The organism is Microbacterium sp. 01T413_2 (assembly GCF_056398985.1).
The window spans coordinates 1-56,968 of the sequence record NZ_JBFTQL010000013.1 but is presented as its reverse complement, the minus strand read 5'-3'; the positions used below and the strand labels follow the sequence as shown (position 1 = coordinate 56,968).

The 56,968-nt window shown below is 70.2% G+C and carries 56 protein-coding genes and 1 riboswitch (1 of these 57 cut by a window edge); of the genes, 50 read left to right on the top strand and 6 right to left on the bottom strand.

The window, feature by feature from the left end:
• A protein-coding gene (locus tag AC1DMN_RS09075) for a tyrosine-type recombinase/integrase (RefSeq protein ID WP_477229373.1) crosses the window boundary here: on the bottom strand, positions 1–818 show its 5' portion. It extends 301 nt beyond the left edge of the window; the window shows 818 of its 1,119 coding nt (coding positions 1–818); its start codon is at positions 816–818; its stop codon lies off the left edge, out of view.
• A gap of 183 nt (positions 819–1,001) precedes the next feature.
• On the opposite strand from AC1DMN_RS09075, the gene AC1DMN_RS09070 reads away from it, so the two are divergent.
• From AC1DMN_RS09070 to AC1DMN_RS09040, 7 genes are read left to right on the top strand one after another with little or no spacing between them, the layout of a single operon-like run.
• Complete coding sequence (locus AC1DMN_RS09070; protein WP_477229372.1) at positions 1,002–1,703, top strand: CpaF family protein; 702 nt, start codon at positions 1,002–1,004, stop codon at positions 1,701–1,703.
• Complete coding sequence (locus AC1DMN_RS09065) at positions 1,700–2,554, top strand: type II secretion system F family protein (protein WP_441976191.1); 855 nt, start codon at positions 1,700–1,702, stop codon at positions 2,552–2,554. Before AC1DMN_RS09070 ends, AC1DMN_RS09065 begins: the two co-directional genes overlap by 4 nt.
• Positions 2,551–3,477, top strand: coding sequence for a type II secretion system F family protein (locus AC1DMN_RS09060; RefSeq protein ID WP_441976190.1), 927 nt, complete (start codon positions 2,551–2,553; stop codon positions 3,475–3,477). The genes AC1DMN_RS09065 and AC1DMN_RS09060 overlap by 4 nt, the downstream gene beginning before the upstream one ends.
• Before the next feature lie 38 nt (positions 3,478–3,515).
• The gene (locus tag AC1DMN_RS09055; RefSeq protein WP_441976189.1) at positions 3,516–3,713 is read left to right on the top strand and encodes a hypothetical protein; all 198 of its coding nucleotides are present in this window, start codon (positions 3,516–3,518) and stop codon (positions 3,711–3,713) included.
• A gap of 7 nt (positions 3,714–3,720) precedes the next feature.
• Entirely contained in the window at positions 3,721–4,134 is a 414-nt protein-coding gene (locus tag AC1DMN_RS09050) for a TadE family protein (protein WP_441976188.1), read from the top strand.
• A 31-nt stretch (positions 4,135–4,165) separates the two neighbouring features.
• A complete protein-coding gene (locus tag AC1DMN_RS09045) occupies positions 4,166–4,600 on the top strand; it encodes a TadE family protein (RefSeq protein ID WP_477229371.1) in 435 nt (144 codons plus the stop codon).
• Positions 4,597–5,097 carry a pilus assembly protein TadG-related protein gene (locus AC1DMN_RS09040; RefSeq protein WP_477229370.1) on the top strand — a complete coding sequence of 167 codons (501 nt, stop codon included), beginning with the start codon at positions 4,597–4,599 and terminating at the stop codon, positions 5,095–5,097. The genes AC1DMN_RS09045 and AC1DMN_RS09040 overlap by 4 nt, the downstream gene beginning before the upstream one ends.
• Positions 5,098–5,103: 6 nt before the next feature.
• Here AC1DMN_RS09040 and AC1DMN_RS09035 read toward each other — a convergent pair whose 3' ends face one another.
• Positions 5,104–6,600: a bifunctional phosphatase PAP2/diacylglycerol kinase family protein gene (locus tag AC1DMN_RS09035; protein WP_477229369.1), complete on the bottom strand. Its 1,497-nt coding sequence runs from the start codon at positions 6,598–6,600 to the stop codon at positions 5,104–5,106.
• A 120-nt stretch (positions 6,601–6,720) separates the two neighbouring features.
• Positions 6,721–7,983 (bottom strand): MFS transporter, encoded by a 1,263-nt coding sequence (locus AC1DMN_RS09030; RefSeq protein WP_477229700.1) that lies wholly within the window; start codon positions 7,981–7,983, stop codon positions 6,721–6,723.
• A gap of 28 nt (positions 7,984–8,011) precedes the next feature.
• On the opposite strand from AC1DMN_RS09030, the gene prfB reads away from it, so the two are divergent.
• From prfB to smpB, 5 genes are all read left to right on the top strand, one after another.
• Positions 8,012–9,121, top strand: a complete 1,110-nt coding sequence (gene prfB / locus AC1DMN_RS09025; protein WP_477229368.1) for a peptide chain release factor 2 — start codon at positions 8,012–8,014, stop codon at positions 9,119–9,121.
• 94 nt (positions 9,122–9,215) lie between these two features.
• Positions 9,216–9,848, top strand: coding sequence for a C40 family peptidase (locus AC1DMN_RS09020; protein ID WP_477229367.1), 633 nt, complete (start codon positions 9,216–9,218; stop codon positions 9,846–9,848).
• Between the two features lie 275 nt (positions 9,849–10,123).
• A complete protein-coding gene (gene ftsE, locus AC1DMN_RS09015) occupies positions 10,124–11,119 on the top strand; it encodes a cell division ATP-binding protein FtsE (RefSeq protein ID WP_477229366.1) in 996 nt (331 codons plus the stop codon).
• Positions 11,116–12,030, top strand: coding sequence for a permease-like cell division protein FtsX (gene ftsX / locus AC1DMN_RS09010; RefSeq protein WP_477229365.1), 915 nt, complete (start codon positions 11,116–11,118; stop codon positions 12,028–12,030). The genes ftsE and ftsX overlap by 4 nt, the downstream gene beginning before the upstream one ends.
• 51 nt (positions 12,031–12,081) lie before the next feature.
• Positions 12,082–12,558 carry an SsrA-binding protein SmpB gene (smpB, locus tag AC1DMN_RS09005; RefSeq protein WP_045272294.1) on the top strand — a complete coding sequence of 159 codons (477 nt, stop codon included), beginning with the start codon at positions 12,082–12,084 and terminating at the stop codon, positions 12,556–12,558.
• 26 nt (positions 12,559–12,584) lie between these two features.
• On the opposite strand, the gene AC1DMN_RS09000 is transcribed toward smpB, so the two are convergent.
• A complete protein-coding gene (locus tag AC1DMN_RS09000) occupies positions 12,585–14,486 on the bottom strand; it encodes a prolyl oligopeptidase family serine peptidase (protein WP_477229364.1) in 1,902 nt (633 codons plus the stop codon).
• Positions 14,487–14,589: 103 nt separating this feature from the next.
• On the opposite strand from AC1DMN_RS09000, the gene AC1DMN_RS08995 reads away from it, so the two are divergent.
• Both AC1DMN_RS08995 and metE read left to right on the top strand, forming a co-directional pair.
• Positions 14,590–15,600 carry a methylenetetrahydrofolate reductase gene (locus AC1DMN_RS08995; RefSeq protein ID WP_477229363.1) on the top strand — a complete coding sequence of 337 codons (1,011 nt, stop codon included), beginning with the start codon at positions 14,590–14,592 and terminating at the stop codon, positions 15,598–15,600.
• A gap of 36 nt (positions 15,601–15,636) precedes the next feature.
• Positions 15,637–17,958 carry a 5-methyltetrahydropteroyltriglutamate--homocysteine S-methyltransferase gene (gene metE, locus AC1DMN_RS08990; RefSeq protein WP_477229362.1) on the top strand — a complete coding sequence of 774 codons (2,322 nt, stop codon included), beginning with the start codon at positions 15,637–15,639 and terminating at the stop codon, positions 17,956–17,958.
• Between the two features lie 118 nt (positions 17,959–18,076).
• Here the strand turns inward: metE and lexA are convergent, their stop codons facing one another.
• The gene (gene lexA / locus AC1DMN_RS08985; RefSeq protein WP_477229361.1) at positions 18,077–18,763 is read right to left on the bottom strand and encodes a transcriptional repressor LexA; all 687 of its coding nucleotides are present in this window, start codon (positions 18,761–18,763) and stop codon (positions 18,077–18,079) included.
• A 322-nt stretch (positions 18,764–19,085) separates the two neighbouring features.
• Between lexA and AC1DMN_RS08980 the strand changes: the two genes are divergently transcribed.
• From AC1DMN_RS08980 to AC1DMN_RS08955, 6 genes are all read left to right on the top strand, one after another.
• Positions 19,086–19,442 (top strand): LysM peptidoglycan-binding domain-containing protein, encoded by a 357-nt coding sequence (locus AC1DMN_RS08980; RefSeq protein ID WP_477229360.1) that lies wholly within the window; start codon positions 19,086–19,088, stop codon positions 19,440–19,442.
• Positions 19,443–19,590: 148 nt separating this feature from the next.
• On the top strand, positions 19,591–20,676 hold the full coding sequence (locus tag AC1DMN_RS08975; RefSeq protein ID WP_441976176.1) for a histidinol-phosphate transaminase: 1,086 nt from the start codon (positions 19,591–19,593) through the stop codon (positions 20,674–20,676).
• The gene (gene hisB, locus AC1DMN_RS08970) at positions 20,673–21,293 is read left to right on the top strand and encodes an imidazoleglycerol-phosphate dehydratase HisB (protein WP_441976175.1); all 621 of its coding nucleotides are present in this window, start codon (positions 20,673–20,675) and stop codon (positions 21,291–21,293) included. The genes AC1DMN_RS08975 and hisB overlap by 4 nt, the downstream gene beginning before the upstream one ends.
• A complete protein-coding gene (gene hisH / locus AC1DMN_RS08965) occupies positions 21,290–21,940 on the top strand; it encodes an imidazole glycerol phosphate synthase subunit HisH (RefSeq protein WP_440734470.1) in 651 nt (216 codons plus the stop codon). Before hisB ends, hisH begins: the two co-directional genes overlap by 4 nt.
• A gap of 110 nt (positions 21,941–22,050) precedes the next feature.
• Complete coding sequence (gene priA / locus AC1DMN_RS08960) at positions 22,051–22,797, top strand: bifunctional 1-(5-phosphoribosyl)-5-((5-phosphoribosylamino)methylideneamino)imidazole-4-carboxamide isomerase/phosphoribosylanthranilate isomerase PriA (RefSeq protein ID WP_441976443.1); 747 nt, start codon at positions 22,051–22,053, stop codon at positions 22,795–22,797.
• Positions 22,781–23,602, top strand: coding sequence for an SseB family protein (locus AC1DMN_RS08955; protein ID WP_477229359.1), 822 nt, complete (start codon positions 22,781–22,783; stop codon positions 23,600–23,602). The genes priA and AC1DMN_RS08955 overlap by 17 nt, the downstream gene beginning before the upstream one ends.
• A gap of 18 nt (positions 23,603–23,620) precedes the next feature.
• On the opposite strand, the gene AC1DMN_RS08950 is transcribed toward AC1DMN_RS08955, so the two are convergent.
• Entirely contained in the window at positions 23,621–23,956 is a 336-nt protein-coding gene (locus AC1DMN_RS08950) for a DUF1844 domain-containing protein (protein ID WP_440734732.1), read from the bottom strand.
• 333 nt (positions 23,957–24,289) lie between these two features.
• Between AC1DMN_RS08950 and infC the strand changes: the two genes are divergently transcribed.
• The 30 genes from infC (at position 24,290) to argH (ending at position 56,436) form a co-directional block, all read left to right on the top strand.
• A complete protein-coding gene (infC, locus tag AC1DMN_RS08945) occupies positions 24,290–24,937 on the top strand; it encodes a translation initiation factor IF-3 (protein ID WP_440734731.1) in 648 nt (215 codons plus the stop codon).
• Positions 24,938–25,028: 91 nt separating this feature from the next.
• Positions 25,029–25,223: a 50S ribosomal protein L35 gene (gene rpmI, locus AC1DMN_RS08940; protein WP_440734468.1), complete on the top strand. Its 195-nt coding sequence runs from the start codon at positions 25,029–25,031 to the stop codon at positions 25,221–25,223.
• A gap of 33 nt (positions 25,224–25,256) precedes the next feature.
• Positions 25,257–25,643 carry a 50S ribosomal protein L20 gene (rplT, locus tag AC1DMN_RS08935; protein ID WP_045272308.1) on the top strand — a complete coding sequence of 129 codons (387 nt, stop codon included), beginning with the start codon at positions 25,257–25,259 and terminating at the stop codon, positions 25,641–25,643.
• 87 nt (positions 25,644–25,730) lie between these two features.
• Positions 25,731–26,531: a TrmH family RNA methyltransferase gene (locus tag AC1DMN_RS08930; RefSeq protein ID WP_477384120.1), complete on the top strand. Its 801-nt coding sequence runs from the start codon at positions 25,731–25,733 to the stop codon at positions 26,529–26,531.
• A gap of 2 nt (positions 26,532–26,533) precedes the next feature.
• The gene (locus AC1DMN_RS08925; RefSeq protein ID WP_440734466.1) at positions 26,534–27,202 is read left to right on the top strand and encodes a response regulator transcription factor; all 669 of its coding nucleotides are present in this window, start codon (positions 26,534–26,536) and stop codon (positions 27,200–27,202) included.
• 3 nt (positions 27,203–27,205) lie between these two features.
• A complete protein-coding gene (locus tag AC1DMN_RS08920; protein WP_477229358.1) occupies positions 27,206–28,585 on the top strand; it encodes a sensor histidine kinase in 1,380 nt (459 codons plus the stop codon).
• Complete coding sequence (locus AC1DMN_RS08915) at positions 28,582–29,610, top strand: TAXI family TRAP transporter solute-binding subunit (RefSeq protein ID WP_477229357.1); 1,029 nt, start codon at positions 28,582–28,584, stop codon at positions 29,608–29,610. Before AC1DMN_RS08920 ends, AC1DMN_RS08915 begins: the two co-directional genes overlap by 4 nt.
• Before the next feature lie 174 nt (positions 29,611–29,784).
• On the top strand, positions 29,785–30,549 hold the full coding sequence (locus AC1DMN_RS08910; RefSeq protein WP_440734463.1) for an amino acid ABC transporter ATP-binding protein: 765 nt from the start codon (positions 29,785–29,787) through the stop codon (positions 30,547–30,549).
• A 42-nt stretch (positions 30,550–30,591) separates the two neighbouring features.
• Complete coding sequence (locus AC1DMN_RS08905) at positions 30,592–31,500, top strand: glutamate ABC transporter substrate-binding protein (RefSeq protein ID WP_440734462.1); 909 nt, start codon at positions 30,592–30,594, stop codon at positions 31,498–31,500.
• 90 nt (positions 31,501–31,590) lie between these two features.
• On the top strand, positions 31,591–32,247 hold the full coding sequence (locus tag AC1DMN_RS08900) for an amino acid ABC transporter permease (RefSeq protein WP_440734461.1): 657 nt from the start codon (positions 31,591–31,593) through the stop codon (positions 32,245–32,247).
• Complete coding sequence (locus AC1DMN_RS08895) at positions 32,244–33,170, top strand: amino acid ABC transporter permease (protein WP_441976170.1); 927 nt, start codon at positions 32,244–32,246, stop codon at positions 33,168–33,170. Before AC1DMN_RS08900 ends, AC1DMN_RS08895 begins: the two co-directional genes overlap by 4 nt.
• A gap of 77 nt (positions 33,171–33,247) precedes the next feature.
• A complete protein-coding gene (locus tag AC1DMN_RS08890; RefSeq protein ID WP_477229356.1) occupies positions 33,248–33,886 on the top strand; it encodes a hypothetical protein in 639 nt (212 codons plus the stop codon).
• A 52-nt stretch (positions 33,887–33,938) separates the two neighbouring features.
• Positions 33,939–35,009 (top strand): phenylalanine--tRNA ligase subunit alpha, encoded by a 1,071-nt coding sequence (gene pheS / locus AC1DMN_RS08885; RefSeq protein ID WP_440734458.1) that lies wholly within the window; start codon positions 33,939–33,941, stop codon positions 35,007–35,009.
• Positions 35,009–37,531 carry a phenylalanine--tRNA ligase subunit beta gene (pheT, locus tag AC1DMN_RS08880; RefSeq protein WP_477384118.1) on the top strand — a complete coding sequence of 841 codons (2,523 nt, stop codon included), beginning with the start codon at positions 35,009–35,011 and terminating at the stop codon, positions 37,529–37,531. The genes pheS and pheT overlap by 1 nt, the downstream gene beginning before the upstream one ends.
• Before the next feature lie 30 nt (positions 37,532–37,561).
• The gene (locus tag AC1DMN_RS08875) at positions 37,562–39,421 is read left to right on the top strand and encodes a substrate-binding and vWA domain-containing protein (protein ID WP_477229354.1); all 1,860 of its coding nucleotides are present in this window, start codon (positions 37,562–37,564) and stop codon (positions 39,419–39,421) included.
• 10 nt (positions 39,422–39,431) lie between these two features.
• Positions 39,432–40,496, top strand: a complete 1,065-nt coding sequence (locus tag AC1DMN_RS08870; RefSeq protein ID WP_477229353.1) for a hypothetical protein — start codon at positions 39,432–39,434, stop codon at positions 40,494–40,496.
• Between the two features lie 125 nt (positions 40,497–40,621).
• On the top strand, positions 40,622–41,308 hold the full coding sequence (locus AC1DMN_RS08865; protein WP_477229352.1) for an urease subunit gamma: 687 nt from the start codon (positions 40,622–40,624) through the stop codon (positions 41,306–41,308).
• The gene (locus tag AC1DMN_RS08860) at positions 41,308–43,008 is read left to right on the top strand and encodes an urease subunit alpha (protein ID WP_477229351.1); all 1,701 of its coding nucleotides are present in this window, start codon (positions 41,308–41,310) and stop codon (positions 43,006–43,008) included. Before AC1DMN_RS08865 ends, AC1DMN_RS08860 begins: the two co-directional genes overlap by 1 nt.
• A 2-nt stretch (positions 43,009–43,010) precedes the next feature.
• A complete protein-coding gene (locus AC1DMN_RS08855; protein ID WP_441976163.1) occupies positions 43,011–43,712 on the top strand; it encodes an urease accessory protein UreF in 702 nt (233 codons plus the stop codon).
• Positions 43,705–44,460, top strand: a complete 756-nt coding sequence (gene ureG, locus AC1DMN_RS08850) for an urease accessory protein UreG (RefSeq protein WP_477229350.1) — start codon at positions 43,705–43,707, stop codon at positions 44,458–44,460. Before AC1DMN_RS08855 ends, ureG begins: the two co-directional genes overlap by 8 nt.
• On the top strand, positions 44,457–45,200 hold the full coding sequence (locus AC1DMN_RS08845; RefSeq protein WP_477229349.1) for an urease accessory protein UreD: 744 nt from the start codon (positions 44,457–44,459) through the stop codon (positions 45,198–45,200). The genes ureG and AC1DMN_RS08845 overlap by 4 nt, the downstream gene beginning before the upstream one ends.
• A complete protein-coding gene (locus AC1DMN_RS08840) occupies positions 45,190–46,161 on the top strand; it encodes a HoxN/HupN/NixA family nickel/cobalt transporter (protein WP_477229348.1) in 972 nt (323 codons plus the stop codon). Before AC1DMN_RS08845 ends, AC1DMN_RS08840 begins: the two co-directional genes overlap by 11 nt.
• A gap of 56 nt (positions 46,162–46,217) precedes the next feature.
• A riboswitch (TPP riboswitch) is annotated at positions 46,218–46,311 on the top strand.
• Entirely contained in the window at positions 46,302–47,168 is an 867-nt protein-coding gene (gene thiM / locus AC1DMN_RS08835; RefSeq protein ID WP_477384116.1) for a hydroxyethylthiazole kinase, read from the top strand. (Overlaps the previous riboswitch by 10 nt.)
• Entirely contained in the window at positions 47,165–49,372 is a 2,208-nt protein-coding gene (locus tag AC1DMN_RS08830; RefSeq protein ID WP_477384114.1) for a bifunctional hydroxymethylpyrimidine kinase/phosphomethylpyrimidine kinase, read from the top strand. The genes thiM and AC1DMN_RS08830 overlap by 4 nt, the downstream gene beginning before the upstream one ends.
• Before the next feature lie 328 nt (positions 49,373–49,700).
• Positions 49,701–50,753: an N-acetyl-gamma-glutamyl-phosphate reductase gene (gene argC, locus AC1DMN_RS08825; protein WP_440734446.1), complete on the top strand. Its 1,053-nt coding sequence runs from the start codon at positions 49,701–49,703 to the stop codon at positions 50,751–50,753.
• Complete coding sequence (gene argJ / locus AC1DMN_RS08820; protein ID WP_441976158.1) at positions 50,750–51,907, top strand: bifunctional glutamate N-acetyltransferase/amino-acid acetyltransferase ArgJ; 1,158 nt, start codon at positions 50,750–50,752, stop codon at positions 51,905–51,907. The genes argC and argJ overlap by 4 nt, the downstream gene beginning before the upstream one ends.
• Positions 51,904–52,803 carry an acetylglutamate kinase gene (gene argB, locus AC1DMN_RS08815; protein ID WP_440734444.1) on the top strand — a complete coding sequence of 300 codons (900 nt, stop codon included), beginning with the start codon at positions 51,904–51,906 and terminating at the stop codon, positions 52,801–52,803. The genes argJ and argB overlap by 4 nt, the downstream gene beginning before the upstream one ends.
• On the top strand, positions 52,800–54,053 hold the full coding sequence (locus tag AC1DMN_RS08810; RefSeq protein ID WP_477384112.1) for an acetylornithine transaminase: 1,254 nt from the start codon (positions 52,800–52,802) through the stop codon (positions 54,051–54,053). Before argB ends, AC1DMN_RS08810 begins: the two co-directional genes overlap by 4 nt.
• On the top strand, positions 54,050–55,000 hold the full coding sequence (gene argF / locus AC1DMN_RS08805; protein ID WP_477229344.1) for an ornithine carbamoyltransferase: 951 nt from the start codon (positions 54,050–54,052) through the stop codon (positions 54,998–55,000). Before AC1DMN_RS08810 ends, argF begins: the two co-directional genes overlap by 4 nt.
• Positions 54,997–56,436 (top strand): argininosuccinate lyase, encoded by a 1,440-nt coding sequence (gene argH / locus AC1DMN_RS08800; protein WP_477384110.1) that lies wholly within the window; start codon positions 54,997–54,999, stop codon positions 56,434–56,436. The genes argF and argH overlap by 4 nt, the downstream gene beginning before the upstream one ends.
• Positions 56,437–56,968 lie beyond the last annotated feature (532 nt).

The following is a 56,968-nucleotide window of genomic DNA, read 5'->3' as shown; positions in this document are numbered from 1 at the left end:
AGCTCGGGTCTCGGGGCGAATCGATCCCGTGCCTGTTCTAGCCACATCTGCATCCCCTCGATCCACCAATCAAACTCGGGAACTAGCAGCACTGTCCGCCGCCGCGGCGCGCCACCACCGGCCGCCTTGCCCCACCGCACATGGATCGCCCCATATCGTCCCCATTTCCGCACTTTCGCGTTGTGATGCAGATCAGCGATGTCAAGCATCACCGCTTCCGTCCTCCTCAACCCAAATGCGTACACCGTTTTCAGCAACTGAGCGTCTCGCAATGCCCCGAGAGCTCCCTTGCGCCGGGCAGTGACGAGCGACTCTACTCGTGCGTCCGCGGTGTCGAATAGGCGCTCCAGCTCCTCGTATGTGAACGGACGCCTCTTCCCGTTGCCCTCGAACTCGTACCGATGCGCCACCGTGTTCCAAGGAAGGCACACCTGAGAGGGCACTTCGCCGAACTCCCGCTCGCAAATGAGCATCCAGTCATACAGCGGGCTCGTCAGATAGTCACAGAACCCCCGAATCGACCCTTGGACCTGCCGAAGCGTTGACAAGGCACGTCCCCGAGTGACCAAGTTCGCCGAGAACTCATCAACGTCCGCGAAAGTCCACCTCCAGGGCGGCGCGTCCACGAAGTCGCGAAACCGAGTCACCGTCGCGACCCCGTTCTTGATCGTCTGTTCGCTCAGCGCTCGAGACATTTGCTGGTTTCGCCAGCCATCGAGCATCGCCCGGAAAACTTGCAGTTCCGGGTTCGCGAGCGACACGTTCGACGCAGAAGCTAGCAACCGAAATGTTGAGGACGGTTCATCGTATGTAGTCATCAGATGCAACAAAGTACGGCATGATGCATCATCGGGTCAAGCAATGGGTCGCACGCTCGGCAACCCCAGGAGATAACGTCGATGCTGAGCCACTGCCGTCAGGCTGATATTCGACTATCGCAACACATCGACAGATGCAGTCGATGCAACTGTCGATGGATTGTGGTGCGGGGCTCGTGGGCGGTGAACATCAGGAAGTTCGTGCCGCGGTATCGGAGTCTGGAGTCGCTGGTCGCGCAGGGGATGGTGCCCACTCCGGTCGCGGCGATGCTCTCCGACGCCATGCGCGCAGGGCGCAGCGTCGTCGTATCGGGGCCGACGCATGCGGGTAAGACCACGCTGTTGGCGGCCCTGGTCGCCGAATGCGCCGAGCAGCGCGTGATCACGGTGGAGGAGACCTTCGAGCTGGGCGTGCAGGCACCGGATCTCGTGGCACTGCAGGGGCGTCAGGCGAGCCTCGAGGGAACGGGCGAGATCACACTGCGCCGTCTCGTCAAAGAGGCGCTGCGCATGCGGCCGGATCGGCTGGTGGTCGGCGAGGTGCGCGATGCCGAAGCGCTCGATCTCGTGCTGGCGCTGAACACCGGCATCCCCGGTGCGGCGACGGTGCATGCGAACTCGGCGGCGGAGGCGCTGGACAAGCTGACCATGCTGCCGCTGCTCGCCGGCCGCAACATCGATCGTGCGTTCATCGCGCCGGCGCTCGCGGCATCGGTCGATCTCGTCGTGCACTGCCGTCGGGAGTCCGATGGAAGCCGGCTCGTCGCCGAGGTGATCGAGCCGCTCGGCGTCGATGCGGACGGACGCATCACCCACCGGGTGCTGCATGCGGAGTCGGCCCCGTATTCCGTTTCGCGCATGGTCGCCGAAGGGGACCTCGCATGACGGTGCTGATGGGGGCGCTGCTCGCCGCGGGCATGGTTCTGGCGGCGTCACCGTGGCTGTGGCCCGCCGGGAGCCGCGTGGTGCGCACTCCTCGCACCGGAGCGGCGACCCGGCTGCTGCGCGAGGCCGGGTTCCGTGCGGATGCGCGTGTGCTCGGGGTGAGCATGGTCGCGGGTGGTCTCGTCGCGGGTTCGGTGGCGTGGCTGACGACGGCGACCGCGGCGTTCGCGCTCGTGATCGCGGTGACGGGGGCCGCGATACCGCTGGTGTTCCTGCGGTCGCGGCGACAGCGCCTGCTGCGGCTGCGGCGCGGTCTGTGGCCCGATGTGTGCGATCTCCTGATCGCGTCGATCAGGGTCGGCATGCCGCTGCCCGACGCGGTCGCCGGCTTGGAGGAGGCTGCGCCTGCTCCGCTCCGCCCGGCGTTCGCCGCCTTCGCGCGTGATCTGCATGCGACGGGGCGGTTCGATGCGGCGGCGGTGAAGCTCAAGGAGGCGCTCGCGGATCCGGTCGGGGATCGGATCGTGGAGACGCTGCGCATGGCGCGGGAGGTCGGCGGCACCGAGCTCAGCACCGTGCTGCGGGCGCTCTCGAGCTCCGTGCGGGCGGAGGCCGCGCTGCGTGCCGAGGTGGAGGCGCGGCAGTCCTGGATTCGTGGCGCGGCCGTGCTCGGCGCGATCGCGCCGTGGGTGATCCTGGCCCTGCTCCTGCTGCGTCCCGAGGGAGTCGAGGCGTACTCCAGTCCCGAGGGCGTGGCGCTCATCCTGGGCGGCGCCGCAGTGTCGTTCGTCGCCTTCCGGGTCATGCTGCGCATCGGCCGGCTGCCGGAGCCGCGGAGATGGTTCCGATGAGCGCGCTGTCGGACGTCGCCGTCGCCGTGCTGCTCGGCGGGCTGCTGGCCGCGGGTCTGCTGCTCGTCCTGGCCGCCTTCCCGCGCTGGCGCTGGGCGAACCTCAGCACCCGCATCGCCCCGCACGTCCGCGATGTCGCCGATCTCACGGATCCGGCCGAGCGCCTGCCGTGGCGGATGCCGGCCGGCGGATCCTGGGCCGCGCGTGTCAAGGGCGCGTTCGGATTGTTCGGCGGCGGCGACGCCGGAGTCGCTTTGCGGATGACGCAGGCGGGCTTGCCGGGCGGACCCGGCGCCTTCCGCAGTCGCCAGCTGGTCTGGGTTCTCGTCGGACTGGGCGTCGGTGCTGCGGCCACGGTCGCGCTCGTGATCGCCGGACGCATGTCCGCGCCGGTCGCGCTGCTGCCCGTACTCGCCGCGATCACGGCGGGCGTCGCCTGCGATGTACTGCTCGGCGCCCGGGCGAAGGCGCGCGTCGGGCGGCTCACCGAGGAGCTGCCGACGGTGCTGGAGTTCCTCGCCCTGTGTCTGTCCGCAGGGGAGGGCTTGCCGGATGCGCTGCGCCGGGTCGGGCAGGCCGGATCCGGCGAGCTCAGCGGGGAGCTGCGCGGCGTGATTCTCGCGGTGAACACCGGATCGTCTCTCGCCGATGCGCTCGGCGACTGCGCGCAGCGGCTGCAGATCCCCCCGCTGACACGCGCCGTGGATCAGATCATCGCCGCACTCGAGCGGGGAGCCCCGCTGGCGGCGGTGTTGCAGGCGCAGGCGTCGGACGCCCGCGAGGAGACCAAGCGCGGCCTGATCGAACAGGCCGGACGCAAGGAGATCCTCATGCTGCTCCCGCTGGTGTTCCTGATCCTGCCGCTCTCCGTCCTGTTCGCCGTGTTTCCCGGCGTGTTCATCCTGCGGCTCGGCATCGGCTGACCGCGCTTCCTGCTTCGGCCTCCACGAAAGGAACCCACATGTTCAGCGATCGCACCTCCGCTCGGCTCGAGCCGCCCCTCTTCGACGACCTCGACGATCCGGAACGTGGTGACGTCCCCGGCTGGGTGCTGATCACGCTCATGACGGCCGGACTGGTGGTGCTGATCTGGGCCGTCGCCGGACCCGCCCTCACGAACCTGTTCGAGCAGGCGATCGCGCGCGTGAGCGGACTCTGACGCGACCATGGGCGGCGTGCGGCGGCTGAGCGACGTGCTCGAAGACGACCGAGGGTCCAGCCCGGTCGAGTTCGTGCTCGTCGGTGCGCTGCTGACGGCGCTCACGCTCGGCGTGCTGCAGTTCGCATTGGCGGTCTATGTGCGCAACGTCGTGCACGATGCGGCTGTCGAGGGCGCGCACGTCGCGGCCCTCGCCGACACCGAGCCCGGCGAGGGCGTGCAGCGCACTGTGCTCGTGATCGGGCGTGCCGTCGGTGCCGACTACGCGAAGGACGTGACCGTGCACGAGACGGCCGCACTGGGCGTGCCGACCATGGAGATCACCGTGCAGACGACGCTGCCGCTCATCGGCCTGCTCGGGGTGCCGTCGGGGTTGGAGGTGACCGGCCGTGCTCCCGTGGAGTCGTTCACCGAGCGCTGACCGCATCGACTGTCCGGCGCCTGGCGTCGGGATGTCGGGTGAGACCGGATCCGCAGCGCTCGAGTTCATCGGGCTCGGCGTGATCCTGCTCGTGCCGCTGGTCTATCTCGTGCTCGCCCTCGGTGCGATCCAGTCTCAGATGCTCGGCGTCGAGTCCGCGGCGCGGCACACGGCTCGCACGATGAGCGCGGCGACCGACGCCGACGACGCGTCCGCTCGCGCCGATGCCGCCGTGCAATCGGCGATCGAGGAGTACGGGATGGATCCGGCCACCGTGGTCGTCGACATCCAGTGCGCACCGCTCGGCGCAGAATGCCCGTCCGCCGGGGCGACCGTCGTGGTCACCGTCACGGCGAAGGTCGCGCTTCCGTTCGTGCCGCCCGTGTTCGGACTCAATCGCGTCGGCAGCGTGCCGGTGCAGGCGTCTTCGGCGTACAAGGTCTCGCGCACCTGGACCGGCGGATGAGCGCGATGCGGAGCAGGGGCCGAGTCGGCGAACCCGGCGAACTCCGAGGAATCGGTGGACTGGGCGAGCCCCGCGGACGGCGCACCCCGCTGCTCGACGACGAACACGGCAGCACGATGCCGCTCATCCTCGGCTACCTCGTCCTCGCGATCGCGCTGATCTACGTGTGCGTGTGCGCGACGGATCTGTACATCGCCCAGAAGCGGCTCGACTCCGTGGCCGACGCCGCGGCGCTCGCCGGAGCCGACGGCTTCCGGGTGCAGATCGACGGCGAAGCGATCCGTGCCGAGCTCGACGACGTGGAGATCGCCGACCAGGCGCGCGCCGTGATCGGGATCATCGACGACGGCACTGAGCTCGTCTCGGCCGGCAGCCCCGATGGGCTCTCGGCCCGCGTGACGGTGCGTGCGTCCTGGGCCCCTCCGCTGCTCAGCGACTTCGTGCCGAGGATGCTCACGATCCAGTCCACCGGCACCAGCCGCACCGCGCTCGAGTAGCGACCCTCAGCCGTCGGTCCGCACGCGATAGACCGTCAGCGCCCGCCGCACAGCCTTCACCCGCAGCACCTCGCTCGCCTCGCCGACCTCGCCGTCGCGGGTGATGCGCTCCGGCCCCTTCGGGAGGGTGATCTCGAGTTCGGGGGCCGCGACCTCGTGATACTGCTTCACCCGTTCCAGCTGACCGGTAAGTGTCGCGAGCAGGACCACGAAGCGCGACCAGCGGTTCGACACGTCGAGGATCCGGACGTCGAGCAGCCCGTCCTGGAGATCTTCGCGCGCACTCGGGGCGAACCCGTGCGGTTCGTACTGACCGTTGCCGATGAACAGCAGACTCGAATCCCGGGTCGTGCCGTCGACGGTGATGGAGACCGTGCGATCCTTCTTCATCGTCCGCCACCCGGCGACGAGCGCCGCCAACGGCTTCCCGATCCGCTTCTCCAGGCCCTCGCGGATGCGCACGAAGTCCGTGTAGGCACCCACGCTCGCCGTGTTGAGGAAGATCCTGTCGTTCAGGTAGGCGACGTCCACCTTGTCGGCGGTGCCCCGCCTGATCGCCTGGACGGTGCGTTTCGCCCGATCAGCGCCGATGGTCCGGGCGAAGTGGTTGAAGGTGCCGGCCGGGAACACCGCCAAGGGCACGCCCCTCTCGACGGCGGCATGCGCGGCCGCCGCCACGGTTCCGTCCCCGCCGGCGACGGCCAGCACGTCAGCCTTGGCCGCCGCTGCGCGCATCACCGCATCGACATCGTCGCTCTCATTCAGCTCGACGATCCGCATCTCCGGCAGGACCCGACGGAGACTTCTGGAGAGGGTCGCGCCGCGCCCGCTGTGCGATGCCGGATTGACGACCAGGGTCACTCCTCGGCCTCGAGGGCGAGGCGGCAGTTGGTCGAGCTCTCGCGGTTCCGACACGGCAGGCGGCGGCACGGGAGGTACGAGACGACGTCCGATCGCCGCCACCGTGCTGCCCAGGACGAGCCCGGCAGCCACATCGGACGGGTAATGCGCTCCCGTAGCGACGCGGGAGAAGCCGACGAGCCCGGCGAGCAGGTGCAGCGGGACGCTCGCTGCAGGGAGTTCGGCGGAGACACCCGCGGCGAAGGCCGCCGCACTCGCGGAATGCCCGCTGGGAAACGATGAGGAGAGCGGAGTCCTGCGGGAGAGCCTGCCGATCGGGACGAGCGCGCGGATCGGGCGCTCTCGGTGGTGCAGGCGTTTGGCGAGCTGGTTCGCGATGAGGCTCGTCGCGCCGAGCGTCACGACGCCGCGCAGCGCTCCGCGGCGGGCACGACTGCGGCCGGTCAGGTACAGCCCGCCGGCGATCAGGAGCCAGAGCGCGGCGTGGTCCGCCGCATTCGTGAGCCTCGGCATCCACCGGTCCATGACCGGGCTCGGTGTCGTCGCGACGGCGGAGAAGACGGCAGTGTCCAGGGCATGCACCTGCTCGCGGACCTCGGAGGCCGCGGCGCGGATCCCGCTCCTGTGCATTCTGCGTGCCATCGGGCACCTCCCTCGCTCTCCACGTTAGTGATGCGACGCGGAAGCGGAGGGCGGGCTGCGTCAGGGCGGAGGACGTGATAGGGGATCGGCCGTGCCGAGCGATGATCGTCTGCGGTGGGTCTACGGCGTTGTGCGCCGCGGCACGAACCGGGGGATCCAACGCAGGAACCCGACCGCGCCCAGCACGCCGATCGCGCCCATGGCTGCGGCGCCGATCGCGAGGGAGCTGATCGCCGCGATGCCCGAGAACAGCAGGGGAGCGATCGCCCCGCCGGCGTCGGTGAGCGTGCGCCAGGAGCCGAGGAACGCCGCCGGTTCCGACTGCGGAGCCACGTCTGCTCCGAGCGTGAGCAGGATGCCGCTGGACAGCCCGTTGCCGACGCCCAGCACCGCCGCGATCATCCCGAACCAGAGCACGTTCGTGCTCCCGTCGTGCGTGAGCGAGAGCACCAGGAAGCCCGCGCCCATCAGCACCATCGCGGGCAACGCGGCCCAGAGACGGCCGAACCGGTCCATGACCTGACCGCTCGCGTAGAACAGGGCGAAGTCGATCGCGCCGGACACGCCGACCACCAGCGCGATCGACGAGGCGTCCAGCCCGATCGAGACGCCCCACAGCGGCAGCACCACCTGGCGGGCGGAGCGTACGGCCGACAGACTCGCCGCGGCGAGTCCCAGGCGCCCCAGCACGCCGCGGTTGCGCCACATCGTGCGGAACACCCCCGCGCGCTCGATGGTGGGGATCGACCCGCTGACGGCCTCGCCGGTGTCCTCGACAGCGCCCTCGTGCTCCGCCGCGGACGACTGCGCCTGCGCCTCCGGATCCGGTCCGAACAGCACGAGCAGGATCAATGCGACCAGCAGGACCGCGAAGAACCACAGTGCCGCGTTCTCGGTGTGGAAGAGGGCGAGCAGGGCGGCTGCGAGGAATGGGCCCACGAACATCCCGGCGCGGAAGGATCCGCCGAGCAGTGAGAGCGCCCGAGCGCGGAACTCGACCGGCACCCGTGTGGTCATGAACGCGTGCCGGGCGAGCCCGAAGGCCGCCGCCGACATCCCGACCACGAACACCGCGACGGTGAACACGACAAGGCTCGGCGCCAGTGCCCCTGCGACCACGCCGATGAGGGAGAGGGCACCCGCGACCACCATCGTGACCCGCTCGCCGACCTTCGCGACCAGCCACCCCGCGGGGATGTTGCCGCACAGCTGGCCGACCACGAGCGCCGAGGCGATGAGGCCGGCGGAGGCGAGCGTCGCCCCACGGCTCGCGGCGATCACCGGGATGAGCGGCAGGACCGCGCCCTCGCCGAGCGAGAATAGCAGCGTCGGCAGGTACACCATCGGGCCGAACTTCCACAGCACAGCCGACGCTCGAACCATCACAGCTCCACGGTAGTCTGGTACCGCCATGCTCGAACTTGATCTCTCCGCCGAAATCGCGGCCCTCCGTCAGACCTTCGGTGACATCCGCGAGGTCGCCGACGTCGAGGGACTCCGCGCCGACATCGAACGCCTCAGCGAGGAAGCGGGCGCGCCCGACCTCTGGGACGACCCTGAGAAGGCGCAGAAGGTGACGAGCGCGCTCAGCCACCGCCAGTCCGAGCTCAAGCGCGTCACCGAGGTCGAGCAGCGCCTCGACGACCTCGAGGTGCTCATCGAGCTCGCCAACGAGATGGAGGACGAGGACTCCGCCGCCGAGGCGCGCGCCGAACTCGCCTCCCTCACCGAGACCGTGAACCAGCTCGAGGTGCAGACCCTGCTGGATGGCGAGTACGACGAACGCGCCGCGATCATCACGATCCGTTCCGGCGCCGGCGGCGACGACGCCACCGACTTCGCCGAGATGCTGCTGCGCATGTACCTGCGCTACGCCGAGCGCCACAAGTTCCCCGTCAAGGTCATGGACACGTCCTACGCCGAGGGGGCGGGCATCAAGTCCACGACGTTCGAGGTCGACGCCCCCTACGCGTTCGGCACGCTCTCGGTCGAGGCCGGCACGCACCGCCTCGCCCGGATCAGCCCGTTCGGATCCGCCGACAAGCGCCAGACGTCCTTCGCGGCCGTCGAGGTCATCCCGCTCATGGAGGAGGCGACCGAGGTCGACATCCCCGAGGGCGACATCCGCGTCGACGTGTTCCGCTCGTCGGGACCCGGTGGCCAGTCGGTCAACACGACCGACTCCGCCGTGCGCATCACGCACCTCCCGACCGGCATCGTCGTCTCGATGCAGAACGAGAAGTCGCAGATCCAGAACCGCGCCGCCGCCATGCGCGTGCTGCAGACCCGCCTGCTGCTGCTGCAGAAGGAGGAGGAGGCGGCGAAGAAGAAGGAGCTCGCCGGCAACATCACCGCGAGCTGGGGTGACCAGATGCGCTCCTACTTCCTCTACGGTCAGCAGCTCGTGAAGGACCTGCGCACCGGCCACGAGTCCGGCAACCCCGCGACGGTGTTCGACGGCGACCTGGACGGCTTCATCTCCGCCGGGATCCGGTGGCGCAAGCGCAAGGACGACGACTGATCGTCCGTCGCTGACGGCTCAGGGACTTTCCAGGGTGCCGCGGCCGTGATTGTCGTAGGGTGGTGACCCGATGACTGTGACACGGAGAATCCCGATGACTGTGACACGGAAGACGGCAGCCGGCTGCGCGATCGCGGCCCTGATCGTCCCGGTGGCGGCGACGGCTGCGTACGCCTTCTCGCCGGGAGCTGCCGCGCCCGCGGCGCACACGGTGTCGCTCGTCGTAGCCCCGCAGACCTACACAGTCGCCTCCGCAGCGCAGGAGCCCAGCGCGAGCCGAGCCGTCTTCGACGTGCTGTACACGCCGCCGGCACCGGTCGTCGCACCGGATCCGGCGCCCGCCGCCGCATCCGCGGCCCCGGCGGCCGCGGCGCCGCAGAACTACTCCGGCGAGGCGATCGTCGCGTATGCCCAGACGTTCGTCGGCGTCGTGCCCTACGGCTGGGGCGCCGACCCGAGCGACTCCTTCGGCTGCGACGGACTCGTGCAGTACGTGTTCGGGCACTTCGGCGTCAGCCTGCCCCGCGGCGCCGACAACCAGGCTGCGCTCGGCACCGTGATCTCGGCCGACGAGGCGCGAGCGGGCGACCTGGTCTGGTGGCCCGGACGGCACATCGGCATCTGGGACGGTGCCGGCGGCATCATCGACTCGCCCGACTGGGGTCGCTACGTCGAGCACCACGCCCCGTGGGCGAGCTCCGGCCCGCCGATCTTCATCCGGCTCTGACGCGAGCTCCTGGTGGCAATCCCGCCGGCGGCGGTAGAATCGAAGGCTCTCCAGGGCGGCAGAGGAGGTGCGCAGGATGAGCGCGACCAGGGCATGGCGGGCGGTCGGTGCGACGGCGGCGGGGCTGGCGCTGCTCGGTGCGATCGTGACGTTCCTCGCCTTYGTGATCGGCAACGAACCGTCCTGACGATCCCAGCCACCTCATAGCGGGGAACCCGCCGCGGTGGGGTGTCGCTCGCGGACTGGGCGCGCCGCCCGCTTAGGCTCGACTCGCCATGATCCGATTCGAGAACGTCACCAAGCGCTATCGCGGCACCAAGCGTCCCGCGCTCTCCGGGGTCGATTTCGAGGTGCAGCGAGGCGAGTTCGTCTTCCTCGTCGGCGCGTCGGGATCCGGGAAGAGCTCCTGCCTGCAGCTGATCCTCCGCGAGGAGTCGCCCACGTCCGGCCGCGTCGCCGTGCTCGGACGCGACCTGAAGTCCATCGCGAACCGCAAGGTCCCCTATTTCCGGCGCAGCATCGGATCCGTCTTCCAGGACTTCCGCCTGCTGCCTTCCAAGACCGTCTACCAGAACGTCGCATTCACGCTCCAGGTGACCGGCGCCTCCCGCGGCTTCATCCAGCAGGCGGTGCCCGAGGCGCTGGCCCTCGTCGGCCTGAGCGGCAAGGAGAAGCGCCTGCCGCACGAGCTGTCCGGAGGCGAGCAGCAGCGCGTGGCCATCGCCCGCGCCATCGTGAACCGTCCGCAGATCGTGCTCGCCGACGAGCCGACCGGAAACCTCGACCCCGGCACCTCAGTCGACATCATGCAGCTGCTCGCACGGATCAACGCCGGCGGCACCACCGTGGTCATGGCCACGCACGAGGCCGCTTTCGTCGACCAGATGCAGCGCCGCGTGATCGAGCTGCGCGACGGTGAGATGGTGCGCGACGAGGTCGGCGGCGGGTACGGCGACACCTCGAACGTCCCGCGTCTGACGCCCGAGGCGATCCGCGGGGCCGCGGCCACGGCCGCACTGCAGACCGTGCGCGAGGTGCACCGCGAAACCGAGGCCGCGATCGCGGATCCGGTTCCGGCCCCCTCCGAGGCCCGCGACGAGACTCCCGCCTCGGCGTCCGCGCTTCAGCAGCCGACGGTCAAACCGTCGGACGATGCGCGGCCCGCCACGCGCCCCATCACCGTGCCGACCGTCGACCTCGCCGAACTCGGGGTCGCCGACCGGCTCGGACTCGATACCGGCGACGACGAGGAAGTGGGTCCGACGTCATGAGGTTCGGACTCATCCTCGGCGAGGCGCTCACGGGCCTGCGCCGCAACGCCTCCATGGTCATCTCGGTCGTGCTGGTCACCTTCGTCTCGCTCACCTTCGTGGGTGCCGCGATCCTGATGCAGGCGCAGATCGGCACGATGCGCGCCTACTGGCAGGATCGCGCCCAGGTCGCGATCTACATGTGCTCGTCGGTGTCGACGTCGCCGGGCTGCATTGGCGGCACCGCGACCGAGGACCAGATCAAGGCCGTGCAGGCCGAACTCGACGGCGACACGCTCAAGCCGCTGATCGCCAAGAGCAGCTTCCAGACCGCGGACGAGGCCTACCAGGAGACCCTGAAGCTCGTCGGCAAGGACTACGCCGGTGTGCTGACCGCCGACCAGGTCAATGCGGTGTTCAAGGTGAACCTGAAGGACCAGACCCAGTCCGCCGTCATCGCCGAGGCCTTCAGCGGCATCAAGGGCGTGGATGAGGTGAAGGATCAGCTGGAGTATCTGGATCCGCTCTTCAATGCGCTCACCGTCGCGACCTACATCGCCGTCGGGATCGCCGTGCTGATGCTCATCGCCGCCGTGCTGCTGATCGGCACGACGATCCGGTTGTCTGCGTATGCGAGACGGCGGGAGATCGGGATCATGCGGCTCGTCGGCGCCTCGAACAGGTTCATCCAGACGCCGTTCGTGCTCGAGGGCGTGTTCGCCGCGGTCATCGGATCGGTGCTCGCGAGCGCCGCCGTGCTGCTAGGCGTGCACTTCGGCGTGCAGGAGTACCTCACGAAGCGGGTGGCCTTCATCACGACCTGGGTCGGGTGGCAGGACGCACTGCTCGTGGTTCCGGTGCTCATCGGCATCGGAGTGATCCTCGCCGTGCTCAGCGCCGGGTTCGCGATACGTCGCTGGCTGCGAGCCTGATAGGCTGACAGGCTGCCGTGCGCCCGCACGGCACAGATCCAGGAGACAACCATGCCCAGGGAACGCGGGGAGAAGGTCATCGCGACCAATCGTCGCGCACGTCACGACTACAACCTCGAGAAGTCGTACGAGGCGGGACTCGTGCTCACCGGCACCGAGGTGAAGTCGCTGCGCCAGGGACGTGCGAACCTGACGGACGGCTATGCGTTCATCAAGGGCAACGAGGCGTTCCTCGACGCCGTGCACATCCCGGAGTACTCGCAGGGGCACTGGACGAATCACTCGGCCAAGCGGATCCGCAAGCTCCTGCTGCACAAGGAGGAGATCGCGAAGCTCTCGCACGCCGTCTCCGCGGGCGGCTACACGTTGATCCCGCTGCGGCTGTACTTCTCCGACGGACGCGCCAAGGTCGAGATCGCCCTCGCCAAGGGCAAGCGCGAGTACGACAAGCGGCAGGCCCTGCGCGAGCGTCAGGACACTCGCGAGGCGGAGCGCGCGATGCGCAGCCGCAACCGTCTGGGGGAGTAGCCGGGTTCAGGCTCGGCTGCCAGTTCTCACGGCACCGGGTCGAACCCGAACACACCGCCCAGGAATCGCAGTTCCGCCTCGGCGGCGGCGACGATCGTGTCCGCCTGCCGGAAGCCGTGCCCCTCGCCCTCGAACAGCACGTACTCGTGCGGCACTCCGCGGGCGGCGAGTGCGTCGCGGATCGCCTCGGATTGCGAAGGCGGCACGACCGCGTCTTCCGAGCCCTGCAGGATCAGCACCGGCACGTCGATGCGATCCGCGTGCGTGAGCGGGGAACGGTCGATGTAGGTCTGCTCCGCCTCCGGCAGCGGGCCGACAAGACCGTCGAGGTAGTAGCGCTCGAAGTCGTGCGTCTCCTCGGCCAGAAGCCGCAGATCCACGACGCCGTACCGGTCGAGGCCGGCGGCGAACACCCCGCCGCGCACCAGGGCCGACAGCACCGTCCATCCGCCGGCCGAACCCCCGCGGATCGCCATGCGGGTCGGATCCGCGACGCCCGCATCGGCGAGGCCCTGCGCGGCAGCCAGCACATCGTCCACGTCGACGACGCCCCATTGGCCGTCGAGGCGCTCCCGGTACGCGCGCCCGTACCCGGTCGAGCCGCCGTAGTTCACCTCGAGCACGCCGATGCCGCGGCTCGTGAAGTACGTGATCCAGCCCGCCTGCGCGCCGGACGTGTGGGCGGTGGGTCCGCCGTGCACGTGCACGACGTAGGGCGGCAGCGCGCGCGGATCCGCGTCGACATCGGGGTTCGCCGGGGCGTGGTCGAACGCGTGCACGGGGCCGTGCGGCCCGTCGAAGGTCACGGGACGCGCCCCGGGGACCCAGGCCGGATCCACGGGGTCTCCGCCGCGGATCGCGTGCACGGTGCCTGCATCGACGTCCAACTCCCACAGGCCGGGTGCGACCTGCGCGCCCTGTCCGGTGACCAGCGCGCGGGAACCGAGGGAGTCCTCCAGGCTCAGGTCGCCGCTGAACGGCACGTCGAGCTCGCGGAGGAGCGTGCCGTCGGCATCGAGCAGCACGAGCGCATCGGATCCGTTCGTGCGGACGGCGAGGATCCTGCCGTCATCGAGCACCCGGAACCAGCGCTGCCCGAGCACCCACAGGCCGCCGCCGGTGTCGGCGTCGACGAAGGGCGAGTCCTCCCTGATGGCGGGAGGCGTCGGGATCGGGGGCGCCGGCTGCACGGGGATCCGCGCGCGGTGAAGATTCCAGCGGCCGCTCGCATCGTCGGCGAACAGCACCTCGTCGTCGGAGAGCCACTCGGGCTGCAGTGCGGCGCGCGCGGGAATCGTGGAGCGGGCTCCCGTCGCGAGGTCCACCGCGAAGGCGATCGCGCGCTCCCACGGCATCTTGCGCTCGTCCCAGGCGACGAACGCGAGCCGCGCACCGTCGGGGGAGAGCGCCGGGTGCGCGAAGAAGCCGTTGCCGCTGAGGACCATGGTGACGGCCGCGTCGTCGTCCGCCGCGGATCCGTCCAGCGGGATCTCCACGATCGCGCGCTGGTGCGGGTCGGGGCGCAGGTCCTCGCGCACCGCGAACAGGCGGCCCTGCTGCACCAGGAGCCCTCCGTAGCGCGGGCCCGCCGCGGTCAGCGGCACAGGCGCCGTCGCGCCGAGATCCAGGCGGTGCACACGCTGGTCCTCGCCGTCGACGAAGAGCAGGGTTCCGTCCTCGGCCACCGTCCACGCGCCGCCGCCGTATTCGTGCACGCGCGAACGGGCGTTCCACGGCGCGCGCAGCACCTCGTGCACGGCGCCAGCGGCGTCCCGGTGCATCACACGCATCCGTCCGCGCTCCTGCGGCACCGACTCGCTCCACCAGATCCCGCCCGCGGCGTACCGGGCGCCGTCGATCCTCGTGCCGGCGACGGCGAGGCCGGGGGCGGACAGCGGAGAGGGCCAGGATCCGTGCGGAGTGCTCATGGCCCGAGCCTAGAAGAGCGCGAGCCGACACATGGTGAAACACAGCATGCGTCGCATCGCGGCGCCGCCTAGCGTGGGGTGACCGCCACGACCCTGGAGAGAGATGTCCTTCGACGCGCCGCCGTTCGCCCCCGCCGGGGTCGCTCAGCCGCGCGTGCCGCTCTCCTTCGAGCTGTATCCGCCGCGCACTACCGCCCCGATCGAGGCGCTGCACGAGACGATCCAGCAGCTGGCCACGGCCGCGCCGAGGTTCATCTCCGTGACCTACGGCGCCGGCGGGTCCGTCGGGGGACGTTCGCTCGACGTGCTGCGCTACATCCGCGAGCACACCTCGGTCGAGCCGCTCGCGCATCTCACCTGCGTCGGCAACACGTATGCCGGAGCCTCGCGGCTGATCCGGGAGTTCCTCGACGCTGGGATCCTCAGTTTCCTCGCCCTGCGCGGCGACCCGCCGCTCGACGAGAGCGAGCCGTTCCTCGGGGATCTGGAGAGCTCGGCGCAGCTCGTGCAGCTCATCGACCGGGCGCAGGCCGAGCGCGCGCCGTACCAGGAGCGACCGATCCCCGGCGTTCCGCGAGCCGTGCAGGTGACGCCGCGACGCAAGGTGAGCATCGCCGTGGCCGCCTACCCCAACGGGCATCCGCGTTCGACCTATCGCAACCAGGACATCGACGCGCTGCTGGCCAAGCAGGCCGCGGGGGCGACCCTCGCGATCACGCAGCTGTTCTTCCACCCCGACGACTACTTCGCGTTCGTGGAGCGCGCACGTCGCGCCGGGGTCACGATCCCGATCCTGCCGGGCATCATGCCGATCACCTCGCCCGCGCGCCTGCGCCGTGTGCTGGAGCTCAGCGGCGAGGAGCTTCCCGCCGAACTGTCCATCGCCCTCGAGGTCGAGCCGACGGCCGATGGCCGCACCGAGATCGGCGTCGCGCATGCGGTGTCGCTCGTGCGAGAGCTGGTGGACGGCGGCGCGCCGGGCGTGCACCTGTACGCGTTCAACCAGCACCGCACCGTGCTGGATGTGCTCGAGGGGGCCGGCGTGCTGCCCGAGCGCAGCGCCGTCTCTCCGCAGGGCATCCCGCAGTTCGCAGATTCCCGCGGCGCGCACTAGGCCGCTTCCTTCCCCCTTCCGTCAGAGAGGACCGTCATGACCGCATTCCCCGAGGGCACCATCCTGGGCTACCCGCGCATCGGCCGCCGCCGTGAGCTCAAGAAGGCCGTCGAGGCGTTCTGGGCCGGACGGATCGATGAGGCCGAGCTCGAGCGCACCACCGCTGAGCTGCGCGCGACGACGCGCGAGCGCCTCGCCGAGCAGGGCCTGGGTCGCGCCGACTCGGCGATCCCCGAGTCCTTCTCGTACTACGACCAGGTGCTCGATGCCGCCGTCACCGTGGGCGCGATCCCCGCTCGTTTCGAAGACCTTCGGTCCGCCGACGGCACGATCGGCCTGCCGGCGTACTTCACCATCGCCCGCGGCGAGGGAGAGCGTGCGCCGCTCGAGATGACCAAGTGGTTCGACACGAACTACCACTACCTCGTACCCGAGATCGGACCGGACACCGCCTTCTCGCTCTCCAGCGACCGCATCGTGCGTCAGGTGCAGGAAGCGGCGCAGGCCGGCTTCCGCACCCGCCCCGTGATCGTCGGCCCCGTCACCTTCCTCGCGCTCGCCAAGGCGGCTGACGAGGCCCCGGAGGGCTTCGACCCGCTGTCCCGCCTGGACGACCTGGTCCCGGTCTACGCCGAGCTGCTCGGTGCGCTCAAGGCCGCCGGCGCCGAGTGGCTGCAGCTGGACGAGCCCGCCCTGGTGAGCGAGTCGCTGCCGTCGTCCGTCTCCGAACTCGGCGCCGCCGCCTCGCGCGCCTACGCGGTTCTCGGCGGCCTCGCCGAGCGTCCGGCGATCTTCGTCGCCGCGCCCTACGCCGCGCTCGACGCGAACCTCGCCGTCCTCGCCGCGGCTCCGATCGAGGCCATCGGTCTCGACCTCGTGCGCGGCACCGTGCCCGCCGCTGTTCCGGGACTCGCCGACAAGGTTCTGGTCGGAGGCGTGATCGACGGGCACAACATCTGGCGGGGCGACCTGGCCGCAGCCTTCGACACGCTCGAGGCACTGCGCGACCTCGGTGCGGCCGGTGTGTCCGCGTCGACCTCCACGTCGCTGCAGCACGTGCCGCACGACGTCGAGGACGAGTCGAAGCTCGACGCCCGCCTGGTGAACTGGCTCGCCTTCGCCGACCAGAAGGTCGCGCAGGTCACCACCCTCGCGAAGGGTCTCTCCGAGGGCCGCGCCGCGATCGCCGTGGAGCTCGACGCCGCCTCCGCCGCTCTGACCGACCGGCTCGGCGCGCCCGGCGTGCGCGTGGACGCCGTCCGTGCCCGCACCGCCGCACTGACCGCCACGGACTTCGACCGCGGCGACTACGACGCCCGGGTGGCTGCGCAGTCGATCGCGCTCGATCTGCCCGCGCTTCCGCTCACCACGATCGGGTCCTTCCCGCAGACCGGCGAGATCCGCCGCGCCCGCGCGCAGTTCACCAAGGGCGAGATCACGGCGGATGAGTACGACGGCTTCCTCCGCGAGGAGATCGGCCGCGTCGTGACGCTGCAGGAGGAACTGGGCCTGGACGTGCTCGTGCACGGCGAGCCCGAGCGCAACGACATGGTGCAGTACTTCGCCGAGAACCTCGACGGCTTCGACGTCACCGAGAACGGCTGGGTGCAGTCCTACGGATCCCGTGCCACCCGCCCGTCGATCCTCTGGGGCGATGTCTCGCGGCCGGCCCCGATCACGGTCGAGTGGTCGCAGTACGCGCAGTCGCTCACGGCGAAGCCCATGAAGGGGATGCTGACGGGTCCGGTGACGATCCTGGCCTGGTCGTTCGTCCGCGACGACCAGCCGCTCGCCGAGACCGCCAACCAGGTGGCTCTTGCGCTGCGCGACGAGATCGCGGACCTGGAGGCCGCCGGCATCGGCGTCATCCAGGTCGACGAGCCGGCGCTGCGCGAGCTCCTGCCTCTCAAGCAGGCCGACCAGCCCGCGTACCTGGACTGGTCCGTCGGCTCCTTCCGCCTCTCCACCGCGGGCGCCGAGACGGCGACGCAGGTGCACACCCACCTCTGCTACTCGGAGTTCGGCGTCGTCATCGACGCGATCAAGGCGCTGGACGCCGACGTGACCTCGATCGAGGCCGCGCGCAGCCGCATGGAGGTCGTCACCGACATCGCTGCGTCGGGCTTCGACCACGGCATCGGACCGGGCGTCTACGACATCCACTCGCCGCGCATCCCCGACGCGTCCGAGGTGGAGACGCTCCTGCGCCGTGCCGTCGAGGAGATCCCCACGCGGCAGCTCTGGGTCAACCCGGACTGCGGTCTGAAGACCCGCGGCTACGAGGAGACCAACGCCTCGCTGCGCAACATCGTCGAGGCCACGCGCCGCGTCCGCGAGGACGTGTCGGTCGCGGTCTGACCTTCCCGCACCGGGCTTCATCGAGGCCCCCTCGCAAGCGCCGAGGCCCCCACCCAGATACGGATCTGAGAGGGGGCCTCGGTACGCAGAGGGGGCTTCGACGTGGAAGGGGCGGGAATCAGACCGCGCGCAGCACCGCTACGACCTTGCCGAGCACCGTCGCATCGTCGCCGAGGATCGGTTCGAATGCGCTGTTGCGGGGGAGCAGCCACACGTGGCCATCGCGACGGCGGAACGTCTTCACCGTGGCTTCGCCGTCGAGCATCGCGGCGACGATCTCGCCGTTCTCCGCCGTGCCCTGAGAGCGCACGACGACCCAGTCGCCGTCGCAGATGGCCGCGTCGATCATCGACTCGCCAGAGACCTTCAGCATGAACAGATCGCCCTTGCCGACGAGCTGACGGGGGAGCGGGAAGATCTCCTCGACCTGCTGCTCGGCGGTGATCGGCACRCCGGCGGCGATCCGGCCCACGAGGGGCACGAGTGCCGCGTCGCCGACGGACGGGGCCGTATCGGCGGGATTCTCGGTGGATGTGCCGGGAAGGTCGATCAGGACCTCCATGGCCCGGGTCTTGCCGGCATCGCGACGCAGATAGCCGCTGAGCTCGAGCTGGCCGAGCTGATGCGTCACGCTGCTGAGGGACTTGAGGCCGACGGCGTCGCCGATCTCGCGCATGCTCGGCGGGTAGCCGTGCCGCGCGATCGAGGTCTGGATGACCTCGAGGATCGCCATCTGCTTCGCACTGAGGCTCTTGCGGCGCCGTGTCCGCGGGACCTCGGGGCCGGGGGTCGCACCGTCGCTCATGCCATCTCCTTCGTGTGCGTCGTGCCCTCGCGGATCGGTGGGATCGGCATGGATTCGCGGGCGGCGATTCGAATGTCGGTGGTCCGTGATGGGGTCTTCGTATCGAAACCGTATCCGAGATCGGGCCGGAATCGATAGATCTGTTCGAGCGTGTCGGCAAGTCTTCGGAACCGATATTCGAAGAAGTCTTGACAGATGTTCGAACTCGAAAGTAGTTTCGGTACGTAGGTTCGCCTCTCCAGAGGCCCGGATTCGAAGATTCTCATCAGAGGATGCGGATCCRGGGAGAGGCGGACCGACACAGACACTGAGGAGAAGCACCATGAGCAGCATCACCTTCGCCGGTCAGGTACCCGCCACGCGACTGCGGATCACCGCACGCGGCCGGCGCGTGCTCGCGGCGCTGGTCGCGCTCCCGGTGGCCGGAACGATCGCGTTCGCGGCGCTGAGCAGCGGATCCGCGCTCGCCTCCGGGGAGCAGACGACGGGCAACAGCTTCGCGACCGTCACGGTGCAGCCCGGCGACACCCTGTGGTCGATCGCGGGCGAGATCGCGCCGAATGCCGACCCGCGCGACGTGGTCGCCGAGATCTCGAAGCTGAACCTCGTCGACGGAGGTGTGATCGCGGTCGGACAGCACCTGGCGATCCCGGCACGGTACGGATCGACCGGGCGCTGATCCCGTCCTTCGAAGCAGCTCGGCAACCCTGCGTCGGCGCAACTCGGCAACCGTACTTCGGCGTCGCTCAGCAACCGTACTTCGGCGTCGCTCAGCAACCGCGGTCATCTGTGCCACGCACCACAGCGCGGCCGCCTAGCATGGCAGGGTGACTGTCTCGCTCGACGATTTACCCCTTCGCGACGATCTCCGTGGGCTGCGGCCCTATGGCGCCCCGCAGGCCCCGCTGCCCGTGGCGCTGAACGTGAACGAGAACACGCATCCGGTGCCGGAGCAGGTCGCGAGCGACATCCTCGACGACATCGCCGTGGCGCTGCGTGACGTCAACCGCTATCCGGATCGTGAGTTCACAGAGCTCCGTGAGGCGTTCGCCGGCTACCTCGGCCATGACCTCACCGCCGCGAACATCTGGGCCGGTAACGGCTCGAACGAGGTGCTGCAGCACATCCTGCAGGCGTTCGCCGGTCCCGGTCGCACCGTGTTCGGGTTCGCCCCGACCTATTCCATGTACCCGCTGCTCACTCAGGGCACGGGGGCTTCCTGGATCGCCGGTACCCGCCACCCCGACTACGAGCTCACCGTCGACGAGGCGGTGGCACAGGTCGTGGAGCACGACCCCGACGTCATCCTGCTGTGCGCGCCGAACAACCCCACCGGCACTCCGCTCCGGCTCGACGTGATCGAGGCGGTGTACGAGGCGGCGCGCGGCATCGTGATCGTGGACGAGGCCTACCAGGAGTTCGCCCCGAAGGATTCGCCGTCGGCGCTGACGCTGCTGCAGGGACGTCCGCGGCTCGCCGTCTCCCGCACCATGAGCAAGGCCTTCGCCTTCGCCGGAGCGCGGGTCGGCTACCTCGCGGCGGATCCGGCATTCATCGACGCACTGCGTCTCGTGCGCCTGCCGTACCACCTGAGCGCCCTCACCCAGGCGGCGGCGGTCGCGGCCCTGCGCAATGCGCCGATCATGCTCGCGATGGTCGACGAGATCGTCGCGCAGCGCGATCGGATCTCGGCCACGCTCGAGGCCCTCGGCTACACGCCGCACCCGTCCTGGTCGAACTTCGTGCTGTTCGGCGGCGTCGCGGACCCGGCGGCAACGTGGCGCGCTCTGTATGACAAGGGCGTGTTGATCCGCGATGTCGGCATCCCGAACCACCTGCGCGTCACGGCCGGCACAGAGGCCGAGACCACCGCATTCCTGGACGCCCTCGCCTCGATAGGATCGGCCTCATGACCGCTGAGACCCCTGCTGCGGCCCGGACCGCGCGYCGCACMCGCTCCACGTCCGAGTCGACGATCGAGCTCGAGCTCAACCTCGACGGCACGGGTCAGAGCCACATCGACACCTCGGTCCCGTTCTTCGACCACCTGCTGACGGCGTTCGCGAAGCACTCGCTGACGGATCTTACGGTGCGCGCCTCGGGCGACATCCACATCGATGCGCACCACACGGTGGAGGACGTCGCGATCGTGCTCGGTCAGGCGATCCGCGAGGCGCTGGGCGACAAGAGCGGCATCTCCCGCTACGGCGACGCTCTCGTGCCCCTCGACGAAGCGCTCGTGCAGGCGGTCGTCGACATCTCGGGTCGGCCCTATCTCGTTCACGAGGGCGAGCCGGCGGGCTACGAGCACCACCTGATCGGCGGCCACTTCACGGGATCCCTCGTCCGTCACGTCTTCGAAGCGATCGCGTACAACGCGGCGCTCACCGTGCACGTGCGCGTGATCAGCGGTCGCGACCCGCACCACATCGCCGAAGCCGAGTTCAAGGCGTTCGCGCGCGCGTTCCGTCAGGCCAAGTCGCTGGACCCGCTGGTGGTCGGCGTGCCCTCCACCAAGGGCGCGCTGTGACCGCCCAGGCAGAGGGTCGCCGTCCGACCGTCGCGGTCTTCGACTACGGATCCGGCAATGTGCACTCCGCCGTGAAGGCGCTGATCCGCGCCGGCGCGGACGCGGAGCTCACCGGCGATCGCACCGCGGCGCTCGAGGCCGACGGGCTCGTCGTCCCGGGCGTCGGCGCGTTCGCGGCCGTCCGCGAGGCGCTGGCCGCGCACGGCGGTGACGAGATCATCGAACGGCGCCTGGCCGGCGGTCGTCCTGTTCTGGGCATCTGCGTGGGCATGCAGGTGCTGTTCGCCGGCGGTGTCGAGCGCGGCGCCGAGGTCGACGGCCTCGGGGAGTGGCCCGGCATCGTCACCGAGCTGGACGCGCCGGTGCTGCCGCACATGGGCTGGAACACCGTGGAGCCCGACCCGGACAGCGTCCTGTTCCGGGGGATCGAGCACGAACGCTTCTACTTCGTGCACTCGTTCGCCGCGCAGACGTGGGAGCTCGACGTCATGCCGCCGTTCCCGCAGCCCCGGCTCACCTGGGCCGAGCATGGCTCGCGATTCCTCGCCGCGGTCGAGAACGGACCGCTGTCCGCGACCCAGTTCCACCCGGAGAAGTCCGGCGAGGCCGGCATCCAGCTGCTGCGCAACTGGATCTCCACGCTCTGACCCCCTCCTCGGAGTGTGACGGCGGGGGATTGGTGCCCCGCACGCACCCGGACTACTCTCTTCTCGTGCCGCGCCCGAAGAGCGCAGCGCACCGTGACCCGAAGGACGACATGAACGAGTTCGCGCAGTCCCCCTCCCTGACCCTGCTCCCGGCGGTGGACGTCGCCGGCGGCCAGGCCGTGCGCCTGACGCAGGGCGAGGCCGGAAGCGAGACCAGCTACGGCGATCCGCTCGATGCCGCCGCCGAGTGGGTGGACCAGGGCGCCGAGTGGATCCACCTCGTCGACCTCGATGCCGCGTTCGGCCGCGGCAGCAACACGGCGATCCTGCGCCGCGTGATCAAGCAGTTCCGCAGCGTCAACGTGGAGCTCTCCGGCGGGATCCGCGACGACGCGAGCCTCGAGGCGGCGCTGGAGTCGGGCGCGTCACGTATCAATCTCGGCACCGCGGCGCTGGAGAACCCCGAGTGGGCCGCCGACGTCATCGCGCGCTATGGCGATGCCGTGGCAGTGGGCCTGGACGTGCGCGGCACAACACTTGCCGCCCGTGGCTGGACCAAGGAGGGCGGAGACCTCTGGACGGTGCTCGACCGCCTCGAGGACGCCGGCTGCAGCCGCTACGTCGTCACCGACGTCACCAAGGACGGCACGCTCAAGGGGCCGAACCTCGACCTGCTCCGCGAGATCACCGCGCGCACCCCGAAGCCCGTGGTGGCATCCGGCGGTATCGCGAACCTCGATGACATCGCCGCGCTCCGCGAGCTCGTGCCGCTCGGCGTCGAGGGCGCGATCGTCGGCAAGGCGCTGTACGCCGGCGCGTTCACCCTGGCCGAGGCGCTGGATGTCGCCGGATCCTGACGGTGCCGTGTCCGGTGCTGCCGGATGCGATCACGATCACGGCGCGCATCCCAGCACGGGCGACTCCGCAGGAGTTCCCTGGGCGGGGCGTTCGTTCGAGGAGAACACCCGCGCGGGTGATGACGGCTCTGCGGACCCGGCTCTCTGGGACGCGCTGACCCGGTTCCGCGCCGGTGCCGGGTCGCAGGCCGAGGTCGTCGACGCGTTCCGCGCCGCGCGCGTGCTCGTGCCGCTCGTCGCGGAGAAGGGCGAGGAGGGCGTGGCACCGTCGGGCCTGACGGTGGACAAGACCCAGGAGCTCTCGCTCGTCACCGTCGCCGCGCCCGACGGACGCACGGTGCAGCCGGCGTTCACGAGCGTCGACACGATGCGCGCGTGGGATCCGATCGCGCGCCCCATCCCTGTCGAGGCCGCCCGCGTGGCGCTGTCCGCCTCTTCGGGGGGCGCGGAGCTCATCGTGCTGGACCCCGGATCCGAGACCGAGTTCGTGCTGCGCCGTCCCGCGGTGTGGGCGATCGCGCAGGGGCAGCAGTGGGAGCCGAGCTTCCTCTCGCCCGAGGTCTACGCGGGCCTTCTGGAGAGCGTCGGCAGCGAGCTCGCCGTGATCGATGTCGCCGTCTCCGCAGGCGACCCGGACGCGCGCCTGCGCGGCCCGGAGCTCGTCGTCACGCTCGAGCTCGTCGAGGGACTGGACCGGGAGACGCTCGATGCGGTGCTCGCGCGTCTCGCTCAGCGCTGGGCCGCAGACGACCGCATCGCCGTGCTCGTCGACTCGCTCACGGTGAAGCTGCGCGCCAGCGTCTGAGGGTGCGGGCGAGCCCGGTCAGTTGACCGGGCCGGTCCACTTCTCGCCGGGCCCCTGCCCGATCGGATCCGGGATGACGGACGCCTCTCGGAACGCGAGCTGCACGGAGCGCAGCCCGTCGCGCAGCGAGCGTGCGTGCATGTCGCTGATCTCGGGGGCGGCGGCCGTGATGAGGCCGGCCAGGGCGTTGATGAGCTTGCGGGCCTCGTCCAGATCCTTCTGCGTCTCGGGGTCATCGGCCAGGCCGACCTTGACCGCGGCGGCGCTGAGCAGATGCACGGCGGCGGTGGTGATCACCTCGACGGCGGCGACGTCGGCGATGTCCCGGGCGGCGCCCGTCGCGGTGTCATCCAGCGTGGAGGTGGAGGGGGAGACGTGCTCGTGGCCGTCGGGCGCGGGAGTGCTCACAGTGCCGGCTTTCCGAAGGTCTTGCCTTCTGATAGACTTCTGCGGGCTCCGGGGCTTATGTCCCGGCACGAAAGAGGATTCACTTCCCACCCGCGCTTGCCGCTCAAGGCTACCGGGTCCAGCACTCCGCCGATTCACATCGGTAGCCGCCGTGCAGCGACAGCTGTGCAGCGGGTCAGGGTGTCGCCGGCGTCTGACTGCCGGCGGGTGGGACGATTCTGATTTCGCCCGTGATCCGTCCGGATCACGGTGGCCGAAACCATCGTCTAAGGAGTCCGCATCAGCGATCCCCGCACCAATGAGCGCATCCGCGTCCCCGAGGTCCGCCTCGTCGGCCCCGCGGGTGAGCAGATCGGCGTCGTCCGCATCGAGGCCGCACTGCGTCTTGCGCAGGAAGCCGACCTCGATCTCGTCGAGGTGGCCCCGAACTCGAAGCCTCCCGTGGTCAAGATCATGGACTACGGCAAGTTCAAGTACGAGGCCGCGCAGAAGGCGAAGGAAGCTCGCCGCAACCAGGCGAACACCATCCTGAAGGAGGTGCGCTTCCGTCTGAAGATCGAGGCGCACGACTACACGACCAAGCTCAAGCGTGCCGAGGGCTTCCTGAAGGCCGGCGACAAGGTGAAGGCGATGATCCTGTTCCGCGGTCGGGAGCAGTCCCGTCCCGAGCAGGGCGTGCGGCTCCTCCGCAAGTTCGCCGAGGACGTGGCCGAGTTCGGCACGGTGGAGTCCAACCCCACCATCGACGGACGCAACATGGTCATGGTCGTCGCCCCGCTGAAGAACAAGTCCGAGGCGAAGGCCGAGCAGAACGCGGTGCGCGACGCGCAGCGCGCGGCCAACAAGCAGGCGGCCCGCGACGCCAAGGCGCCGGGCGCGCCGGCAGAGCCCGCAGAATCGGCTGCTCCCGCCTCGACCACGGAGTGATCCGGTCGGAGCGATAAGCCCCACACAGACCTCCCGCAATGCGCGGGCAGAACCCTGTCGCCCAGCTGGGCGCCATACGAAGGAAGAGAAGATGCCGAAGCAGAAGACCCACTCGGGTGCCAAGAAGCGCTTCAAGATCACCGGCAGCGGCAAGCTGAAGAAGCAGCAGGCCGGGATGCGYCACAACCTCGAGCACAAGTCGAGCCGCCGCACCCGCCGCCTCAACCAGGACCAGGTGATGTCGAAGGCTGACACCAAGGTCGCCAAGAAGCTCCTCGGCCGCTGACGCGCCCGATCTCACGAACAGGAACACACGAAAATGGCTAGAGTCAAGCGCGCCGTCAACGCTCACAAGAAGCGTCGCGTCATCCTCGAGCGCGCCTCGGGTTACCGTGGCCAGCGCTCGCGCCTGTACCGCAAGGCGAAGGAGCAGGTCACCCACTCCCTCGTCTACGCGTACCGCGACCGTCGCAAGCGCAAGGGCGACTTCCGTCGTCTGTGGATCCAGCGCATCAACGCCGCTGCCCGCCAGAACGGCATCACGTACAACCGCTTCATCCAGGGCCTCGGTCTCGCCGGCGTCCAGGTCGACCGCCGCATGCTCGCCGAGCTCGCCGTCAACGAGCCGGCGACGTTCGCCGCGCTGGTCGAGACGGCCCGCAAGGCTCTGCCGGCGGACGTCAACGCGCCCAAGTCGGCTGCGTAAGCACGAAGTCGGCTGCGTAAGCATCTGAATCACGAAGGGGCGTCGTCCATGAGGGCGGCGCCCCTTCGGTGTCCCTAGACTGTGATCGTGCTGGAGAACCCCCGATCCCCGCGCGTGCGCGCCGTCGCCAAGCTCACCAAGCGCAGCGCCCGCACCGAGACAGGCCTGTTCCTGCTGGAGGGCCCGCAGGCGGTCCGCGAAGCGCTGTCCTATCGGCCCGAGGCCATCGTCGAGCTCTTCGCGACGCCGACCGCATGGGACAAGCACGGCGACCTGCGTCAGGCGGCGGCCGACGCGGACGTGCGCTTCGAGTACGTGACCGAGTTCGTGCTCGCGGCGATGGCCGACACCGTCACGCCGCAGGGCGTGGTCGCGGTGGCCCGGCRGACGCCCACGTCCGTGCGGGACATCTTCGCCGCCGCTCCGCGCCTCGTCGCGATCTGCGAGGAGGTGCGCGACCCCGGCAACCTCGGCACCATCATCCGCGCCGCCGACGCGACGGGCGCCGACGCGGTCGTGCTCACCGGACGCACGGTCGACCTGTACAACCCGAAGGTCGTGCGCTCGACCACCGGATCCCTCTTCCATCTGCCGGTCTCGGTCGGCGGCGATCTCGCCGATGTCATCGAGCGCGCGCACGCTGCCGGCCTGCAGGTCGTCGCCGCGGACGTGAAGGGCGATGACCTGCTCGCGGCCCGTGCCGAAGGCGTGCTCGCCCGGCCCACGGCGTGGTTGTTCGGCAACGAGGCGCACGGGCTGGAGGAGCCGGCGCTGGAGCTGGCCGATCGGGCGCTCCGGCTGCCGATCTTCGGCCGGGCCGAGTCGCTGAACCTCGCCACCGCCGCCAGTGTCTGCCTCTACGAGAGCGCGTTCGCCCAGCGCGCCTGAGTATGAAGATCCTCATCGTCGAAGACGACGAACGCGTGGCCGACGCCCTCGCCGGGTTCCTCGGCCGTGCCGGCTATGCGGTGGAGCGTGCGGGCGACGGACGGGGCGCTCTCGACATGCTCGGCACCGACACGGAGGCCGTGATCCTCGATCTCGGCCTTCCGGACATCGACGGCATCGACCTCTGCCGCCGCATCCGCGCGGTCAGCGGGGTCCCGATCCTCATCGCCACCGCGCGCAGTCAGGTGCACGAGCGCATACGGGGACTGCGCGCCGGGGCCGACGACTTCCTGGTCAAGCCCTATGACGTGCAGGAGCTGCTCGCCCGCATCGAGGCGGTCACCCGCCGCAGCCATGCGATCGCCGGCGAGGTCGGGCCGGTCGGCATCGACATCGACGGTGTGCGGATCGACCTCGTCGCGCGCCGGGTGCTCGTGGACGGCGAGCCGGTGGAGCTGACCCGCAAGGAGTTCGACATCGTCGCGGTGCTGGCCAGGTATCCGGGAGTCGCCGTGCCGCGCGAGCGACTCATCCGCGAGGTGTGGAACACCGATTGGCAGAGCTTCGCCCGCTCGCTCGAGGTGCACGTCGCCTCGATCCGGCGCAAGCTGGGGCGGCCGGCGCTCATCGAGACGGTTCGCGGCGTGGGCTACCGGCTGACGGGACTGTGACCCGTGCGGAAGCGGTTGTTCATCGTGTTCCTGGTGCCGCTCGCGGCGGTGCTGCTGCTGCTCGGCGGCGCATACGGCTGGGCGGCCTCCCGCAGCGTGCAGCAGGGCTTCTACACGCAGCAGGTCGGTGACATCGGCACGTTCGTGACGAGCGCGCGGCAGGCGCTGCTGTCCGGAAGCTCCGAAGTGCTGGACGGCGAACTGCAGCGGTACCACGATCTGTACGGCACGCGCGTGATCGTGGTCGACCGGTCCGGGCGACCCTGGTCACCGCAGCAGGGCGAGTCCCCGGTGCTCGACGACGCCACCGTGAACAAGGTGCAGCTCGCTCTCTCCGGGCGGCGCAGCGACCTGCCGGAGCCCGTCCTGCTGCCGTGGCAGTTCGCCGAGCAGTCGCTGGTGGAGCCGATCTTCGATCAGGGTGACGTCATCGGCGCCGTGGTCATGTCCGCGAGCGTGGAGGCGCCGCGTGCCGAGATCGTGCGGCAGTGGATCCTGCTCGGCGTCGTCAGCGTGGTCGCGATCGGGGTCGGCCTGCTCGTGGTGCTGGGCCTCGCGCGCTGGGTGCTCAAGCCGGTGCACCGCGTGGACGAGGCGATGGAGGCCATCGAGCGCGGTGACATGGAGGCGCGCATCGCCGACGACACCGGACCCCCGGAGCTGCACCGCATGATCCTGCTCTTCAACCGGATGGCGGAGGAGATCGAGCGCGTGGTGTCGCGTCAGCAGGAGTTCGCCCTCAACGCSTCGCACGAACTGCGCAATCCGCTGAGCGCTCTGCTGCTGCGGGTGGAATCGCTCGCGACGGGCCTGGACCGCAGTTGGGACGACGAGGTCGAGGCGACGCGCGAAGAGGGCCGGCGGATGTCGAGGATCCTGGAGACCCTTCTGTCGTTCGCGCGCGGATCCGATCCCGCGCCGCTGCGCGATCCGGTCGATCTCGCCGATCTCGCCGAGCGCCGCGTGGTGGCCTGGCAGGACGCGGCGGCCGCGAAAGGCGTCGCACTGGCTCTGCACGTCCATGCACCGGTGCGCTCCACCACGGATGAGACCATCGCCGAGAGCGCGCTGGACGCCGTGATCGACAACGCCGTGAAGTTCTCGCCGGCGGGCACGGTGGTCGACATCACGGTGGCGCGCGCGGAGACCGCTTGCGAGCTGTCGGTGCGCGATCACGGTCCGGGCCTTGCGGAGGACGAGCTCGCGCATGCGACCGACCGGCACTGGCGCAGTGACCGGACGCGCGCGATCCCCGGCACGGGCCTGGGCCTCGCGATCGCCACGGATCTGCTGGCCACGGTCGATGCAGGGGTGCGTCTGGAGGCGCCGGAGGACGGTGGGCTCCGGGTAGTCCTGGTGCTCCCCGCCGCGGAGGCGCGATGACCGTGCAGAGCAGCCAGGGGCGGCCCCGGCGCACCGCGCCGAGCGGTGGCGCGACGCGGTCGGGGTGGAGGACGGCGCGGATGCTGGTCGCGCTGCTGCTCTGCGTGCTGAGCGTGTCGAGCCTCGCCTCGTGCGCACCGGAGGACCGCAGCTGGGCGGACAAGCCGCAGACGATCGCCGGCGGGGGAGCGACCGGGGTCTACTACGCCTACGGCCAGCAGTACGCCGCGGCTCTCGCCACCCGCCTCGGCGTCCGGTTCACCGCGCAGCAGACCAATGGATCCGTCGACAACCTGGAGCGGATCGGATCCGGCCGGGCGGTGCTCGGCTTCGCGCAGGGCGATGCGGTCGCGGACGCCGTGGCGGGCACGGGCGCGTTCGAAGAGGCGATCCCGATCGTCGCCGTCGCTCGGCTGTACGACGAGTACGTGCACATCGTGGTCAGGGACGGATCCGATGTGCACGACCTGCGCGACCTCGCAGGGCGCAGGGTCTCGCTGGGCGCGCGCGGCTCCGGGGTGGAACTCGTCGCCCGACGCGTGCTCGCGGCCGCCGACGTGGACGCCGCCGCGATCAGCAATCCGGAGCTGGGCCTCGAGGGGTCGATCGCGGCTCTGCGCAAGGGGGAGATCGACGCGTTCTTCTGGGTGGGCGGGTTGCCGACACCGGGCATCGCGACGCTCGCGGCCGGCACTCCGATCCGGTTGCTGTCGATTCCGCCGGCTGTCGTCGAGGCCGTCAACGCGGCGCATGCCGGTGCCTACCGGCAGGCCGACTTCCCGATCGGCGGCTATGGCATCGACAGCTCGACGGTGACGATGACGGTGCCGAACTACCTGATCGCCCGCGCCGATGCGCCGGAGGCGCTCATCCACGACGCGACGGCGGTGCTTTTCGACGAGCGCGCGACGATCGCCCGGGTTGCACCCGCGGCGGCGCTGCTCGATCGCAGGCAGGCGATCTTCACCGACCCGATCCCGTTGCACACCGGTGCCGCACGGTACTACCGGGAGACGCACGACTGAGGGTGCGGCGCATCCTGTGGAACACCGCTGTCGCGTGCGGGAAACCGCCCGGAAACGGGAGCGACGAAACCCTCAAGGAATCCTCAAGCGCAGTGCTCCGGGAGCGGGCGAACCAATAGCGTCATCGTCACCCCGCGGTTCCATCCGCCTCGCTCGTCCTCACGGAGTTCCGACATGCCCGAATCCCGCCCTGCCTCCGTCGGCGCACCCCTGGTCGTGGTCGACCACGTGCAGAAGCACTATGGCGACTTCCAGGCGCTGACCGACATCGACCTCACCGTGCACAAGGGCGAGGTGGTCGTCATCATCGGACCGTCCGGATCCGGCAAGTCGACCCTCTGCCGCACCATCAACCGTCTGGAGACCATCACCAGCGGCTCGATCACGATCGACGGCAAGGAGCTTCCTGCCGAGGGCAAGGGCCTGGCCCAGCTGCGCGCCGACGTCGGCATGGTGTTCCAGTCGTTCAACCTGTTCGCGCATCTGACGATCCTCGAGAACGTCACGCTGGGGCCGATCAAGGTGCGCGGCCTCAAGAAAGCGGATGCGGAGAAGGAGGCCATGCAGCTGCTCGAGCGCGTAGGCGTGGCCCAGCAGGCCTCCAAGCTCCCCGCACAGCTCTCCGGCGGGCAGCAGCAGCGCGTCGCGATCGCCCGGGCACTGGCGATGCACCCCAAGGTGATGCTCTTCGACGAGCCGACCAGCGCGCTGGATCCGGAGATGATCACCGAGGTCCTCGACGTCATGATCGAGCTGGCCGCGAGCGGGATGACGATGATCGTCGTCACGCACGAGATGGGCTTCGCCCGCAAGGCGGCGAACCGCGTCGTGTTCATGGCCGACGGCCGGATCCTCGAGGAGGCCGGTCCCGAGGAGTTCTTCACCAACCCGCAGTCGGACCGTGCCAAGGACTTCCTGTCCAAGCTGCTCACCCACTGACCTGATCCCGCACCACAGCACCCTGCACTGAAGGAGAAGCACATGCGAAAGTCACGGATCCTCACCGGCATCGGCATCGCCGCCGTCGCCCTGATCGCCCTCACCGGCTGCAACAGCGGCAGCCCGACCAGCCCCGGATCCACGGGGGAGGGCGTGAGCCCGACCAGCGACAAGCCGCTGTTCGAGGTCGCCAAGGACGTCAAGCTCGAAGGCAGCCCGACGTTCGACCGCATCACCAAGAACGGCAAGATCACCATCGGCGTCAAGGAGGACCAGCCTGGCCTCGGCTTCAAGGACGCGACCACGGGTGAGCGGAGCGGCTTCGACATCGACATCGCGCGCTGGATCGCGGCGTCGCTCGGCTACAGCGAGGACAAGATCGAGTTCAAGCCGATCCCGTCGGCCAACCGCGAGCAGTCCATCGTGAACGGCGACATCGACTATTACGTCGGCACCTACTCGATCACCGACAAGCGCAAGGCCGTGATCGACTTCGCCGGCCCGTACTTCGTCACCGGCCAGGGCCTGCTGGTGCGCAAGAGCGAGGACACGATCAAGAGCGAGAAGGATCTCGCCGGCAAGACGGTCTGCTCCGCGACCGGATCCACGCCCCTGCAGAACATCCAGGCGAACTTCCCCGACACCAAGACGGTCGGTCTCGACCTGTACTCCGCGTGTGTGGACCAGCTGATCAGCAAGCAGGTCGATGCCGTGACGACGGACCAGGCCATCCTGATCGGCTACGCCTCGCAGGATCCAGAAGAGCTCAAAGTCGTCGGCGAGCCCTTCACGACGGAGAAGTACGGCGTGGGCCTGGCCAAGGGCGACGCGGCACTGCAGACGTTCATCAACACGATGTTCACCGAAGGCGGCGACACCTGGAAGGCGATCTTCGAGAAGAACCTCGGCGCCAGCGGCATGAAGGTCACCCAGCCCGCGGTCGAGAAGTGATCCGGGGCGGCCGGCGGGGCTGACCCCGCCGGCCGCTTCTTCCCCGACGTCCTCGGACGTCCCCGAACCCGAACCGGAAGGAGAGAGCGCGTGGACGCACTCCTGGGCAATCTCGACCTGTGGGGGCAGGCGACCCTGAACACGGTCCTGCTCTTCCTCGGCGGCGGCGCGCTGGCGCTCGTGCTGGGCACCATCGTCGGCGCCATGCGGGTCTCGCCGGTGCCGATCGCCCGCGGCGTGGGCACGGTGTACGTGAACCTGGTGCGCAACACCCCGCTCACCCTGGTGTTCTTCTTCTTCGTCTTCGGATATCCGAAGCTCGATCTTCCGGAGATCCCGTTCATGCCGCTGGGCATCATCGCCCTTGGCATCTACACCGCGACCTATGTCGCGGAAGTCCTCCGTGCCGGCATCAACACCGTGCCCGTGGGGCAGGCCGAGGCCGCCCGCGCGATCGGCCTCACCTTCGGGCAGGTGATGACGCTTGTCGTCATGCCGCAGGCGTTCCGATCGGTGGTGCCGCCCATGATGAGCGTGTTCATCGCGCTGCTGAAGAACACGACGGTGGCGGCCGGCTTCTCCATCGCCGAGCTCGCCGCGCTGCGCGCCACCGTCGCCGATTCCGCGAACCGGCCGGGCACTGTCATGGAGATCCTGTTGTGGGTCGCCGTGGTGTTCATCGTCCTGGTGTTCCTGCTGAGCCTCGTGCAGCGGCACTTCGAGAAGAAGTGGAGGATCGTCCGATGAGCGGCGCATCCGTTCTCTACGATGTCCCCGGTCCCAAGGCCGTCCGGCGCAACCTCCTCCTCGGCATCGTGACCGTCCTGGTCGTGGTCGCCGCGGTCGGTTTCGTCGTCTATAGATTCGCGGTGACCGGCCAGTTCGACGCCGCGCGGTGGAACCTCTTCACCTACTCGCTCGTCTGGCAGGGGATGGCCCAGGCGCTGTGGGCGACCGTGAGCGCCTTCCTCGCCGCCGCGGTCGGCAGCATCCTGCTCGGCTTCGTGCTGGCGATCGGGCGGCTCTCCGACCACGCCTGGGTGCGGGTGCCGGTCACCGTCGTGATCGAATTGCTGCGCGCCGTGCCGGTGCTGGTCATGATGATGATCTTCTTCTACGGCGTGAACTCGATCCCCGGATCCACCTTCCGGATGTCGGCGTACGCGGCCGTCGTGATCGGCCTCGTGCTCTACAACGGTTCCGTGCTCGCCGAGGCGCTGCGCGCCGGTGTCGAGGCGCTGCCGAAGGGGCAGAAGGAGGCCGGTTACGCGATCGGCCTGCGCAAGTCCGGCGTCATGGTTTTCATCCTGCTGCCGCAGGCGATCCGGGCGATGCTGCCGGTCATCGTGGCTCAGCTCGTGGTGACGCTCAAGGACACGGCGCTCGGCTTCATCATCACCTACCCCGAACTCATCTACTACGCCAAGTACCTCAGCGGGCAGCCCGGCCGCCCGCTGCTGCAGGCGGGTCTCATCGTCGCGGTCATCTACATCTCCATGTGCCTGATCCTCTCCGGTATCGCGAAGTGGCTCGAGGTGCGCACCCGGCGTTCGCCGAAGGTGCTCCACCACGTCGGCAACTCCGCCGCGGACGACGAGTCGACCCTGACCGAGGTCATTGCGCTGCAGGGCCGGGCCGGCAACCTCGACGCCGGCGGCGGGCCGCGCTGACTCCGGCGCGCTCAGCGGGGGGCTCGAGCGCGCCGGTCCCCACCACGCCGACCGAGGCGCCCTGTAGCCTCGCGGTCATGGTGCACGTCGAACCGGTCTCCGCGTACCCGCCCGCATCGAGCCGCACGCTCGCTCAGTGGCTCGATCCGGAGCTGGGGAAGCAGTACGCACCGGAGTTCTCCACCCGGCTGCGGGAGATCGCGGATGCGCGGGCTGCGGCGGCCGGCATGTGGGCGGCGCTTCTGAGCGTGGGCATCTCGGCCGTTCTGTTCGCAGGGGTGATGGTCGCCGTCACCGGCCGAACGCTGTCGACCATGCCATGGATGATCGTCGGCCTTGTCCTCGCGGCGGCCGGCGGATGGTTCCTGCAGCGCGTGCGGCGTTGGGTGCCGAGGCCGGGGACCTCCCTGTCCGTCCGCGGCCCGGGGAGTCTGCGGAGCGGGCTGTGGGCGGCCGGAGGGATCCTGTGCGTCTTCACGGTGTTCCTCGCGATCGGCGCCCTGACGAGCGGCCGGGTGCTGGTGCCGGTGCTCGTCGAACTCGGCATGGTGCTCCTGCTCGTCTCGGTCTTCGTCGTGCCGCCCTCGATCGTCGGCCGCAGCAGGCAGATCCTGCGACGGCAGACGCAGAGGAATCCTCGCCTCGCAACGACCCTGGAGCGCGAGCGTCTGTCGTGGGCGCCGACAGAGCGCACGGAGATGTTCGGGCCGCTCTGAGCGATCGGTGGCGGGCGGGGCGGATGCCGCCGCGCCGGTAGACTCGGTTCTCGTGTCCGACAACGCACAGACTTCCCCTCGCGCTTCCGAAGCAGCACAGATCACCCCCGAGGCGGTGGAGACCGCCGTCGAGGCCGCGCTCGCCGCGATCGGGTCCGCGGCCGACACCGCCGAGCTGAAGGCCGCACGCGCTGCGCACGTCGCCGAGGGGTCGCCGCTCGCGATCCTCAACGCGTCCATGCGCCAGGTCGCTCCCGAGCACAAGGCCGCCTTCGGAAAACTCATCGGCCAGGGCCGCGGGCGCGTCACGCAGGCGCTCGCCGCCAAGGAGGCGGAGCTGGCCGAGGCCGAGACCGCCGCGCGGCTCGAGGCCGAGCGCGTCGACATCACCGCGGTCGCCTCGCGTACCCGGGTCGGCGCCCGGCACCCGCTCACGCTGCTGCAGGAGCAGATCAGCGACGTGTTCGTCGGCATGGGCTGGGAGATCGCCGAAGGCCCCGAGCTCGAGCACGAGTGGTTCAACTTCGACGCGCTGAACTTCGACGTCGACCACCCCGCACGTCAGGAGCAGGACACGTTCTACGTGGATCCGCCGTCGCGTCACCTCGTGATGCGCACGCACACCAGCCCCGTGCAGGTGCGCTCGATGCTCGACCGCGAAGTGCCCATCTACGTGCTGTGCCCCGGGCGCGTCTACCGCACCGACGAGTTCGACGCCACCCACCTGCCGGTGTTCACCCAGTTCGAGGGCCTCGTCGTCGACAAGGGCATCTCGATGGCGCACCTCAAGGGCACGCTCGACCACGTCGCGCGTCAGCTCTTCGGCCCGGAGGCGAAGACCCGCTTCCGCACGAACTTCTTCCCCTTCACGGAGCCCTCCGCCGAACTCGACCTGTGGCACCCGACCTTCAAGGGCGGCGCGCGGTGGATCGAGTGGGGCGGCTGCGGCATGGTCAACCCCAACGTGCTGCGCGCGGCGGGGATCGACCCCGATGTGTACAGCGGCTTCGCGTTCGGCATGGGCGTCGAGCGCGCCTTGATGTTCCGCAGCGATGTGCAGGACATGCGTGACATGGCCGAGGGCGATGTCCGTTTCAGCGAGCAGTTCGGGATGGTGGTGTGATGCGCGTCCCGCTTTCGTGGCTGCGTGAGTACGTGGATGTGGCCGAGACGGTCACGCCGGACGACGTCTTCGCGGCGCTCGTCTCCGTGGGCTTCGAGGAGGAGGAGCTGCACGGCTTCGACATCTCCGGCCCGGTCGTCGTCGGGCAGGTGCTCTCCTTCGAGGAGGAGCCGCAGTCCAACGGCAAGACCATCCGCTGGTGCCAGGTCGACGTGGGCGAGGCGAACGGCGGCGTCCGCGGCATCGTCTGCGGCGCGAGCAACTTCGCAGTGGGGGACAAGGTCGTCGTGACCCTGCCCGGCGCCGTGCTGCCCGGGCCTTTCCCGATCGCCGCGCGCAAGACCTACGGGCATGTCTCCGACGGCATGATCGCCTCGGCCCGCGAGCTCGGTCTCGGCGATGAGCACAACGGGATCCTGATCCTCTCCGAACTCGGCATCGACGCCCCTGTCGGCACCGACGCGATCGCCCTCCTCGGACTCGACGACGTCGCCGTCGACGTGAACGTCACGCCCGACCGCGGCTACGCGTTMTCGCTCCGCGGCATCGCCCGCGAGTACGCGCACGCGACCGGAGCCGCCTTCCGCGACCCCGCCGACCGCGACTTCGCCGAGCTGCAGCCCGGCAGCGGCCGCACCGCGGTCGTCGAGGACACGGCTCCCATTCGCGGCGCCACCGGCGCGACCGAGTTCGTCACCCGCGTGGTGCGCGGCGTGGATCCGTCCCGTCCCACTCCGCCGTGGATGATCGCGCGCCTCACCCTCGCGGGTATGCGCTCGCTCGGCGTGCTCATCGACATCACCAACTACGTGATGCTCGAGCTCGGCAACCCCGTGCACGGCTACGACCTGGACAAGCTCGACGGGAACATCGTGGTCCGCCGTGCTGCGCAGGGCGAGACCATGGTCACGCTCGACGGCCAGAAGCGGATCCTGCACGCCGAGGACCTCCTGATCACCGACGGCTCGGGTCCGATCGGCCTCGCCGGCGTCATGGGCGGCGGCACGACCGAGATGAGCGGCACCACGCGCAACGTGCTCATCGAGGCGGCGACGTTCGACCCCATCACGATCGCGCGCTCCGCCCGCCGGCACAAGCTGCCCAGCGAGGCGTCCAAGCGCTTCGAGCGCGGAGTGGATCCGCTCATTCCGTTCGCTGCCGCGCGTCGCGTCGCCGATCTCATGGTCGAACTCGCCGGCGGCACCCTGACGGAGGAGGGCGGCGCGCTCTTCGCCGAGGTCTACATCGAGGGCATCGACCTTCCGGCCGGCTTCGTGCAGGGCCTGATCGGGGTGGACTACACCGACGACGAGGTCACGGGCGCGCTCGAGACGATCGGCGCCGAGGTCACGGCGGACGACCCTTCGACAGGCTCAGGGACCGGGTGGGTAGTGATCCCGCCGAGCTGGCGCCCCGACCTCACCGACAAATGGTCGCTGGCCGAAGAGGTCGCGCGCATCCACGGACTGGACCGGATCCCGTCCGTGCTGCCGACCCCGCCGTCCGGTCGCGGACTGACCGACTTGCAGCAGGGCCGGCGCCGCGTCGCGAACGCCCTGGCCGCCGCAGGACTCGTGGAGACCCCGGCGTTCCCGTTCACCACTCAGGAGCAGAACGACCTGCACGGCTCCGCCTCCGGGGAGAGCCTTCCCGGTGTGCGCCTCGCGAACCCGCTCGACGGGCAGACGCCGTTCCTGCGGCGCTCCCTGCTCCCCGGGCTGCTGCAGATCGCGCATCGCAACATCGCGCGCGGCCTCGTGGATCTGGCGATCTTCGAGACCGGCGTCGTGTTCCTGCCGGAGCCGGGCGTCGTCTACGGCACCGACGAGGTGCCGCCGCTGGGTGTCCGGCCCTCGGACGAGAAGCTCGCCGAGCTGGACGCCTCGATCCCGCCGCAGGCCCGCCTCGTCGCCGCCCTGTTCACCGGGCACGTCACCCCGCGCCAGCCGGGGCGTGCGGCCGAGGAGTACGGCCTCAGCGAGGCGCTCGACGCCGTGCGCGTGATCGCGGATGCCGCGGGCGTCGAGATCGACGTCGTGCAGGGCAGCCGTGCGTCCCTTCACCCGGGACGCGCCGGTGTGCTGCAGGTGCGCGGCACCGAGGTCGGCTACGTCGGCGAGCTGCACCCCCAGGTGTCGGCCGACGCAGACCTGCCCGGACGCGCGGTGGTGCTCGAGCTCGACCTCGACGGCGTGCTGGCGCTGGCGGGGGAGCGCGTGGTCGCGGCATCGCTGTCGACCTACCCCGCCGCGACGCAGGACGTGTCGCTCGTGCTCGACGCCGGGATCCCCGCCGCCGATGTGAGCGCCGCCCTGTCCGAGGGCGCAGGCGCGCTGCTCGAGTCGGTCCGCCTCGTCGACGACTACCGTGGCGAGGGCGTTCCGGACGGATCCAAGAGCCTGACCTTCGCGCTGCGCTTCCGAGCCGACGATCGCACGCTGACCGCCGCAGAGGCGACGGAGGCGAAGCTCGCCGGCGTCGCCGTCGCGACCGAGCGGTTCGGAGCTCAGATCCGCGACTGACGCGGACACGCGCTCGGTTAGTGTGGGCGCATGGACACAGCACGAGGGGGACGTTCCGGCGGGACCGCCCGCAGGAGACGGGCGGTGGCCGTCGTGGCGACGGTGGGCGCAGCGATCGTGGCGCTGATCGTGAGCGCGTGCACGCCGACCGCGGACCACGGCGGCAGCGGAAGCACCAGCGGATCCTCCTTCGAGAACGACGGGTGCACGCACGTCGCGGTCGCGACGTCGTCGGAGAAGGTCAACATGCTGGACGCACTGGCCGCTGCGTTCAAGGACTCCGCCGAGAGCAAGGGCCTGAAGACGTGCGCGACGGTGCGCCCGGTCAACGTGTCATCGGGCAACGCTGCGGCATATCTCACCCAGGGCGGAGACTGGCCGACCAAGGATCGCGACCTGTGGCCGACGCTCTGGTCACCGGCGTCGACGGTGTGGACCGATCGCGTCGCTGCGGCGTCCTCGGCCTCTCTCGTGGGAGAGCCGGCGTCGTTCGCGCGCACGCCGATCGTGTTCGGCATGCCGGAGACGATGGCCAAGGCGCTGGGCTGGCCGGACAAGAAGCTGGGCATCGCCGATCTCGCGAACCTGTGCAAGAACCCGGATGGCTGGGGCAGCGTCGGCAAGCCGATCTGGGGATCCTTCAAGATCTCCAAGACCAACCCGAACACGTCCACGACCGGTCTCTCCACGATCCTGATGCAGGCCTACGCCGCGAGCGGGAAGTCGAGCGACCTGACACCCGCGGACGTGGACGCCGCCGCCGACTTCTCCCGGGTGTTCGAGGAGTGCGTGATCCACTACGGCGACACCACCGGCAATGTGCTGTCCCGCCTGTACGACGAGACGCAGCACGGTGCGAAGGGCTCGGGTTACGTCTCGGCCGTGGCGCTGGAGGAGACCTCGCTGATCAACTACAACCTGGGAAACCCCGACTCGCACACCGTGCAGCCGGGGGAGAAGCTCACCCCGCCCAAGGACAAGCTCGTGGCGATCTACCCGTCCGGTGGATCGCTGTGGTCCGACGACCCGATCACCGTGCTCGGAGCGGACTGGGTCACCGACGCCCAGCGCGCGGCGGGGACGGCGTTCGCCGCGTTCCTGCAGACACCCGCGGCGCAGAAGCTGCTGCCGGCCTACGGCTTCCGCCCGCTGGACGAGAAGGCCGACCTCGGCGACCTGTTCACGAGGCAGAACGGCATCGATCCTGCCCAGCCCGCTATCTCGCTGCCCAAGCCGGACGTGAGCACGATCTCTGCGGCTCTGGACCAGTGGGCACAGGTGCGAAAGCCGTCCTCGGTGATGGAGCTCATCGACATCTCCGGATCCATGGACGACTCGATCGGCGATGGAAGAAGTCGTCTGGACGGCGCGATCGACGGCGCGCAGCAGAACCTGCAGCATTTCCGCGGCACGGACGAGGTGGGGGTGTGGGCGTTCACCACGGAGGTGCAGTCGTCGGCCGGTAAGAACGTGCTCGCCGTGCGCGACATCTCGCCGCTCGGCTCCGACCGGGAGTCGTTGAGCGGCTCCCTCAACGATCTGCATTACGCGCACCGCGCCGGCACGCCGTTGTACGACGCCGTGCTCACGGCGTACAAGGCGATGAGCGCGCGCGCCGAACCCGGCCGCATCAATGCGATCGTGCTGCTCTCCGATGGTCAGGACACCGACTCCGACACCTCGCTGGACTCTCTGGTGGCGCAGCTCGGCAAGGACGCGAAGGAGGGCGGTGACCAGTCCCTGGTGCGCGTGTTCGCGATCGCGTACGGCGCGGACGCGGACAAGACCGCCCTGAAGCGGATCGCCGAGGCGACCGGCGGGCAGATGTTCGACGCCTCGGATCCGCAGCGCATCGATCTCGTGTTCGCCTCGGTGATCAACAACTTCTAGTGAGGCGCGCATGACCGAGCACACGGGCGCCGGAGCGGCCGCGGATCCGTCCGGCGGCTGGTTGGACGACGCTGCGAGCCATCTGCAGCAGGGGGCCGTCTACGTCTCGCCGGATGTCGCGAATGCGAGCGGACTGCAGACGCAGCTGGCGAAACTGGTGCCGTCCGACGGCTCCATCGCGGTGGTCGTGCTGCCCGACCAGGCGCACTTGGACTCGGCGCCGTACACGACGTACCTGCTCAACAAGCTCTTCGACGGAACGCACTATGGATCCCTCGTGGTCGCGATGGGCACCGACCTGCAGGCCACGTCGCGCACGATCCCGAAGGATGAGGCGATGTCGATCGCGAACGAGGCGGAGGGCAGCGCGAACGGGAACACCGCGAACGCGCTCACCGCGGCGGTGCAGCGAATCGAGGCGTCGGTGCCGGAAAGCGAATCGACCCCGGGAGCCGCGGGCCCGGCGGTGGCATGGTTGCTGCCTGTGGGGATCGTCGCAGCCCTCGTCGCTGCGGGAATCGTGACGGCGATCACCGTGCTGCGTCGACGCCGCGGACGCCGAGCGGAACCCGCCGCGATCCCGTCGTCCGTCAATGACAGGCTCACCCGATTGAGCGCCCTGCAGCAGGACTATGCGCGACTGGGCGCCGGGGACGCGATCGCCGCGCGGACGGCGACCACGATCGGCTCCCTCGTCGGCACCGTGTCGCAGCTGTTCCCACGGCTGGATGCGAGAGCCGCGGATGATCAGCGCGGTCTCGCCGAGGTCGAGTACACCGACAAGCTCGGCCGCCTGGTTGCGGCGCTGGATCGCGACTACCTGCTGGACATCTTGCAGAATCCGCAGCTGTGGGAGGACCCGGACGAGCGGATCCAGGAGGTGCAGGAGGCCCTGGATGCCGTGTCCCAGCAGGCGCTGGACAACGTCAAGCAGGTGAATGCTCGCAAAGCCCTTCATTTCCAAGTCTCACTGGACTCACTGGTCGGCCGCGATGAGCTGCGCGATTGGGAGCGCGAATTCGAGCGCAACTCGAAGCCGACCGACTCGGGCGAGGACCAGACGGACCGCAAGTGACGGGCGCGCCGGCGGAGGGACCGGGAACCGGGCCGAATCCGTAACACCGCGGAAACACGTTCGACCTCGAGCCGATACCCCGGGAGGCTTAGAGTCTCGATGTTCCCTGACATCGGAGGCCCTGCATGCACGTGAGTCCGGCTGAGACCGAGAAGCTCCTGCTGGCCGTCGCGGGCATGGTGGCGAGGGACCGCCTGGCGCGCGGAGTGCGGCTCAACTACCCGGAGACCGTGGCGCTGCTCAGCACATGGGTGATCGAGCGGGCGCGCGAGGGAGCACTCGTCGAAGATCTCATGCAGCAGGGGCGCGAGGTGCTGACCGCCGACGACGTTCTGCCCGGGGTCGCGACGATGCTGCACGACGTGCAGATCGAGGCCACGTTCCCGGATGGGCGCAAGCTGGTGACGGTGCACCACCCGATTCAGGAGCCGCTCGCCGCGCGGTCGGAGGAACAGTCCGTTCCCGCAGAGGCGCCCGGCGCATACCGCATCGTGCCGGGATCGATCGAACTGAACGCGCGCAGCTCGGCGGATGCGGCGAAGAGCCTGGTGTTCCTGAACACCGGCGATCGTCCCATCCAGGTCGGCTCCCACGTGCACCTGCCGGACGTCAACACCGCCCTCGCTTTCGACCGTGCCGCGGCGCATGGCTTCCGACTGGACATCCCGTCGGGCACGTCGCAGCGGTTCGAGCCGGGGGCGTCTCGCGAACTGGCGATCGTCGCCCTCGCGGGGATGCGCCGAGTGCCAGGTCTGCAACGGGGGAACACGGACGAACCGGCGCTCGACGCCGAGACGGGGAGGGGGGCCTGATGCGTCTGGACCGCGAGCGCTATGCGTCCATCTACGGCCCCACCGCGGGCGATCAGGTGCGCCTCGGCGACACCGATCTGTGGATCGAGATCGAGCGTGATCTCACTGTCGGCGGCGAGGAGGCCGTGTTCGGGGGTGGCAAGTCGATCCGCGAATCCATGGCGCAGTCGACCGCCACCCGGGCCGAGGGCGCGCTGGACACCGTGATCACCAACGCGATCGTGCTCGACTGGTGGGGCATCGTGCGCGCCGACGTCGGCCTGCGCGACGGCCGGATCGTCGCGCTGGGGCGCTCGGGCAACCCGGACATCGCCGATGGCGTGCATCCCGATCTCGTGATCGGCCCCTCGACCGACGTGATCTCGGGCGAAGGAAGGATCCTCACCGCCGGCGGGATCGACTCGCACGTGCACCTGCTCTCGCCGTCGCAGATCCACGAAGCTCTCGCAGCGGGGATCACCACGATCGTCGGCGGCGGGACCGGCCCCTCCGAGGGATCCAAGGCGACGACCGTCACCCCGGGCGCGTGGCACCTCGAGACGATGCACCGGTCGCTGGACCGCTTCCCGGTCAATGTGCTGCTGCTCGGCAAGGGCAGCACGGTCTCCCAGGAGGCGCTGCGCGAGCAGGCGCTCGCCGGTGCCGCCGGATACAAGATCCATGAGGACTGGGGTGCCACTCCGGCAGCGATCGACGCGGCGCTGACGGCCGCCGAGGAGTGGGGCCTGCAGGTCGCGCTGCACTCCGACTCGCTCAACGAGACGGGCTATGTGCAGTCCACCATCGACGCCATCGGCGGGCGCGGCATCCATGCGTTTCACGTCGAGGGCGCCGGCGGCGGTCATGCTCCGGACATCCTCGCGATCGCGTCGCTGCCCAACGTGCTGCCCGGATCGACCAACCCGACGCTGCCGCACACCGTGAACACCGTGGCCGAGCACCTCGACATGCTCATGGTGTGCCACCATCTCAATCCGGCCGTGCCGGAGGATCTGGCGTTTGCGGAATCCCGGATCCGGGCCACGACGATCGCCGCCGAGGACATCCTGCACGATATGGGGGCGCTCTCGGTCACGTCCTCCGACGCCCAGGCGATGGGGCGGATCGGCGAGGTCATCACCCGCACCTGGCAGGTCGCGCACGTCATGAAGCACCGTCGCGGGCGGCTGAGCGAGAGCCTGCCCGCCGACAACGAGCGGGCCCGGCGATACGTCGCCAAGTACACGATCAACCCGGCCATCGGGCACGGGATCGATCACGAGGTCGGATCCGTCGAGGTCGGCAAGCTCGCCGATCTCGTGCTGTGGGATCCGCGCTTCTTCGGCGTGCGCCCCGAGGTCGTCATCAAGGGCGGCGGCCTGGTCTGGGGCGCGCTGGGGGATCCGAACGCGTCCATCCCGACGCCGCAGCCGGTCCTGATGCGCCCCGCGTTCCTGGACGCGATCGGCGCCGACCTGTCGGTGTCGTTCGTCTCGCCCGCCGCGCTCGCCGACGGTCTCCAGGAGCGTCTGGGCCTGCGCCGCCGGCTCGCCGCTGTGCGGAGCACCCGGGCGGTCACGAAGGCGGATCTGAAGAACAACGACGCCCTCCCGCGGATCGACATCCGTCCCGACACGTTCGCGATCTCGATCGACGGCGAGTCCGTGGTACCCGCCCCTGTGGATCGGCTTCCGCTCGCCCAGCTGTACGCGATGTTCTGATCATGACCGCTCCGGCACTCCTGTCGACGCGCCCCGCGTCGCTCACCGTCGCGATGCTGCTCGCCGACGGCCGGCTGCCGTCGGGCGGGCACGCGCATTCGGCCGGTCTCGAGCCCGCACTTCTCGCGGGCATGTCCGCGGAGGAGGTACCGGCGTACCTCGTCGGGCGGGCGCGGACCACGAGCCTCCTGGAAGCCGGGACGGCGGTCGTCGCACGGCACCGGCTGCGTGACGCCTCGTCTGATCCGGGGCTCGACGAGATCGTCGATCACTGGGCGGCGCGCACCCCCAGCGCGGCGCAGCGTGAGGCGTCCCGGCTCCTCGGACGAGGTGTCCTGCGCCTGGCTGCACGGCTCTGGCCCGATGCCGAGGCCGTGCGGGCATGCGTCGAGCTGACAGCCCCGCCGAGGCCGGTGGTCGTCGGCGCGATCGCCGCGGTGACCGACATGGATCCGCGTGACCTGGTCCGGGTCTTCGTCTACGAGGACGCGCAGACCGCCGCAGCGGCTCTGCTCAAGCTCGCCCCAACCGACCCCGCGGTGCCCGTCGGCTGGGTCCTCGCTGCGTGCACCGCAGTCGAGGAGTTCGTCGACGCCGTCGCCGAACTGACCGATCCCGCCGGCATCCCCGCCGGCAGTGCCCCTCACTCCGAGGGCTGGGCGGAAGCCCACGCCCTCACGAACCGGAGGTTGTTCCGTGCCTGATTCCCTCGTTCCCCGTGCCCTCCGCCTCGGCATCGCCGGCCCCGTCGGGGTGGGCAAGTCCACCCTCATCGCAACGGCCTGCCGCGCTCTCGCGGATGAGATCGCGCTCGCCGTGATCACGAACGACATCTACACCGATGAGGACGCGCGCTTCCTCCGCTCCGCGGGCGTGCTGGACCCCGAGCGGATCCGCGCGGTGGAGACCGGAGCATGCCCGCACACGGCGATCCGCGACGACGTGACGGCGAACCTGCTCGCCGTCGAGGACGTCGAGCAGGACTTCGCGCCGCTCGATGTCGTGATCATCGAGTCCGGCGGCGACAACCTGACGGCGACCTTCTCGCCGGCGCTGGTGGACGCTCAGATCTTCGTGCTCGACGTCGCCGGCGGTGGGGACGTCGCGCGCAAGGGCGGGCCGGGGATCGCGCGCGCCGACCTGCTCGTGGTGAACAAGACCGACCTCGCCCCGTACGTCGGCGTCGACGTGGCGCAGATGGTGCGCGACGCATCGGACGCCCGGGACGGGCGGGAGGTTCTCGCGCTCTCGCGCACAGACCCGGACTCGGTCGCGCGGCTCAAGGGCTGGATCCTGGATATGCTCGCGGCGCACCGCTCCGGTGCGCATCAGCCCCAGGATCCGGGTCCGATGGCACCGCATTTCCACGCCGACGACAGCGAGGCCGGCGGGTACGTGCACAGCCACGATGACGGTGCGGTGCACGTGCACGCGCACGCGGAATCCCGGTGACGGACGCCGTCACCGCATCGATCACGGTCGTCCAGGTCGCAGCCGGTGCCGATCGTGCCCGCGTCGTGCTGCGCTCCGGTGCGATCGCCGCACGCATCCTGGAACGCCGGCCGCGCTACGCCCGCGTCGGGCTCGTCGCCGCGGGAGCGCTCCTGCTCGGGGGCGATGCCGTCGACCTGCGCATCTCGGTCGGCGCGGACTGCACGCTCGAGCTGGAGGACATCGGCGGCACCGTCGCCTATGACGGTGAGGGCAGACGCGCCTCGTGGACGGCGCGCATCGAGATCGGCGACCGCGGGATCTGCACGTGGCACGGCCAGCCCTTCGTCATCGCCGACGGCGCCGACGTCGACCGTCGCACGGACGCGGAACTCGGCGACGGTGCGGCGCTGCTGCTGCGCGAGACGCTCGTCCTGGGCCGTGTCGGGGAGCGCGGGGGCGCGATCCGGGCGCGCACGGGGGTCACGGTGCACGGCGCGCCCGTGCTGATCGAGCACCTGGACGTGGACGGGCGCTTCCCGATCCCCGGAATCCTCGGTGCCGACCGCGTGCTCGACAGCGTGGTTCTGATCGGGCGTGAGTCCGCGGAGCAGGATCCCCCCTGGCGCACGAGCGGGATGGCTGTGCTGCGCCCCGAGCGCGGTGGGCTGGTGGTGCGATCGGTCGTCGACGCTGCGCATCTCGGCGATCTCGGCACGGGGTGGGGCGCGCTGCGGAAGGAACTGATCCATGAGGCCTAGCCCGACCGCATACGTCGTCGGTGCGCTGCACGTTCTCGGATGGGGTGCGCTGCTGCTGTCCGCGGGATCTCCGCTCGGCATCGGGCTGGGGGTCACCGCGTATCTGCTCGGACTCCGGCATGCGTTCGACGCCGACCACATCGCCGCGATCGACAACACGACGCGGCAGCTCCTCGCGCGCGGGCGCCCGGCACGGGGCGTGGGCCTGTGGTTCTCCCTCGGTCACGCGAGCGTCGTCTCGGTCCTCTGCGTGCTACTGGCGTTAGGTGTCGGCGCGCTCGCCGCGGGAATCTCGGATCCGGACTCGCCGCTGCAGGTCTGGACGGGCGTCATCGGTCCGGTCGTGTCGGGCGTCTTCCTGCTCGTCATCGCGGGGGCGAACATCCTCGCCCTGCGCCGCCGTCGCCGGCCCGGCGATCATCGGCACGGCGGTCCCGCATGGGCGCTGGTGGGCCGGCTCAACGCCGTGATCGACCGACCGTCGCGGATGTACGTCGTGGGCCTGCTGTTCGGCCTGGGCTTCGACACGGCGACGGAGATCGGTCTGCTGGCCCTCGCCGGCTCCGCAGCGTCCCGTGCCGTGCCGTGGCGGATGATCCTGATCCTCCCGGTGCTGTTCGCCGCGGGCATGTCGCTGCTGGACTCCGCTCAGGGGGCGATGTCGCGGCGCGCATACTCGTGGGGCTCGACCGGACGCGAGCGGGCGATGCGGCGCTACGACCTGCTGGTGACGGGCGTGTCRATCGTCGTCGCGCTCGTGATCGGCGTCGCCGAGCTCGCGGGGGTGGCGCTGCGGAGCCTGCCGCACCCGAGTGGCTTCGCGCGCGCCGTGGGCGAGCTCGATCTGAACGCGCTCGGGTTCGTCCTGACCGGGCTGCTGATCGTCTTCTGGGCGGCCGCCGCAGCGTGGGCCGGGGTCGTGAACGGACAGCGGTCCGCAGAGCGGTCCCCGCTGGACTGACCGCGCCTTCGCCGCGCGCGAGGCGTGCGAGGCGAAGGCGCCTGGCTAGACTGGCCCGCAGTGACACGGGGTGCCGCATCCGCGGCTGAGATCACACCCGTCGAACCTGATCTAGGTCGTACTAGCGAAGGGATGTCGCGATGAACGCGCGTCTGGAATTGTCGTCCGAGTCCACGGTGGAATCCGCCGCGGACCTTCTCACGAAGCTGCGGGCGGAGCCCCCGCTCGTGCAGTGCATCACGAATTCGGTCGTGACCGGCTTCACGGCGAACGTGCTGCTCGCGCTCGGCGCGGCTCCCGCGATGGTGGACATCACGGGCGAAGCCGGCATGTTCGCCGCGATCTCGTCCGGGCTCCTGGTCAACCTCGGCACGCCCACGCCCGAGCAGCGCTCGGCGAGCCTCGAGGCCGTCGGCGGTGCGCGCACGGCGGGGACGCCGTGGGTGCTGGATCCGGTCGCGGTCGGCGTGCTGCCGGTGCGCACCGCGCTGGCGCAGGACCTGCTCGCGCTGCGTCCCACCCTCATCCGCGGCAACGCGTCGGAGATCCTCGCCCTCGCCGGCCGCAGCCTGGGCGGACGCGGCGTGGATGCACTGGACGGCACCGAGGCGGCGGGTGGCGCAGCCCGCGAAGTGGCCCGGAGCACTGGGGGAGCGGTGGCCGTATCGGGCCCCGTCGACCTCCTCGTCGACGCCGAGCACGAGATCCGGATCGCGAACGGTGATGCCCTGCTCACCCGTGTCACAGGGGGCGGCTGCGCGCTGGGTGCGGTGATGGCCGYCTTCCTCGGGGCTGCGCGGCAGACCGGCGACAGCCCTCTGGTCGCCGCCTCCGCGGCCACCCTCGTCTACACGCTGGCCGCCGAGGACGCCGCCTCCCGATCCGACGGTCCCGGATCCTTCGCCGTCGCCCTGCTCGACGCGCTCGCGGCGATCCGGCCGGAGTCCCTCACGGCGCGCGCACGCGTCGAGGCCGTGGCGATCGAGACGGCGGAGGCCACGGCATGACGCTCGCAGACGTCGCCACCGCGCCGCGCCACGCCGGCACCCGCGAGGCGACCTCGCGGCGAAGGCTGACGGCGGAAGACCTTGCGCTCTACCTCGTCACGGACCCCGTGCTGAGCGGTGCACGCGGAGTGCCCGCCGTGGTCGACGCCGCCGTGGCGGGCGGTGTCCGGATCGTGCAGCTGCGCGACAAGGACGCCGATGACGCCGCGATCGTGGAGCAGCTCGTCGAGCTCTCCGAGGTCATCGCGGGGCGGGCGCTGCTCGTCGTCGATGATCGGCTCGACGCCGTCGTGGAGGCGCGGCGCCGCGGCGCGCGCGTGGACGGCATCCACATCGGCCAGTCGGACGTGTCGCCCCTCGTCGCCCGTTCGGTGCTCGGCCCCGATGCGATCGTCGGCCTCACGGCGAACCAGCCGGCGCACCTCGAAGCCGCGACGGTGCTGCCGGCCGGCACCGTCGACTACCTGGGTGTGGGAGTGATCCACCCCACGACCACCAAGCGCAACCACCCGCCGGAGCTGGGCGTGGCCGGATTCGCCGCGTTCGCCGCGGCCAGCTCGTTGCCGTGCGTCGCGATCGGCGGCATCAGCCGTGAGGATGTGGCCGCCCTGCGTGCGGCGGGCGCGGCCGGCGTCGCCGTGGTGTCCGCACTGTGCGCGGCCCCGGATCCTCGGGACGCGGCGCGCACGCTGCTGCGGGCCTGGGGTGCGGGCGGCGTGCCGCGGGTGCTCTCGATCGCCGGCAGCGACCCCTCCGGGGGCGCGGGAATCCAGGCGGATCTCAAGGCGATCGCCGCGAACGGCGGTTACGGCATGGCCGCGATCACCGCTCTGACCGCGCAGAACACCCGCGGCGTCCGGGCCGTGCACGTCCCGCCCGCCGCATTCCTGCGCGCCCAGCTCGACGCGATCGGCGACGACGTGCGGGTCGACGCCGTGAAGATCGGAATGCTCGCAGAGGCCGCGGTCATCGCGGAGGTCGAATCGTGGCTGCGAGCGCACCGCCCGCCCACGGTCGTGCTGGATCCGGTCATGGTCGCCACCAGCGGGGACCGGCTGCTGGACACCGAAGCGGAGCAGGCCCTGCGCGCGCTGCTGCCGCTGGCCGACCTCCTCACTCCGAACCTCCCCGAACTGGCCGTCCTCGTACGGGAGCCTGCGGCGACGAGCTGGACGGGCGCCCTCGGCCAGGCGCAGCGGCTCGCGGCGGCGACCGGTGCGCTGGTGCTCGTGAAGGGCGGGCATCTCGGCGGCGACGAGGCGCCCGACGCGCTCGTCGGTCCCTCGGGGCCGGTACGCGAGTATCCCGGCTCCCGCATTCGCACCGCGAGCACCCACGGCACAGGATGCTCGCTCTCCGCCGGGCTCGCGACCCGCCGGGCTGCCGATCTCGACTGGCGCGATGCGGTGGCCGAGGTGCGGTCGTGGCTGCGCGAATCGATCGCCGCCGGCGCCGGGYTKCAGGTCGGATCCGGTCACGGTCCGATCAGCCACTTCGCCGGGCTGTGGCGGCGCGGGGGACTGGCCGCCGTCCCGGAGGCGGAGACCGTCGCCTCGGACTGGTGGGAGGCGATCGCGCCCATCCGGGACGCGATCGACGAGCTGCCGTTCCTGCGCCGGATGGTGGACGGATCCCTCTCGGCGGCCGCGTTCCGCTGGTATCTGGCGCAGGACGCGTTGTACCTGCGCGAGTACGCGCGCACCCTGGCCGAGGCGGCCCGCCTCGCGCCGACTCCTGAGGAGCAGGCGTTCTGGGCGCACTCGGCAGAGCAGGCGGTGATCGTGGAGCTTGAGCTGCACGCGAGCAGGATCTCTCCCGACGGGGTGGGGGCCGACACGTTCCGGGCCGAGCCCGCCCCGGCGACCGTCGCCTATCTCGACCACCTCCGCGGTGCCGCGTTCGATGCCGACTACGGCGTGCTGATCGCGGCCCTGCTGCCCTGCTTCTGGCTGTACTCCGACGTGGGCGCCAGACTGCACGCCGCCGCCAGCAGCGACCCGTCGCGCCCCTTCGCCGAGCACCCCTTCAAGGACTGGCTCGACGAGTATGCGGATCCGGGGTTCGCCGACGCGACCGCGCGGGCGATCCGGTTCGTCACCGCGCGCGCGGCCGCCGCGGATGCGGCCACGCGCGAGCGGATGCGGGTCGCGTTCATGCGCTCGAGCGAGCACGAGCGGGCCTTCTTCGCCGCGGCCGCTCTCTGAGCGAGCGCAGCGCGACGGGTGGCGGCGGCCGGGTGTCGCCGCCACCCGCGACCGGGCTCGATGACGCACGAAGGCGCCCTCGATTTGGAGGAGAGCGCCACCCCGCGCTATCGTCGCCGCATGCTTCCGGCTCCGCACACGACCACCCTCACGGGTGCGGTCGTGGTGCGTCGACGCCGTTCGGGCGACCGCCGACTCTAGGCGACCCCGCGCTCCCGCGTCGTTCGCGGTCGAGTGCCGGCGTCGCCGCCTCCGGCCCCGCATCGCACTCCTGTCCCGCGCCGTCTTCTTGGGCGTCGCCGGCAGACCCGACCGTTAAGGTGGAAGCATGACGTATTCCGTCGCCGTCTCCGGCGCATCCGGTTATGCGGGCGGCGAGATCCTTCGCCTGCTCGCGAACCATCCCGACGTCGAGATCCGCACCGTCACGGCGCACTCGAACGCCGGACAGAAGCTCTCCGAGCATCAGCCGCATCTGCGCTCGCTCGCGCACCTCACCCTGCAGGACACGACGCCGGAGATCCTCGCCGGCCACGACATCGTGTTCCTCGCCCTGCCGCACGGCCAGTCCGGTCAGTACACCGACGCCCTCGGCGAGGTCCCGCTCGTGATCGATGCGGGAGCCGACCACAGACTCACCTCCGAGGCCGCGTGGGACGCGTTCTACGGCGGGGACTTCCACGAGCCGTGGGCCTACGGCGTCCCCGAGTTGCCGGTGAACGGCGTCAAGCAGCGCGAGCACCTCCGCGGCGCCAGCCGCATCGCGGCCCCCGGCTGCAACGCGTCCACGGTGAGCCTGAGCCTCGCCCCCGGCGTCGCGGCGGGCGTGATCGACCCGTCCGACATCGTGACCGTGCTCGCCGTCGGCCCATCCGGTGCCGGCAAGAGTCTCAAGACCCATCTGCTGGGCAGTGAGATCCTCGGATCCGCCAATCCGTACGCCGTCGGCGGCACGCACCGGCACATCCCCGAGATCCGTCAGGCTCTCGCCGCCGCGTCGGGCGTGGCGCCCGAGGGGATCCGGATCTCGTTCACCCCGGTCATCGTGCCGATGGCCCGCGGGATCCTCGCGACCTCGACGGCCCCGATCGTCCCAGGCGCCACCGACGCGCAGATCCGCGAGGCCTGGCAGAGCGCCTATGGCGACGAGGTCTTCGTGCAGCTGCTGCCGGAGGGATCCGTCCCTCGCACCGCCGACGTGCTCGGCGCCAACACGGCGCTCATCGGCCTCGCGATCGATCGCGCCGCGAACCGCGTCGTCGTCGTCACCGCCGTCGACAACCTCGTCAAGGGCACGGCGGGAGCCGCCATCCAGTCCATGAACATCGCGCTCGGTCTCGCCGAGACCACGGCGCTCAGCATCAACGGAGTCGCCCCATGAGCGTGACCGCACCCCAGGGATTCGAGGCGGCCGGCGTCGTCGCGGGTCTCAAGTCCACCGGAAAGCCCGATGTGGCCCTCGTCGTGAACCGCGGCCCGCGAAAGGTCGGCGCCGCGGTGTTCACCAGCAACCGCGCCAAGGCGAACCCGATCATCTGGTCGCAGGAGGTGGTGAAGGACGGCATCGTCGAGGCCGTCGTGCTGAACTCCGGTGGTGCGAACTGCTTCACGGGCCCGTTCGGGTTCCAGACCAGCCATCTCACGGCGGAGCGCGCCGCAGAGCTGCTGGGGGTGAGCGCCGGCGACGTGGTGGTCTGCTCCACCGGGCTGATCGGCACCGGGGACGAGGTCTTCCGCGGCAAGGTGCTCGCGGGCGTCGAGGCCGGCGTCGCGCAGCTGAGCGCCGACGGCGGACAGGCCGCCGCCGAGGCGATCATGACCACCGACACCGTCGCCAAGACGGTCGCGGTGAGCCGAGACGGCTGGACCATCGGCGGCATGGCGAAGGGCGCGGGCATGCTCGCTCCGGGTCTCGCGACGATGCTCGTGGTGCTCACGACCGATGCGGAGCTCGATGCGGCCGAGGCTCACGCCCTTCTGCGTCGCGCGACCGGCGCCACCTTCGACCGGCTCGACTCCGACGGGTGCATGTCCACGAATGACCAGGTGACGCTGCTCGCCAACGGCGCGAGCGGGATCCGGCCCGACCTGGACGACTTCGCGGCCGCGCTCACCGAGGTCTCGGACGAGCTGGCCCGCAAGCTGCAGGACGACGCCGAGGGCGCCAGTCACGCGATCTCGATCGAGGTCGTGCATGCCGCGAGCGAGCAGGACGCGGTCGAGGTGGGTCGCGCGGTCGCGCGCAACAACCTGTTCAAGGCGGCGATCTTCGGCAACGACCCGAACTGGGGGCGCGTGCTGGCCGCGATCGGCACCACCCGGGCCGCATTCGATCCCTACGACGTGGACGTCTGGATGAACGGGGTGCGGGTGTGCACCGCCGGCGGTCCCGACCGTCCGCGCGAGGAGGTCGATCTGGCCCCGCGCGCGACGCACGTGCTGATCGATCTCAAGGTCGGCGAGGCCGCGGCGACGATCCGCACCAACGACCTCACGCACGACTACGTGCACGAGAACAGCGCGTACTCCTCATGAGCGACCTTCAGGACACCGCGCCCGAGGAAGCCGCGATCAAGGCGCAGACGCTGATCGAGTCGCTGCCCTGGCTGAAGAGGTACCGCGATCAGATCGTCGTCGTGAAGTACGGCGGCAACGCGATGATCAGCGATGAGCTGCAGGAGGCGTTCGCGCAGGACATCGCCTACCTCCGCTACGTCGGCGTGCAGCCGGTCGTCGTGCACGGCGGAGGACCGCAGATCTCCGACATGCTGGAGCGGCTCGAGATCCCCAGCGAGTTCAAGGGCGGCTACCGGGTCACCAACACCGAAGCGATCAGCGTCGTGCGGATGGTGCTCACCGGCCAGGTCAACCCTCAGCTCGTCTCGAAGATCAACTCGCACGGACCGATCGCCACGGGTCTGAGCGGAGAGGACGCCGGGCTCTTCGGCGGACGTCGCCGCGGCGTGATCATCGACGGCGAAGAGGTCGACCTCGGCCGCGTCGGCGACGTCGTGCAGGTGGATCCGACGCCGGTCCATGACCATCTGGCCGCGGGACGGGTGCCGGTCGTCTCCAGCATCGCCCCGGATCTGGACCATCCTGGTCAGTCGCTGAACGTGAACGCGGACGCGGCGGCGGCGGCGCTGGCGACCGCGCTCGGCGCGGTCAAGCTCGTGATCCTCACCGACGTCGCTGGACTCTACGCCGACTGGCCGAACCGCGACTCGCTCGTCTCGCACCTGACCACGACGGAGCTGAAGACCATGCTCCCGTCGCTCGAGTCGGGCATGATCCCGAAGATGACCGCGTGCCTGGAGGCCGTGGAGTCGGGCGTGCATGCGGCGGCCATCATCGACGGACGGGTGCCGCATTCGGTGCTCGTCGAACTGTTCACCAGCAAGGGAATCGGAACGGAGGTGGTGGCGGGATGACCTCGCACGCCGCACAGACATCGGCACCGGCACAGGCCTGGCAGGGCGCGGCCGACCGCGACCTGATCCTGAACGCGGGCCCGCGGTTCGAGCTGCTCGTCCGCGGCGAGGGGTCGCACCTGTGGGACGGCGAGGGACGACGCTACCTCGACTTCCTCGCGGGGATCGCGGTCACCGCCCTCGGGCACGCCCACCCCGTCTTCGTCGAGGCGGTCTCGCGCCAGGCCGCCACCCTCGCGCACGTGTCGAACTACTTCGCCACTCCTCCGCAACTCGAGCTCGCGGCTCGGCTGAAGCGTCTCGCCGGTACCGGCGACGCGGGGCGGGTGTTCTTCGGGAACTCCGGCACGGAGGCCAACGAGGCGGCGTTCAAGCTCGCGCGCCTGCACGGGTTGTCTTCGGACCGGGCCACCGAGCGCCCGCGGATCCTGTCCCTCGACAACGCGTTCCACGGCCGCACGATCGGCGCGCTCGCGCTGACCGCGAAGGCGTCCATGCGTGACCCGTTCCAGCCGCTGCCCGGGGGAGTGGAGCACATCCCCGCCACGATCGAGGCGCTCGAGGCGGCGATGGACGATCGCGTCGCGGCACTGTTCGTCGAGCCGATCCAGGGCGAGGCCGGCGTGCTCGAGCTGCCGGAGGGCTACCTCCGTGCTGCGCGCGAGCTCACCGCGAAGCACGGCGCGCTGCTCATCGTGGACGAGATCCAGACCGGCGCCGGCCGCACGGGCGACTGGTTCGCGTTCCAGCACGAGGGGATCGTGCCCGACGCGATCACCCTCGCGAAGGGGATCGGCGGCGGCTTCCCGATCGGCGCGCTCGTGGCGTTCGGGGACGCGGCGGCTCTGCTGCAGCCGGGCTCGCACGGCTCCACCTTCGGCGGCAACCCGCTCGCCACCGCGGTCAGCAACGCCGTACTCGAGGAGATCGAGCAGGCGGGCCTCGTGCAGAACGCGCGCGAACGCGGTGCCCAGCTGCGCGAGGTCGTCGAGGGGATCRGATCCCCGCTCGTCGCCGGTGTGCGCGGCCGCGGTCTGCTCATCGGCGTGGCACTGGCCGCTCCCGTCGCGGGCGACGTCGTCGCCGCGGCGCAGCGTCTCGGGCTCGTCATCAACGCCGCGAACCCGTCCTCGGTGCGGATCGCTCCGGCGCTCACGATCGGCGACGCCGAGATCGCCGAGTTCACCGACCTGTTCACCGCCGCCCTCGCCGAGGTCGCGGCCACCGCTCTCACGGAGACGAACGCATGACCCGCCACCTGCTGCGCGACGACGACCTGACCACGGCCGAGCAGACCGAGATCCTCGATCTCGCCCTCGAGCTGAAGAAGGATCGTTGGGCCGACAAGACGCTGGCCGGTCCGCAGACGGTCGCGGTGATCTTCGACAAGTCCTCGACCCGCACGCGTGTGTCGTTCGCGGTCGGCATCGCGGATCTGGGCGGATCCCCGCTGATCATCTCGACCGCGAACAGCCAGCTCGGCGGCAAGGAGACTCCGGCGGACACGGCCAGGGTGCTCGAGCGTCAGGTCGCCGCGATCGTGTGGCGCACCTACGCGCAGGCGGGTCTCGAGGAGATGGCCGCGGGCACCAGGGTGCCGGTGATCAACGCGCTTTCCGACGACTTCCACCCGTGCCAGCTGCTCGCCGACCTGCTCACGATCCGCGAGCACAAGGGCGACTTGAAGGGTCTCACCCTCTCGTTCTTCGGTGACGGACGCAGCAACATGGCGCACTCCTACGTGCTGGCCGGCGTCACCGCGGGCATGCACGTGCGGGTGGCCTCTCCCGAGGCGTATGCACCCCGTGCGGACGTCGTCGCCGACGCTCACCGCCGCGCCGCGGAGACCGGCGGATCCCTGACCCTTCTCACGGATCCGGACCAGGCTGCTGTCGGTGCCGATGTGATCGTCACCGACACCTGGGTGTCGATGGGCAAGGAGGAGGAGAAGGCGCAGCGCCTGCGTGACCTCGGTGGCTACAAGGTCACGAGCGCGACCATGGCTCTCGCGACGCCCGAGGCGATCTTCATCCACTGCCTGCCCGCCGACCGCGGCTACGAGGTCGACTCCGAGGTCATCGACGGCCCGCAGAGCGTGGTCTGGGACGAGGCGGAGAACCGCCTGCACGCGCAGAAGGCGCTGCTGGTGTGGCTCATCGGGAAGTCTTCGGGGTCGTTGAGCGAGGGAACGAAGTGACGGAGACGAAACGCACCGCCGCGCACGGCACGAACCAGGGCGCGCTCTGGGGCGGCCGCTTCGCCGGAGGTCCCAGTCCCGAACTCGCCGAGCTCAGCCGGTCGACGCATTTCGACTGGATCCTCGCGCCCTATGACATCGCCGGCTCGCACGCCCACGCGACCGCGCTCGAGGCCGCCGGATACCTGGAGGCCGACGAGGCCGCGCGCATGCACGCGGGTCTCGACGCCCTCGCGACGAGGATCGCGGATGGCACACTGCTCCCGCAGCCCGGGGATGAGGACGTGCACGGCGCGCTCGAGGCGGCGCTCATCGCCGAGGTCGGCGCGGATCTGGGCGGGCGTCTGCGTGCCGGGCGCAGCCGCAACGACCAGATCGCGACGCTTGTGCGCATGTATCTGATCGACCACGCCCGTCTCATCGCGCGCGAGGTGCTCGGCCTCGTCGACGCGCTCGTCGCGCAGGCGCAGGCGCATGGCAGTGCGATCCTGCCGGGGCGCACGCATCTGCAGCACGCGCAGCCCGTGCTCCTCGCGCACCACCTGCAGGCGCACGCCTGGCCGCTGGTGCGGGATCTCGAGCGGCTCGTCAACTGGCGCACGCGCGCCGGCGTGTCGCCGTACGGCGGGGGCGCGCTGGCCGGATCGACTCTGGGCCTGGACCCGGCGCTGGTCGCCCGTGAGCTCGGCCTCGACCGTCCTGCGGAGAACTCGCTGGACGGAACCGCTTCCCGCGACGTCGTCGCGGAGTTCGCGTTCATCACGGCGATGATCGGCGTCAACCTGTCCCGCATCTCCGAGGAGATCATCCTCTGGAACACCCGCGAGTTCGGCTTCGTCACGCTCGACGACGGATACTCCACGGGATCCAGCATCATGCCGCAGAAGAAGAACCCGGACATCGCCGAGCTCGCGCGCGGCAAGTCCGGGCGCCTCATCGGCAACCTGTCCGGGCTCATGGCGACGCTCAAGGGTCTGCCGCTCGCGTACAACCGCGATCTGCAGGAGGACAAGGAGCCGGTGTTCGACTCGGTCCGCACGCTCGAGGTCGTGCTGCCGGYGTTCACCGGGATGGTGGCGACGCTGCGGTTCGACACCGAGCGCATGGCCGAGCTCGCTCCCCAGGGATTCTCGCTCGCGACCGACGTCGCCGAGTGGCTGGTGAAGAGCCGGGTGCCGTTCCGGGAGGCTCACGAGATCTCCGGATCCCTGGTGCGGGCGTGCGAGCAGCGCGGCATCGGTCTAGAGGATGCGGATGACGCGCTCCTCGCCGAGGTGTCGCCGCACCTGACCCCTGGGGTGCGCGAGGTGCTCACGATCGAGGGATCCGTCGCGAGCCGCGATGGCGTCGGCGGCACCGCTCCGGTGCGCGTCGCCGAGCAGCGCATCGAGCTCGTCGCCCGGGCGCAGTCCGCCGCCCACGCGCTCGGGATGTGACCTCTGCGGATGTCCATCGGCAGCCGCCCCGGACCCTTGAAACCCCCCTCTCGGCCCTCGCCGGGAGGGGGGTTTTCCCGTTCATCAGGTATTTCGCCGGTTGGATACCAGGTAGCGGGGGTGTGCGACACGCCCGGGCTGCGAGCCCGATTTGCCGGAACCCGGGGATCCGCGTAACTTATTACTTGTTCGCCCCAAGCGGTAGAGCGAAGGGCCGGAAGGCCTGACTCCCCAAGCGGCGAACAAACCCCGATCTCRACGAAGAACTTCCCTCGTGGAAGATCTTCTACTATGATTGGGAACTCCCACCTCAGGTTCGCCGCAAGGCGCAGCGAGGGGGAGTGAGATCTAGCCCTATTTGTGATGCCGCGAGGCTGAGCTGTAGGAGCATCCGATCCTTGAGAACTCAACAGCGTGCACTTGTCAAATGCCAATTTATTCCTCGTCCAGTCCTTTTTGGGCTGGTTGAGAAATTCCTTTGGATCAAAGACCAACCCTTTGGGGTTGGCATTCGGATGAAGTCAGCAATGAT

Bases quoted from the DNA above. Each gene is read 5' to 3' on its own strand.
- AC1DMN_RS09060 (WP_441976190.1), top strand. From the start codon at position 2,551: ATGAGCGCGCTGTCGGACGTCGCCGTCGCCGTGCTGCTCGGCGGGCTG.
- AC1DMN_RS08875 (WP_477229354.1), top strand. From the start codon at position 37,562: ATGGACACAGCACGAGGGGGACGTTCCGGCGGGACCGCCCGCAGGAGA.
- AC1DMN_RS08905 (WP_440734462.1), top strand. From the start codon at position 30,592: ATGCGAAAGTCACGGATCCTCACCGGCATCGGCATCGCCGCCGTCGCC.
- AC1DMN_RS09055 (WP_441976189.1), top strand. From the start codon at position 3,516: ATGTTCAGCGATCGCACCTCCGCTCGGCTCGAGCCGCCCCTCTTCGAC.
- AC1DMN_RS08860 (WP_477229351.1), top strand. From the start codon at position 41,308: ATGCGTCTGGACCGCGAGCGCTATGCGTCCATCTACGGCCCCACCGCG.
- AC1DMN_RS08865 (WP_477229352.1), top strand. From the start codon at position 40,622: ATGCACGTGAGTCCGGCTGAGACCGAGAAGCTCCTGCTGGCCGTCGCG.
- AC1DMN_RS08995 (WP_477229363.1), top strand. From the start codon at position 14,590: ATGTCCTTCGACGCGCCGCCGTTCGCCCCCGCCGGGGTCGCTCAGCCG.
- AC1DMN_RS09030 (WP_477229700.1), bottom strand. From the start codon at position 7,983: ATGGTTCGAGCGTCGGCTGTGCTGTGGAAGTTCGGCCCGATGGTGTAC.
- ftsE (WP_477229366.1), top strand. From the start codon at position 10,124: ATGATCCGATTCGAGAACGTCACCAAGCGCTATCGCGGCACCAAGCGT.
- AC1DMN_RS08910 (WP_440734463.1), top strand. From the start codon at position 29,785: ATGCCCGAATCCCGCCCTGCCTCCGTCGGCGCACCCCTGGTCGTGGTC.
- AC1DMN_RS09040 (WP_477229370.1), top strand. From the start codon at position 4,597: ATGAGCGCGATGCGGAGCAGGGGCCGAGTCGGCGAACCCGGCGAACTC.
- argF (WP_477229344.1), top strand. From the start codon at position 54,050: ATGACCCGCCACCTGCTGCGCGACGACGACCTGACCACGGCCGAGCAG.
- AC1DMN_RS09035 (WP_477229369.1), bottom strand. From the start codon at position 6,600: ATGGCACGCAGAATGCACAGGAGCGGGATCCGCGCCGCGGCCTCCGAG.
- AC1DMN_RS09000 (WP_477229364.1), bottom strand. From the start codon at position 14,486: ATGAGCACTCCGCACGGATCCTGGCCCTCTCCGCTGTCCGCCCCCGGC.
- AC1DMN_RS08915 (WP_477229357.1), top strand. From the start codon at position 28,582: ATGACCGTGCAGAGCAGCCAGGGGCGGCCCCGGCGCACCGCGCCGAGC.
- AC1DMN_RS08980 (WP_477229360.1), top strand. From the start codon at position 19,086: ATGAGCAGCATCACCTTCGCCGGTCAGGTACCCGCCACGCGACTGCGG.
- ftsX (WP_477229365.1), top strand. From the start codon at position 11,116: ATGAGGTTCGGACTCATCCTCGGCGAGGCGCTCACGGGCCTGCGCCGC.
- argB (WP_440734444.1), top strand. From the start codon at position 51,904: ATGAGCGACCTTCAGGACACCGCGCCCGAGGAAGCCGCGATCAAGGCG.
- prfB (WP_477229368.1), top strand. From the start codon at position 8,012: ATGCTCGAACTTGATCTCTCCGCCGAAATCGCGGCCCTCCGTCAGACC.
- AC1DMN_RS08955 (WP_477229359.1), top strand. From the start codon at position 22,781: ATGTCGCCGGATCCTGACGGTGCCGTGTCCGGTGCTGCCGGATGCGAT.
- AC1DMN_RS08890 (WP_477229356.1), top strand. From the start codon at position 33,248: ATGGTGCACGTCGAACCGGTCTCCGCGTACCCGCCCGCATCGAGCCGC.
- AC1DMN_RS09045 (WP_477229371.1), top strand. From the start codon at position 4,166: ATGTCGGGTGAGACCGGATCCGCAGCGCTCGAGTTCATCGGGCTCGGC.
- AC1DMN_RS08870 (WP_477229353.1), top strand. From the start codon at position 39,432: ATGACCGAGCACACGGGCGCCGGAGCGGCCGCGGATCCGTCCGGCGGC.
- AC1DMN_RS09065 (WP_441976191.1), top strand. From the start codon at position 1,700: ATGACGGTGCTGATGGGGGCGCTGCTCGCCGCGGGCATGGTTCTGGCG.
- AC1DMN_RS09050 (WP_441976188.1), top strand. From the start codon at position 3,721: ATGGGCGGCGTGCGGCGGCTGAGCGACGTGCTCGAAGACGACCGAGGG.
- argC (WP_440734446.1), top strand. From the start codon at position 49,701: ATGACGTATTCCGTCGCCGTCTCCGGCGCATCCGGTTATGCGGGCGGC.
- AC1DMN_RS08925 (WP_440734466.1), top strand. From the start codon at position 26,534: ATGAAGATCCTCATCGTCGAAGACGACGAACGCGTGGCCGACGCCCTC.
- AC1DMN_RS08855 (WP_441976163.1), top strand. From the start codon at position 43,011: ATGACCGCTCCGGCACTCCTGTCGACGCGCCCCGCGTCGCTCACCGTC.
- AC1DMN_RS08895 (WP_441976170.1), top strand. From the start codon at position 32,244: ATGAGCGGCGCATCCGTTCTCTACGATGTCCCCGGTCCCAAGGCCGTC.
- AC1DMN_RS09020 (WP_477229367.1), top strand. From the start codon at position 9,216: ATGACTGTGACACGGAAGACGGCAGCCGGCTGCGCGATCGCGGCCCTG.
- metE (WP_477229362.1), top strand. From the start codon at position 15,637: ATGACCGCATTCCCCGAGGGCACCATCCTGGGCTACCCGCGCATCGGC.
- priA (WP_441976443.1), top strand. From the start codon at position 22,051: ATGAACGAGTTCGCGCAGTCCCCCTCCCTGACCCTGCTCCCGGCGGTG.
- argJ (WP_441976158.1), top strand. From the start codon at position 50,750: ATGAGCGTGACCGCACCCCAGGGATTCGAGGCGGCCGGCGTCGTCGCG.
- smpB (WP_045272294.1), top strand. From the start codon at position 12,082: ATGCCCAGGGAACGCGGGGAGAAGGTCATCGCGACCAATCGTCGCGCA.
- rplT (WP_045272308.1), top strand. From the start codon at position 25,257: ATGGCTAGAGTCAAGCGCGCCGTCAACGCTCACAAGAAGCGTCGCGTC.